Below are 51645 nucleotides of genomic sequence, written 5' to 3'. Positions count from 1 at the left end.
TGCCCGCGATTCTTTTACAACGCCAAAGGCGCGCGCTCGCACAAGGCGTTCAATGCCTTGGCCCATTGCGGGTCGTCGTTCAGGCACGGCACCAGCACCAACTCCTCCCCTCCCGCTTCGCGGAACTGCTCGCGACCGCGATCGCCGATCTCTTCCAGGGTCTCGATGCAGTCGGCGACGAACGCCGGGCACATCACCAGGATCTTCTTCACCCCCTGCCGGGCCAGCTCATCCAGGCGCGCCTCGGTGTAGGGTTCGATCCATTTGGCACGCCCCAGACGGGACTGGAACGACACCGACCACTTGCCATCCGCCAGCCCCATGCGCTCGGCAAATGCCCGGGCCGTGTTCAGGCACTGGCCGCGATAACAGGTGGCGGCCACCTCGGGGGTCGCGTCGCGGCAGCAATCGCCTTCCAGGCTGTGGCCGGGATTGAGCTTTTTCAGGTGCCGCTCGGGCAAGCCATGGAAGCTCAGCAGCAGATGATCGAAGTCCTGTTGCAGGTGCGGCCTGGCACTGGTCACCAGCGCGTCAAGGTACTCCGGCTGATCGTAAAACGGCTGCAGCAGCGAAAGCTGCACATCCAGTTGCTTGTCCCGAATCACCCGCCGGGCTTCTTCCACCACCGTGGTCACGGTGCTGTCGGCGAACTGTGGATAGAGCGGCGCCAGGGTGATCCTCTTCTGCCCCTGGGCCACCAGACGCAGCAACGCCGACTCGATGGACGGCTCGCCATAACGCATCGCCAGTTCCACCGGGCCGTGCTTCCACTCGCGGGTCATGGTTTCCTGCAGACGGCGGCTGAGCACCACCAGCGGCGAACCCTGCTCCCACCAGATCGAGGCGTAGGCATGGGCCGATTGCTCCGGACGCTTGATCAGGATCAACGACACCAGCAGCCGCCGGACCGGCCACGGCAGATCGATCACGTAAGGGTCCATCAGGAATTGATTGAGGTAGCTGCGCACATCCGCCACCGAGGTGGAGGCCGGCGAACCCAGGTTGACCAGGAGCAACGCGTGATCGGTCATGCAACATCCTATTTCAGAGGCGGCTGGACAAGTCGTCCAGGGCCGCGCGCAAATCAGTGAACTGGAAAGTGAATCCGGCGGCCTGCAACCGCGCAGGGACCGCGCGCTGGCCACCCAGCAACAACAACGACAACTCCCCCAGGCCGACGCGCAAGACGAAGGCCGGCACCGGCACTATGGCCGGCCGGTGCAAGACGCCGCCCAGGGTCTTGGCGAACTCGCGATTGCGCACCGGCTTGGGCGCGCAGGCATTATAAGGACCGCTGGCATCACTGCGGTGCAGAAGAAAATCAATCAGGGCGATTTGATCCTTGATATGAATCCACGGCATCCACTGCCGACCGTTGCCGATAGGCCCGCCCAGGGCCAGTTTGAAGGGCAGCAGCAAGCGCGACAAAAAGCCGCCCTCGGCCGCCAGCACCAGGCCCGTGCGAATCAGCACCACACGCACGCCCATGGCTTCGGCACGTTGCGCGGTCTCCTCCCAGGCGATGCATAACTGGCTGGCGAAATCCTCACTGACCGGGGGCGAATTCTCGGTCAGCTCGCGCTCCCCGCCATCGCCATACCAACCCACGGCCGACCCGGAGATCAACAACCCGGGTTTCTGCCCCCGGCTTTCCAGCCAGGCCAGCAGCTTTTCGGTCAGGGTAATGCGGCTGCTCCAGAGCAGCGCCTTGCGCTTGTGGGTCCAGGGCCGATCGGCGATCGGTGCTCCCGCCAGGTTGATGATGGCGTCGACCGGCTCCTCTGCGAGTTCGTCCAGGCGGGCGATGCCGCGGACCTGGGCGCCACACAGTTTGGGCACCTCGGCAGGCCGGCGACTCCATACGGTCAACTGATGGCCCTGGGTCAGCCAGTGACGGCAGAGCTGACGTCCCATCAAACCAGTACCGCCGGTCAGCAATATGTGCATGACATCTTCCTCGCGTGGCGTTTTACCCGGATCACTAGTCTATTTTTATATGCAGGGATCTTTTCAATCGGGCAGGCTCTGTGTTTAACAATAGGACACCCTGTAAAACCGATAGCGCCGAAAGTTATACCAAAAAACAAAATTGCATAGATTTTGACGACGGCGTCTGCACAGAAAGGTAAACGAGGCCCCTATGACCGTACCCATCGCAATCATCGGTACCGGCATCGCCGGACTCTCCGCCACCCAGGCGCTGAGAGACGCCGGGCATGTCGTGCAACTCTTCGACAAGAGCCGCGGCAGCGGCGGGCGTATGTCCAGCAAACGCAGCGACGCCGGCGCGCTGGACATGGGCGCTCAATATTTCACTGCTCGCGACCGGCGCTTCGTCACCGAAGTCCAGCGCTGGCAAGCCAATGGCTGGGCCGCCGAATGGGCGCCGCAGCTGTACAACTTCCATGGCGGCCAGCTCACCCCGTCGCCGGACGAACAGACCCGCTGGGTCGGTACCCCGCGCATGAGTGCCATTACCCGTGGCTTGCTGGGCGATACGGAGGCGCATTTCGCCTGCCGCATCACCGAGGTCTACCGCGGTGAACAGCATTGGCACCTGCAGGATGCCGAAGGTTTCACCCACGGCCCGTTCAGCCACGTGATCATCGCCACGCCGGCTCCCCAGGCCACCGCCCTGCTGGCCGCCGCACCGAAACTGGCGAGTGCCGCCGCCGGGGTGAAAATGGACCCGACCTGGGCTGTCGCCCTGGCATTCGAGACTGCGCTGGAAACCCCGGTGGAAGGTTGCTTCGTACAGGACAGCCCACTGGACTGGCTGGCCCGCAACCGCAGCAAACCAGGGCGCGACAACAGCCTCGACACCTGGGTCCTGCACGCCAGCAGCAGCTGGAGCCGCCAGCACATCGACCTGCCGAAAGAGGCGGTGATCGAGCAATTGCACGGCGCGTTCGCCGAACTGCTGCACAGCGCCATGCCTGCGCCAAGCTTCAGCCTCGCCCACCGCTGGCTCTACGCCCGCCCGGCCAGCAGCCATGAATGGGGAGCCCTGGCGGATGTCGACCTGGGACTCTATGTGTGCGGCGACTGGTGCCTGTCCGGTCGCGTCGAAGGAGCCTGGCTCAGCGGGCAGGAGGCCGCCCGCCGGTTGCACGAAAACCTGTAAGCGCATCACCCCGCGTAACTTTGCTGCTGTCGCAATGGACAGCAGCCTGCCTTCTCCGCTCAAAACCCGAACCACACTTCTGCTCATCGGACTGTTCCGCGATGAAGAAGAACGCGCGCTTATGCGTGGCCAGTCGGCAGTCGAATGGGCATAGCCCAGCGACCGTCAGATGAGCAGGAAATGGCCCGAAAGCCCCACCGCACAAACCTGTACAAAATATTTAACTTGCACACCTTTGATCCTATGATGAGGCAAAGTTGTACAAACCCATATTTTCGTACATGAAATCCCAGAGCCCTCCACATGCCCGACCCTCCGACCCAGGCCGACAAACCGAGAATCGCCATCAGCGCCTGCCTGCTGGATGCGCCTGAATCACGCCAGTACCGTCCCGGCACGGTGCCGCTGCTGGTGCCACTGGTCCTGCTAATGCAGGAATCCCCATGCAACTGATCTGGCTACGCAGCGACCTGCGTCTGCATGACAACACCGCGTTGAGTGCCGCGACCCAGCGCGGGCCGACTGTGGCCGTATACCTGCTGAGCCCGCGGCAATGGCAAGCGCATGACGATGCGCCGTGCAAGGTCGACTTCTGGCTGCGCAACCTGGAACAGCTGAGCGACGACCTGGCCCGGCTGAACATCCCGCTGCTGATCCGCGAAGCGCCGAGCTGGGAACAGGCGCCCCAGGTGCTGCTGCAACTGTGCCGGGAGCTGGCCATCGAGGCGCTGCACGTCAACGAGGAATACGGCATTCACGAAAGCCGCCGCGATACGGCGGTGGCCAACCTGCTGAAGAGCCAGGGCGTGAGCTTCCACAGTTACCTCGACCAGTTGCTGTTCCGGCCCGGCAGCGTGCTGACCAAAAGCGGAGGCTACTTCCAGGTCTTCAGCCAGTTCCGCAAGGTCTGCTACAACCGACTGTACAGCGCCCTGCCGCCACAGCTGGCGGCGCCCGGGATGCAAGCCGCGCTGAGGATAAAGACCGATGCGGTGCCCCGGCAGGTCGAGGGCTTCCCGACACCCAGCCCACACCTGCAAGCGCTCTGGCCGGCAGGCGAACGCAAGGCACAACAACGCCTGGCGCATTTTGCCGAGGCGCAGCTCGACCACTACCAGGCCGAGCGCGACTTCCCGGCCAAACCCGGCACCAGCCAGCTTTCGCCCTACCTCGCCGCCGGCGTGCTGTCACCACGCCAATGCCTGCACGCGGCCCTGCAAAACAACCGGGGCGAGTTCGTCAGCGGCAACCCCGGTGCCGTCACCTGGATCAACGAGCTGCTCTGGCGCGAGTTCTACAAACACATCCTGGTGGGCTACCCACGGGTGTCCCGGCACCGGCCCTTCCGCCCGGAAACCGAAGCCGTGGCCTGGCGCGATGCCCCCGATGAGCTGGCAGCCTGGCAGCAGGCCCGCACCGGCCTGCCGATCATCGATGCGGCCATGCGCCAGTTGCTGGAAACCGGCTGGATGCACAACCGCCTGCGGATGATCGTGGCGATGTTCCTGACCAAGAACCTGCTGATCGACTGGCGCCTGGGCGAACGTTTTTTCATGCGCCACCTGATCGATGGCGACCTGGCGGCGAACAATGGTGGCTGGCAGTGGAGCTCATCCACCGGCACCGACTCGGCGCCCTACTTCCGAATCTTCAACCCCTTGAGCCAGTCGCAAAGGTTCGACAGCCAAGGGACTTTCATCAGGCTCTGGCTGCCGGAGCTGGCGGGGCTGAATGAAAAGGATATCCACAACCCGGCCGCCATGGGCGGCCTGTTCGGCGTGGCCGGTTACCCGCCGCCGATGGTCGATCTGTCGATGTCCCGCGAGCGCGCCCTGGCGGCCTTCAAGCACCTGCCGCCGCGGCTGGCTGCCGAGGAGTATCAGGAATAAGGGGCGGCAGGCGTCCGTCAGTGGTTTCACACAGCCTGCGGCCACTGCCTTACACTGCGCGCCTATGACCACTATTCCTGTCACCCAGATCGCCGAAACAGCGGTCACCTGCTCGAGCTGCGCGGCCTGCTGCTGCCAACTGGAAGTGATGCTGATCACCGAAACCGGGGTGCCCGAACGTTTTATCGACACCGACGATTGGGGTGGCGAAGTCATGCTGCGGCTGGATGATGGCTGGTGTGCCGCGCTGGATCGCAACAGCATGCTGTGCAGCATCTACGAACAACGGCCGCTGATCTGCCGGGAGTTCGAGATGGGGGAAGCGGACTGCCTCAACGAACGCCGCGGCATCGCCACGGCGTATCGCTGAAAGGGTCTTACAACGGCATGGTGTAATGCAGCGAGTAGCTCTCTACACCGTCGTTGGGCGTCGCGATACCGGCGTTGGAATAGTGCGTGGCACGGATACCGACTTCATGCCCGCCGTTGAAACGCAGGCCGAAACCGAAGCGGTCCTCGAACTGGAACGCCGAACCGAGCTTGTTGTCCTCCACCTCGGTGTTGGCGAACAGCGCCACGCCGATCCCCGCCTCGATGTAAGGCTTGATGTTTTGCCCGGCAAATTCGTACACCAGCACTGGTGAGAACGACAGGCTGTGGTTGCTGGACTTCTCGTCGCCGTCCCAGAAGGTATAGGCGCCGCTCCAGTAGCCGGTCAGGCGACCGACATCGCTTTGCAACCAGCTTTTGTCCCAATCGAATTGCATGCCCAAGCGATAGGCCTGAGTCGAATCGCTGGTCTGCCCCACCGAAAACTCGACGCCAGCCGCCTGTGCCGAAAAACTTTGCCCCAACAGCGCGGCCGCAAGCGCAGCCAAACAAAACATTCGTCTCATCAGGAACATCCTTTTCAAACGATTTGCATGGTGTTGTACAGATGTCACACACACGTTAGTAGAAATCCGCGCTGCAACGGAAGTTCAGCGCAAATCGCCGTTTCTGCGTGATTCTTTTATAGAGCGAAGCTTTGCACCGCTCCCGTCTCTTTCCAGAGCAGCGGCAGAATATGTCTGAAGTGATACGGATCGCCACTGGTCCAGAACTGAGTCTGGCGTGCCGGCCCCGCGGCCAACAGCTCGCGCTCGCCGAGCAGGCGCTCCAGCTGGCGGGCAACCGCGGCCCCGGTATCGATCAGGCTGATGTCCTCGGGGATCATCGACTTGAGCAAGGGCTTGAGAAACGGATAGTGGGTGCAGCCGAGGATGATGGTGTCGCAACCGGCCGCCAGCAGCGGCTCGACATAACCCTGCAGCAGTTGGCGCAACGCGGGGCTGTGCAGATCCCCGGCTTCGATCCGTTCCACCAGGCCCGGGCATGGCCGGGTAATGACCTTGATGTCGGTGGCGAAACGATCGAGCAAGGCAGCGAACTTGGCGCTCTGCAAGGTGCCGGTGGTGGCCAGCACGCCGACCACGCCGCTGCGGGTGGCGGCGGCAGCCGGCTTGACCGCGGGCTCCATGCCGACGATGGGCCAGTCCGGGTAGTCCCGACGCAGGTCGGCGACGCCGGCCACCGTCGCGGTGTTGCAGGCCAGCACCAGCGCCTTGGCGCCCTGCTCGCGGAAAAACCCGGCGACCAGGCTGCAACGCTGACGGATGAATTCGGGGGTTTTCTCGCCGTAGGGAATGTTGCCGCAATCGGCTACATACAGCAGCGACTCGTGGGGCAGGCGCTGCTGGATTTCCGCCAGCACCGACAAGCCGCCGACGCCGGAATCGAAGACACCGATCGGCGCCTCACGCATGTGGGGCCCCACAGACGCTGCAGCCCGGGTCGCGCTTGACCCGCAGTTCGCGAAAGCGCGTGCCCAGGGCATCGATCAACAATAGGCGGCCCACCAGCGGCTCGCCGAATCCCACCAGCAGCTTCAAGGCCTCGAGGGCCTGCAGGCTGCCCACCAAGCCCACCAGCGGCCCGACCACACCGGCTTCGCTGCAGGTCAGTTCGGCTTCGCTGCCGTGCCCATATAAACAGTGGTAGCACGGGCTCTCGGGACGCCGTGGGTCGAACACCGACAGCTGCCCTTCCAGGCGAATCGCCGCGCCACTGACCAGCGGCTTGCCGGCGGCGACACAGGCGGCGTTCACCGCCTCGCGGGTCGAGAAGTTGTCGGTGCAATCGAGCACCAGGTCCACGGCTGTGACCGCGGCCGCCAGGGAGTCGGCATCCAGCGCGGCGCGATGGGGCACCAGCTGGATCTCGGGATTGATCGCGGACAAGCGACGCATCGCCGAATCGACCTTGCTCAGGCCGACGCTGTCGGTGTCATGGATGATCTGGCGTTGCAGGTTGGTCAGGTCGACCCTGTCGAAGTCGGCCAGGTGCAGCTCGCCAACGCCCGCGGCGGCCAGGTACAAGGCCACCGGAGCGCCCAGGCCGCCCAGGCCGACGATCAATACGCGGCTGGCCTTGAGTCGCAACTGACCGTCGATGTCGACGTGCTGCAACAGAATCTGCCGGCTGTAGCGCAACAACTCCTGATCGTTCAGCACGGCAGGCTTCCTAAGCTGATGCGTTCATGACCGCCCAGGTCGACACGGCTGTGGACCTCGGCAAACCCTTGGCTGAGTAACAGGTCACGCACCGCCGGCGCCTGGTCGTAGCCATGCTCCAGCATCAGCCAGCCGCCGGCCTCGAGGTGCCCTGGTGCCTGGGCGATGATCAGGCGCAGATCGTCCAGCCCGTCCTTGCCCGCGACCAGGGCGCTCTCCGGCTCGAAGCGCACATCGCCAGCCGCCAGGTGCGGGTCGGCATCGGCGATATAGGGCGGATTGCTGATGATCAGCTGATAACGCTCGCCTTGCAGGGCGCTGAACCAATGGCTGCTCAGTACCCTGACATTGTCCAGTTGCAGGCGTTGGCGGTTGCGTTCGGCCAGGGCCACGGCTTCCAGCACCCGGTCGACCGCGGTGACCCGCCACGCCGGACGCTCGCTGGCCAGGGCCAGGGCAATGGCGCCACTGCCGGTGCCCAGGTCGAGCACCTTGGCCGGGGTGGCGGGCAGCAGTTCCAGCGCCGCTTCCACCAGCAACTCGGTGTCGGGGCGCGGAATCAGGGTGTGGGGTGCCACTTCCAGGTCGAGCTTCCAGAACCCCTGCTGGCCAAGAATATAGGCCACCGGCTCGCCGGAGCGGCGCCGTTGCAGGTAACTGGCGAAGGTCAATGCCGCTTCACTGGGCACGATCCGCTCGGGCCAGGTGTGCAGGAAGCTGCGCGGCTTGCCCAGGGCAGCGGCCAGCAGCAACTCGGCATCCAGACGGGCCGTGGGCGAATCGGGCAATTGGGCGGCGCGCAGCAGGCTGGCGATGATGGTCATTTGTGTTTACTCGCCCAGTGCCGCAAGTTGATCGGCCTGGTATTCGGCCAGAAGCGGTTCGATCACGGCCTCGACGCCACCGGCGAGGATTTCATCGAGGGAATAGAGGGTCAGGTTGACGCGGTGATCGGTCACCCGGCCCTGGGGAAAGTTGTAGGTACGAATGCGCTCGGAGCGGTCGCCCGACCCCACCAGCAGCTTGCGTTCGCTGGCAATCGCATTGGCCGCGGCGCTGGTCTGCTGGTCGTTGAGCTTGGCCGACAGCCAGGACATGGCCCGCGCCCGGTTCTTGTGCTGGGAACGCTCTTCCTGGCACTCGACCACGATTCCCGACGGGATGTGGGTGATGCGGATCGCCGAGTCAGTCTTGTTGACGTGCTGGCCACCGGCACCGGAGGAGCGGTAGGTGTCGATCCGCAGGTCCGCCGGGTTGATCTCGATGGCTTCCTGCTCGTCCGGCTCGGGCAATACCGCCACGGTGCAGGCCGAGGTATGGATACGGCCCTGGGACTCGGTGGCCGGCACCCGCTGTACGCGGTGCGCGCCGGATTCAAATTTCAGCTTGCCGTAGACGTTCTCGCCTTCGACCCGGGCGATGACTTCTTTATAGCCGCCGTGTTCGCCCTCGTTTTCCGAGAGGATCTCCAGCCGCCAGCCACGCCGCTCGGCATAACGCGAATACATGCGGAACAGGTCGCCGGAGAAGATCGCCGCCTCGTCGCCACCGGTGCCGGCGCGAATCTCCAGGAACACGTTGCGCCCGTCGTTGGGGTCCTTGGGCAGCAGCATGCGTTGCAGGGTGCTTTCCAGCTCGACCAGCTGTTCCTTGGCCTCGCGGACTTCTTCCACCGCCATTTCGCGCATGTCCGGATCGCTGTCCTTGAGCAGCGCCTGGGCGCCCTCGAGGTCGGCCTGGACCTTGAGTACCTGTTTATAGGTCTCGACGATCGGCTCGACTTCGGCGTACTCCTTGGAATAGGCGCGGAACTTGGCCTGATCGGAAATGACTTCGCCGTCGCCAAGCAACGCGGTCAATTCCTCGAAACGGTCCTGGAGGACATCCAGCTTATTGAGCAGTGACGCTTTCATTGCGGTTTTTTATCCGAAGAGTCCGAAGCGCCCTCACCGAGGGCAAAGAGTTCCTGGGCCATGGCCAGCGCATCCAGGCGGCCTTCAGCGGTCAGCTTTTTCAACTGGACGCTGGGCGCATGCAGCAATTTGTTGGTCAGGCCGCGAGCCAGTTGCATCAGGACGTCTTCGGCGCTGCTGCCGTTGGCCAGCATGCGCTGGGCCTTTTGCAGTTCCTCGTCGCGCAGGCGCTCGCTCTGCTGACGATACGCCTTGAGCACATCCACCGCAGCCAGCTCGCGCAGGCGCACCATGAAGTCCTCGGCGCCGATGTTCACCAGCTCTTCCGCCGCCTGCGCCGCGCCTTGACGGCTCTTGAGGTTTTCGGCGACCACTTCGTGGAGATCGTCGACGGTATAGAGGTAAACGTCGTCCAACTCGCCGACTTCCGGCTCGATATCCCGGGGAACGGCGATGTCCACCATGAAGATCGGCTTGTGCTTGCGCAGCTTCAGCGCGCTTTCCACCGCGCCCTTGCCCAGGATCGGCAACTGGCTGGCGGTGGAACTGATGACGATGTCGCTGTGCACCAGCTCCTGAGGGATATCCGACAGCAGCACGGCATGGGCTCCAAACTGTTCAGCCAGGGTGCTGGCGCGCTCCAGGGTGCGGTTGGCGACCACGATGCGCTTGACCCCCAGGTCATGCAAATGGCGGGCGACCAGGGTAATGGTCTCGCCGGCGCCGATCAGCAGCGCCTGGCTGCGCTGCAGATCACTGAAAATCTGTTTCGCCAGGCTCACCGCGGCAAAGGCCACGGAAACCGGGTTTTCGCCGATGGCGGTATCGGTGCGCACCTGTTTGGCGGCACTGAAGGTGGCCTGGAACAGTCGCCCCAGCAGCGGACCAATGGTTCCGGCCTCACGCGCCACGGCGTAGGCGGATTTCATCTGCCCGAGGATCTGTGGCTCGCCCAGCACCAGCGAATCCAGCCCCGAGGCGACACGCATCATGTGACGAACGGCCGCATCGTCTTCGTGCACATAGGCACTGGCGCGCAGGTCTTCGAGGTTCAGATGGTGGTACTCGGCCAGCCAGCGCAGCACCACATCCGCCGAAAGGTGATCCTGTTCTATATAGAGTTCACTGCGATTGCAGGTGGAGAGGATCGCAGCTTCGCGGCTGTCGGTGAGGCGGCAGAGCTGCTGCAAGGCCTCAACCAACTGCTCAGGGGTAAAGGCCACGCGCTCGCGGACGTCTACTGAAGCAGTCTTGTGGTTAATACCGAGTGCGAGGAAGGCCATTCAAGGTCGCTGATGATGTCGAGAAGCCGACAATTGTCCTACTTCGAAAGATTCAGAACAACCACTGCCGACTATTGTCCCAATAGACTGCCTCTGTAAGGCATCCGCTGAGTCTCGGTTATGTTTGGCCGAAGGCTTGTGTCATGATGATCCGACCGCAGGTTAGTCGTCCTCTTCCTATATGAATAGATCTTCCGCGTTGCTCCTCGCTTTTGTCTTCCTCAGCGGCTGCCAGGCCTTGGCACCCGTTTCGCCGGACGCTACACCGCCGGTCGAAGACAGCACTCCGGCTCCTGAAAAGCCCAAGGTTTACTCCTCGTTCAGCGAAGACACGATCTTCAGCCTGCTGAGCGCGGAACTGGCTGGCCAACGCAATCGTTTCGACATTGCCCTGGACAATTATGTCACCCAGGCCATCAACACCCAGGACCCGGGCATCTCCGAGCGGGCGTTCCGCATCGCCGAATACCTGGGCGCCGACCAGGCCGCGCTGGACACGGCGCTGATCTGGGCGAAAAACGCCCCGGACGACCTGGAAGCCCAGCGCGCCGCCGCCATCCAGCTGGCCCGCACCGGGCGTTACGACGAATCCATGGTCTATATGGAGAAAGTCCTGCAGGGCAAGGGCGATACCCACTTCGATTTCCTCGCGCTGTCGGCCGCCGACACCGACCAGGACACCCGCAACGGTCTGATGAAGAGTTTCGACCGCCTGCTGCAAAAACACCCGAACAACGGCCAACTGGTCTTCGGCAAGGCGCTGCTGCTGCAACAGGACGGCGACACCCGCGAAGCCTTGAAGCTGCTGGAGCAGAACCCGCCGGAAGAAGGCGAAATCGCGCCGATCCTCCTGCGCGCCCGCCTGCTGCAGAGCCTCAGCCGCGCCGACGAAGCCCTGCCGCTGCTGGAAAAAAGCATTCGCAAGTACCCCGACGACAAGCGCCTGCGCCTGACTTACGCGCGCATGCTGGTCGAGCAGGATCGCATGGACGATGCCAAGGCCCAGTTCTCCAGCCTGGTCCAGCAGTATCCGGAAGACGACGAGCTGCGTTACTCCCTGGCGCTGGTCTGCCTGGAAGCCAAGGACTGGGAAGAAGCCAAGGGTTACCTGGAAGACCTGATCGCCCGGGAAAGCCATGTCGACTCGGCGCACCTGAACCTGGGTCGCATCGCCGAAGAACTCAACGACCCGCAGGGCGCGCTGGTGGAATACGGCCAGGTCGGCCCAGGTAACGACTACCTGCCGGCACAATTGCGCCAGGCCGACATCCTGATGAACAACGGCCGTACCGCCGAAGCCGAAAAACGCTTGGCCGCCGCCCGCGACACCCAGCCGGACTACGCCATCCAGCTGTACCTGATCGAAGCCGAAACCCTGTCCGCCAATAAACAGGGCGACAAGGCCTGGAAGATTCTCCAGCAAGCCCTGCAGCAATACCCGGACGACGTGAACCTGCTCTACACCCGTGCGATGCAGGCCGAGAAGCGCAACGACCTGGCCCAGATGGAAAAGGACCTGCGCCTGATCATCAAGCGCGAGCCGGACAACGCCATGGCACTGAACGCCCTCGGCTACACCCTGTCGGATCGCACGACCCGCTACGCCGAAGCCAAGGCCCTGATCGAACAGGCCCATCAGCTGACCCCGGACGATCCGGCGGTACTCGATAGCCTGGGCTGGGTGAACTATCGCCTGGGCAACCTCGCGGAAGCCGAACGTTTGCTGCGCCAGGCGCTGGAACGCTTCCCCGACCAGGAAGTCGCCGCGCACCTGGGCGAAGTGCTCTGGGCCAATGGCAAGCAACGCGAAGCCAGGCAGATCTGGAGCAAGTTCCTCAAGGATCAGCCCGACAGCCCAATCCTGCGCAGCACCATCAAGCGCCTGACCGGATCAGAGACCCTTTAAGACTATGTTTTTGCGCCACCTTATCGTTTTCAGCTTTATCGCTCTGCTCGCCGGCTGTTCGGGTTTCGGTACCCGTGAGTCCGTCGAGGGTCACGGCAGCCCTGCGCTATGGCGCGAACACAAACAGCAGTTGACCGGCCTCGACGGTTGGCAGATCAACGGCAAGATCGGCATTCGCGCGCCCAAGGACTCGGGCAGCGGCACGCTGTTCTGGCTGCAGCGCCAGGACTACTACGATATCCGCCTGTCCGGCCCGCTGGGTCGTGGCGCTGCCCGCCTGACCGGTCGCCCCGGCCAGGTCGCGCTGGAAGTCGCCAACCAGGGACGTTATGAGGCGCCGACCCCGGAAGCCCTGCTCGAAGAACAGCTGGGCTGGAACCTGCCGGTGTCCCATCTGGCCTGGTGGGTTCGCGGGCTGCCCGCCCCCGACAGCAAGAGCCGCCTGACCCTGGATGGCGACAGCCGCCTGTCCAATCTCGAACAGGACAACTGGCAGGTCGAGTACCTGAGTTATGCACAACAGAGCGGTTACTGGCTGCCCGAGCGAATCAAGCTGCATGGCCGCGACCTTGACGTCACATTGGTGATCAAGGAATGGCAACCACGCAAGCTGGGGCAGTAAGCATGAACGCACCACGACTGACCCTGCCCTCCCCGGCAAAACTCAATCTGATGCTGCACATCCTCGGTCGCCGGGAAGACGGCTATCACGAACTGCAGACGATCTTTCAGTTTCTCGATTACGGCGATGAAATCACCTTCGCCGTGCGCGATGACGGCGTCATTCGCCTGCATACGGAGTTCGCCGGCGTCCCCCACGACAGCAATCTGATCGTGCGGGCGGCCAAGCAGCTTCAGGAACAGTCCGCTTGCCCACTGGGCATCGATATCTGGATCGAGAAAGTCCTGCCCATGGGCGGCGGCATCGGTGGCGGCAGCTCCAATGCGGCGACCACCCTGCTGGGCCTCAATCATCTCTGGCAACTGGGCTGGGACGAAGATCGCCTGGCCGCGCTGGGCCTTTCCCTGGGCGCCGACGTGCCGGTTTTCGTGCGCGGGCATGCGGCTTTCGCCGAGGGCGTGGGAGAAAAACTCACTCCGGTGGACCCCGAGGAGCCCTGGTATCTCGTGCTGGTGCCGCAAGTCTCTGTAAGTACAGCAGAAATTTTTTCCGATCCGCTGTTGACACGTGACACTGCGCCCATTAAAGTGCGCCCCGTTCCCAAGGGAAACAGCAGAAATGACTGCTTGCCGGTGGTTGCAAGGCGTTATCCAGATGTACGTAACGCATTGAATTTGCTAGGTAAATTTACCGAAGCAAAACTGACCGGAACTGGAAGTTGTGTGTTTGGGGGCTTCCCAAGCAAAGCTGAAGCTGATAAAGTCTCGGCCCTTCTTACAGAGACCCTTACAGGGTTTGTAGCAAAAGGAAGCAACGTTTCGATGTTGCATCGCAAGCTGCAAAGTCTGCTCTAAAAGGAACCAAGTGCCAGGCACTTGATGCAACAGATACAGGGGCGTCGCCAAGCGGTAAGGCAGCAGGTTTTGATCCTGCCATGCGTTGGTTCGAATCCAGCCGCCCCTGCCATTTTCCTTATACTCATCCAGGTATACCCTCAGCCTTCAGGTACTGCGCGTGTCCAAGATGATGGTCTTTACGGGGAACGCTAACCCCGATCTGGCTCGGCGTGTCGTACGTCAGCTGCATATCCCTCTCGGTGACATCTCTGTCGGTAAGTTTTCCGACGGCGAAATTACCGCTGAGATCAATGAAAATGTCCGCGGTAAAGACGTCTTCATTATTCAGCCGACTTGCGCTCCGACCAACGATAACCTGATGGAACTCGTCGTGATGGCTGATGCCTTCCGCCGTTCCTCAGCGACTCGAATCACTGCTGTAATTCCTTACTTTGGTTATGCCCGTCAGGATCGCCGTCCGCGTTCCGCACGTGTGGCTATCAGCGCGAAAGTCGTGGCTGACATGCTTACCGTAGTCGGCATCGACCGTGTTCTCACGGTTGATCTGCATGCTGACCAGATTCAGGGCTTCTTCGATATTCCGGTAGATAACATCTACGGCTCCCCGGTTCTGGTGGATGACATCGAAGACCAACGTTTCGAAAACCTGATGATCGTCTCCCCGGACATTGGTGGCGTCGTGCGTGCACGTGCCGTTGCCAAATCCCTGGGCGTGGATCTCGGGATCATCGACAAGCGCCGTGAGAAAGCCAATCACTCTGAAGTGATGCATATCATCGGTGACGTTGAAGGCCGTACCTGCATCCTGGTTGACGACATGGTCGATACCGCCGGCACCCTGTGCCACGCGGCCAAGGCCCTGAAAGAGCATGGCGCTGCCAAGGTCTTTGCCTACTGCACACACCCTGTGCTGTCGGGTCGAGCAATCGAGAACATTGAAAATTCCGTGCTGGACGAGCTGGTGGTGACCAACACCATCCCGCTGTCCGCTGCAGCACAAGCCTGCGCGCGTATCCGTCAACTGGATATCGCACCGGTTGTTGCCGAAGCGGTTCGCCGCATCAGCAACGAAGAATCGATCAGCGCGATGTTCCGCTAAGGCCCTGCCCTAGCCTTACATCTCGATGACGAAAAGCGCCCCGCCCCGGCATTCCTGTCGGGGCGGGGCTTTTTTGCCCATACCGTGCCTGGCGCTGGTCGCAAACGCCGCTCGGTAATGGCTATTTTGGAGATACAAAATGACTGATTTTATTCTGAACGCTCAAGCGCGTACTGACCTGGGGAAAGGTGCGAGCCGCCGCCTGCGTCACGCTCTGAACATCCCTGCCGTTGTATACGGTGGTGACAAGCCTGCTGAGTCCGTGACCATCCTGGCCAAGGAAATCACCAAGCTGTTCGAAAACGAAGCTGCTTTCAGCCACGTTATCGAGCTGAACATCGACGGTGCCAAGCAGAACGTCATTGTTAAAGCCATGCAGCGTCACCCAGCCAAGCAGTTCATCATGCACGCTGACTTCGTGCGCGTTGTTGCTGGCCAGAAACTGACCGCTATCGTTCCAGTGCACTTCATCAACGAAGCTGCTCCGGTCAAGAAAGGCGGCGAGATTTCGCACGTTGTTGCTGAAATCGAAGTGTCCTGCCTGCCGAAAGACCTGCCTGAGTTCATCGAAGTCGACCTGGCTGACGCTGAAATCGGCACCATCGTTCACCTGTCGAACATCAAGGCCCCTAAAGGCGTTGAGTTCGTCGCTCTGGCTCACGGTAACGACCTGGCTGTTGCCAACGTTCACGCTCCACGTGTTGCTCCAGAAGCTGCAGAAGGCGCTGCAGAGTAATTCACTCTGCTTGCCGGAGTTACCGGAAACATCGCGGACTGGAACGTAGCGAGAAAGCGGGCGGGAACGCGGAGTTTACATAATGGTAAATGAGCACTTGTCGTCCACTTTCGCCGCACGCTCCCGTCGCGGCGATGTTATCCACAACTCCAAGGAAGGGCCCCTATCGTGACTGCCATCAAACTGATCGTTGGCCTGGGTAATCCAGGCGCCGAATACGAACAGACCCGGCATAACGCAGGGGCCCTTTTTGTTGAGCGCATCGCCGAGAAACAAGGCGTCAACCTTGTGGCCGATCGCAAATATTTCGGCCTGACCGGGCGCTTTTCGCACCAGGGTCAGGACATTCGTCTGCTGATACCCACCACCTACATGAACCGCAGCGGCCAGGCCGTGGCGGCATTGGCCGGTTTCTTCCGCATCAAGCCCGAAGAAATCCTGGTGGCGCATGACGAACTCGACCTGCCACCCGGCGTCGCCAAGCTCAAACAGGGCGGCGGGCATGGCGGGCACAACGGGTTGCGCGACATCATCGCGCAACTGGGCAACCAGAATACCTTTCACCGCTTGCGGCTTGGCATCGGCCACCCGGGCGTCGCCAGCATGGTCTCGAACTTTGTCCTGGGTCGCGCGCCACGCGCCGAACAGGAAAAGCTCGATGCCAGTATCGATTTTGCCCTCGGCGTGCTGCCGGATATCTTCGCCGGTGAATGGAACCGTGCGATGAAAAACCTGCACAGCCAGAAGGCCTGACTCTTATCCGAGGGGAAACACCATGGGATTCAACTGCGGCATCGTCGGCCTGCCTAACGTCGGCAAGTCCACCCTGTTCAACGCCCTGACCAAATCCGGTATCGCGGCCGAGAACTTCCCCTTCTGCACCATCGAGCCGAACAGCGGCATCGTGCCGATGCCGGATCCGCGTCTGGACGCCCTGGCCGCCATCGTGGTGCCCGAGCGCGTGCTGCCGACCACCATGGAATTCGTCGACATCGCCGGCCTGGTGGCGGGCGCCTCGAAAGGTGAAGGCCTGGGTAACAAGTTCCTGGCCAACATCCGCGAAACCGATGCCATCGCCCACGTGGTCCGCTGCTTCGAAGACGACAACGTGATCCACGTGTCCAACAGCGTCGACCCGAAACGCGACATCGAGATCATCGACCTGGAACTGATCTTCGCCGACCTCGACAGCTGCGAAAAGCAACTGCAGAAAGTCGCGCGCAACGCCAAGGGCGGTGACAAGGACGCCGTGGCGCAGAAGGCCCTGCTTGAGCAACTGATCGCTCACTTCACCGAAGGCAAGCCAGCGCGCAGCCTGATGAAGAACATGAGCGCCGAAGAGAAGCTGGTGATCAAAGGCTTCCACCTGCTGACCACCAAGCCGGTCATGTACATCGCCAACGTTGCCGAAGACGGTTTCGAAAACAACCCGCACCTTGACGTGGTCAAGGCGATCGCCGAAGAAGAAGGCGCCGTGGTGGTGCCGGTCTGCAACAAGATCGAAGCGGAAATCGCCGAACTTGAAGACGGCGAAGAGAAAGACATGTTCCTCGAAGCCCTGGGTCTCGAAGAACCTGGCCTGAACCGCGTGATCCGCGCCGGCTACGAAATGCTGCACCTGCAGACCTACTTCACCGCCGGCGTCAAGGAAGTGCGCGCCTGGACCGTCCGCGTCGGCGCCACCGCACCGCAAGCCGCTGCCGTGATCCACACCGACTTCGAGAAAGGCTTCATCCGCGCCGAAGTGATCGCCTACAACGACTTCATCCAGTTCAAGGGTGAAGCCGGTGCCAAGGAAGCCGGCAAATGGCGCCTGGAAGGCAAGGACTACATCGTCAAGGACGGCGACGTGATGCACTTCCGCTTCAACGTCTGACCTGACTTTGCGAAATGCCCCGTGGCTTGAAACTCAAGCCACGGGCTCGCCGATAGGACTCCAGACCCTGCTGGCTGCTACGCCCCCCTTATTACTCCCCCCTAATTACCCATGCTCTCCGGACATCCCCTCTCCGCCGAAGCCCCATGCCCGCTGTCTGGCCAACACCTGTTCTGTCTGAGCGCCACGGACACTTCATCGCGCCACGCGACAGGAGTACCCTGCATTCCTCTGACACAGGCAGATACTTGCATGTGCTCTGCTTAACTCTATGCACTCGCTCACGCTACGCACGGACAGGGCCCCGCCACAGATGCAAAGGAAAGTAATAGTCGTCGATGATCACCTGCTGACACTGATCGGCATCCGCGCGTCGCTCAGCGATGACAGCACGTTGCAGATCGTCGGCGAGGCCCAGGATGTCGAAGGGCTTTTCCAGCTATTGGCCGAGCAGCCCTGTGACCTGGTCATCACCGACCTGATGATGCCCCACAGTCAACAGGCCGACGGCATCCGCCTGATCGAGCAGTTGCGCCGTCGTTATCCGGCCATCGCGGTCATAGTGGTGACCATGCTCAACAACCCGGCGCTGCTGGCCTCGATCCTCAAGCTGGGCGTCCAGGGGCTGATCAGCAAGCGCGGGGTACAAGGCGACCTGCAGATGGCGGTTCGCGCCAGCCAGGCCAAACCCTTCATATCCCCGTCCATCCGGCATCTGCTCAACCCCGGCCATCCCCTGGCCGAGGTCGAGCAACTGTCCCCACGCGAAGTCGAGGTCTTGCGCCTGTACGGTGCCGGGCTTTCGGTCAATGAAATAGCCCTGCACCTCAACCGTTCCAAACAGACCATCAGCAGCCAGAAAAGCAGCGCCATGCGCAAACTCGGGCTGGATAACAATGCCAGCCTGTACCTGTACATCCAGGAAGTCGGGCTGGCCTGAGACTATGCCTAACACGCTAGCGGGCCTGTCACGTCTGACCCTCTGGATCACGCTCTTGCTGACCAGTGTTGCTGCCCTGGGCGCCACCGAGCCTGAGCCTGCGCCGCTATCCCTGGCCACGCTGATGGCCATGCGTCAGACGCTGCCCCCGCGCCCGCTACGGGTCGCCGAGGTAAGCGCCTCCAACGAACAACCCGAGCCTCGCGGCAACGATGTCCTCAACCAGATCACCAACGACTACCTGGAACACATCAGCCAGTTTCTCGAACTGCCGATCCAGCGCGTGCCCTACCCTACGGTGGACACCGCCATCGCCGCCCTGACCACCGGGGACATCGACCTGATGCCCCGCGCTACCGAGTACGAAAGGAAGCAACCCGGGTTCATCTACAGCCTGCCCTACCTGGACAACGAGCCGATCATCGTCGGCCGCATTGCCGACAAGGACCTGTCCCCGGACCTGGCGGGCAAACGCGTGCTGGTCCCTGCCTACTATGTACAGGCCGAAACGGTCGGCAAGGCCTACCCCAAGGCCGAACTGATAGTGATCCAGAGCATTGTCGAAGGCCTGCAACGCCTGGCCGACGGCGAGGCCGACGCGCTGATCGGCGATCAGTTGCGCAGCAATTTCTACATGCGCAGCCTGGCCAACCTCAAGCTGCAGAACAAATACGTCGCCAACCTGCCGGCCATGGGCTTCAGCTTCGCCGCACGGGGGCATGAAGACAATCTGGTCACCCTGATCAACGCCTCGCTGAAGACCATTTCCCGGGAGCGCAAACAAGAAATATTGCAGCACTGGGAACGCTCGCCCTGGCTGTTCGCGCCGACCGACTCCTTCGCCCTCAACAGCGCGGAGGACAGCTGGCTCAAGCGCCTTCCTTCGCTGAACCTGATCGCCCGCCAAATCCCCAATTACCTGTACCGCAAGGCCGACGGCCAATGGGCCGGGCTGGCGTTCAATGTGCTGCGCAGCCTGGCCGACGACTATCAGCTGCAACTGAACATCATCGACAGCCAGTCGCCGGAAATCGACCAGCAGCGCCTGGAAAACGACGAAGCCCAGATCGCCCTGTCCCTGGCGGCGACCCCAGCCCTGCAAAAAAGCCTGCTGTTCAGCGATGGCTTCGGCACCGAGTACTGGGCCTTCATTACCCGCAAGGGCGCCAGTTCCCCCAGCTCGCTGGCGGCCCTGGGCGGCAGGCGCCTGGCACTCCAGGCCGGGCACCCGCTGCAGTCGCTGCTGGCGAGCCGCTACCCGACGATCGAACTGGTGCTCACCGACCACTACGCCCAGTCCGTGCAACTGGTGGAACAGGGCATGGTCGACGCCATGCTGAACAGCGCCGCCGATGCCCGAAAAATGACCAACCCGGGGCTGCGCGTCGGCAAGCAGTTCCAGGCCCAGCCCGACCCCCTGGTGTTCGCCGTATCCGCCAAGCACCCCGAGCTCCTGAGCATCCTCAACAAGCTTCTCTACTCGTTGAAGAACTCGGACAGCAACCAGGACCACATCAGCGTTCTGGCGCGGCCCACGACCAAGGGCTCGCTCTGGGACTATCTGCCGAGCTGGGTGTGGCAGACCGCTGCACTGGTCCTGGTGCTGGTGTTGCTGTCCTTGCACTGGAACTGGCGCCTGCGGATTCAGATCCGCAAGCGGCGCGCCGCGCAGAATCAGCTCAAGGACCAGCTGGCCTTCCAGTTCGCCTTGCTCAACGGCTTGCCCATTCCCCTTTACGTACGCGACCTGCAGGGGCGCCTGAGCACCTGCAACCACGCCTATGAGCAGTTCTTCGGCCAATCCCTGGACGAGATCCGCGGCACCACGCCCCAGGAGCAAGGCATAAGCCCACCCGCGCTGGCCCGGGAACTGGAGGAACAGCACCAACGGCTGCTGGATAACCGCCAGTCGCAGTTCCTCGACAGCGTGATCGAGGTCGACGGCCAGACCCACCATATCTACCAATGGCTGGTGCCCTTCTACACCGCGCTCGGCAAACAGCAGGGCCTGCTGGGGGGCTGGATCGACATCAGCGTGCGCAAGCACCTGGAAAACAAACTGCTCGAAGCCCAACAACAGGCGCTCGACGCCAGCGCGGCGAAAAGCCAGTTCCTTGCGACCATGAGTCATGAGCTGCGCACCCCGCTGAACGCCATGGTCGGCCTGCTGGAGCTGGAAACCAGCGGCTCGTCCGCGCCCTCGCAGAACCTGAGCATCGCCCAGCAGTCGGCGCAATCGATGATCGACCTGATCGGCAATATTCTCGATCTGGACAAGGTCGAGACCGGGCAGATGGAACTGGCGCCCAGCCCCACCGAGCTCGATCAACTGCTGGAGAACTGCCTTGAGCTGTTCGCCGTCCAGGCCCGTGAAAAACACCTGGAACTGAAGCTGGAACACAACCTGGCCCCGCGGCGGCGCTATCAGGTGGACGCCATGCGCCTGACGCAAATCCTCCATAACCTGCTGTCCAACGCCCTGAAGTTCACCGCTCACGGCCAGGTCGAACTGAAGGTCCGGGAACTGGACTCGGCCCCGCGCCAGAGCCGGCTGATATTCCAGGTCAACGACACCGGTGTCGGCATCGCCGAGGAACTCCAGCCGCAGATCTTCGCGCCTTACCAGCAAGCCTATGCCGAGATCGCCCATCAGCACGGCGGCTCCGGCCTGGGCCTGAGTATCTGCAAACAGTTGGTCGAGCTCATGGGCGGCAATATCCGGCTCGACAGTGCGCCAGGCCTGGGTTGCCGGATCAGCTTCGAACTGCTCCTGCCCTGGCAACCCGTCGTCGAGCATGAAACACCGCAGGTCGCTCAAGACTCTGCGGCAGCCACCGCGCTGAATGTGCTGATCGTCGACGACGTCTCCACCAACGGCCTGGTGCTCGAGCAACAACTGCTCAGGCTCGGCCATCGAGGCACCTACGTCGGCAGCGGCAAGGCGGCCCTGCTGGCCTGGGAACAGGGCAACTTCGATGTGCTGATCACCGACTGCAACATGCCGGAAATGGACGGCTACGCCCTCACCCGCAACGTCCGGGCCGCGGAACAGGCGCGCGGCCTGCCAAGGCTGCCGATCATCGGCTACACCGCCCGCGCCCTGGCCGATGAAAAGCAGCGTTGCCAGGCGGCCGGCATGGACGACCTGATGGTCAAGCCCATCGTCCTCGAACGCCTGCGGGAAATACTCGACGGGCTGAAAGCCCTCGGGCCATCCAATCCATCCCTCAAAGCCTCCCTCACGCCTCCCCTCGCCCCAGCGCCTGACGAGGAAGCCGCCGCATCGTTCGACCTGGCCTACCTGGAGGGTTTCCAGAACGATCCGCAGCTCAAGGAGCGGCTGTTCCGGGAACTGCGACGCAACCTGGAACAGGAGCGCGAGCTGCTGAGCGCCCCGCTGCCCGACACGCCGGACTTCCTCGAGCAGTGGGTCCACCGGGTCAGCGGGCTGGCCTGCACGGTCGACTCGCCAGCCTTGATGCGGGCCTGCCTCGACCTGCAACGCGCGGCCCGCCAAGGTGCGCAGAATCTGGACGACCAACGCGAAGCCGTGCTGGCCGTCATCGAACGCATGCTGCGCGACATCGAACGCCACGGCTGACCCGTTCCGGGCAGCCTTGCGCACAGCATCCCGACCCTGGGCGACACCCAGGCCGGCGCCCTGAAACATCTTGTTCCACTCCCTCCTCGCGCCTTTCGTACTCGTCTCATACAAGCCCGCAAGCCTGCTCGGCATCCTAGGAGCCCTTCGTTACCGGGCACTGCCAGCCACGGGCAACCCTGGCCGTGTCATGCAGCGGCCGGCATCGAAGACTTCAAGGAAGTCCACTTCATATACTTAAATCAAGGTGATTCGATGCTTCATAACAACCGCGCCACCGCCATGCGCAAGCTGCCGCTGGCCATCACCCTCGGCCTGGCTTCGCTGGCCAGCCAACAAGCCTTCGCCCACGGTTACATCGAAAGTCCGAAGTCCCGGGCCTTCATGTGCTCCGCGAACGGCGGCAACCTCAACCGCGATTGCGGCCCCGTCACTTACGAACCGCAAAGTGTCGAGTACTCGCCATCGGTCCAGCATCACTATCCCAAGGATTACTGCTCGGGCGACTTCACCAAATGCGGCCCGGCGAACGGCACCATTCCGGCGGGCGGCATCACCAGCTTCTCCCAGCTCAACGAGCAGACGGCGACCCGCTGGCAGAAAACCACGATCAAGCCGGGCATGAATGAATTCACCTGGTATTACTCCGCCGGTCACGCCAGCGCCTACTACCAGTTCTACATCACCAAGAAAGACTGGAACCCGAACCAGCCGCTGACCCGCGACTCCTTCGAGATGACCCCGCTGCTCAATGAAGACGCCGGCGGCGCGCGTCCGCCAGCCGGTGGCAGGACCAAGCACAAGGTCAACATCCCGGCCGATCGCAACGGTTACCACGTGATCCTGGCGACCTGGAAAATCGCCGACACCGCCGCCACCTTCTACCAGGCCATCGACGTCAACATCGACAACGATGGCGCGCCGATTCCTGACTGGAAGATCCTCGGCGCGGTGCAGCCTGAACAACTGCGTGTCGGCGACAAGGTCAGCACCCGCGTGTTCACCAATGCCGGCGAACAGCCGAACCGCCAGACCCGCCTGAACATCGAGACCGAAGACCAGGCCAAGGCCAACAACTGGCCGTACCTGCTGGCACAGAAGGTCAACAAGGCCAATGTTGGCTACGTGATGGGCGAGCTCAACGCCAATAACGAAGTCGTGCCCAACTACGGCAAGAACACCATGTACGCCAAGAACAACAGCGACGTGGTACACGTGGAAATCCAGAAAGAGCAGCCGAGCATTCCTGGCGAGCTGAAGCTTTCCGGCCTGCAGGCCGAGTACATCCTGAAGGACAACGCCACCGACCTGCACTTCAACGCCATTGCCCAGGGCGGCAAGTACACCATCAGTTCGACGGTCTTCAACGGCAAGAACGAAAGCATCGCTCACGTGCAAGCCGAGCCTGGCAACAACACCCCGCACTTCTCCATCCCGCTGCGTAACGTCAGCGAAGGCGAGTACGACGTGGTGGTCGTGGCCAAGCCGGAAAAAGGCGAGCAGCTGCAACAAAGCCAGCGCATCACCCTGAAAGCCGAGGAAGTGGGCGGCGGTGACTACGACTTCGTCTTCCCCAAAGGCCTGACCGGCTACAAGGCCGGCACCAAGGTTCTGGCCAAGGACGGCAACGTCTATGAGTGCAAGCCGTTCCCTTACAGCGGCTACTGCATCCAGTGGAACGCTGGCGCCACTCAGTACGAGCCGGGCGTTGGCAGCAACTGGAAGGACGCCTGGATTCGCAAGTAATCCATAACCTGACCAACCGCAGCGTGGTGCCTCGGCACCGCGTTGCGGACCTTGGGAATCGACATGAATCACCCTCACTACTCAAGACCGCGCAGGCTGCTGCACTGGCTGTTCGCCGCCGTTGTCCTGTGGGCCACGATCAGCGGCTATGCCAGCGCCCTGCTGCAGCCCTCCCCTTCGATCAAAGAGACGCTGGCCTTTATCAACGTCTCGCTGACCACCCTGCTGGTGCCGCTGTTCGTCCTGCGGCTGTTTTACCTGGTGCGCCATCCCGCTCCGTCGGCCCCCGCCCATCAGAGCGCGGGCGAACGCCGCCTGGTGCATGCCGGGCACGGCGCATTGCTGGTCACCCTCGGCACCGTGCTGCTCAGCGGCGTGCTGATGATGTCGCGCCCGATCGACCTGTTCGGCCTGCAGCTCCCGCAGCCCTTGCAGGACCCGGCGGCCACCACCTTTTTCGAAGAGCTTCACCACTACAGCTGCATGGTTCTAGCCCTGCTGGTGACCGGCCATATCGCCGCGGTGATCCTCCATCAACTGCGCGGGCATGGCGTGCTCAGACGCATGCTGCCCAAACGCTCATGAAAACGATGTTCCCATGGCGCCCGCGCGGCTCCGGCCAACGCTACCTGCTCCCCGCCAGCCTGGTCGCCCTCGGCCTGTGGCTGACCTGGCTCGGCCTCGACAGCTGGACCTACCGGCAAGTGCTGGCGGGCCAGCCGGTGCCGGCCGCAGTACCGAGCGCCAGTGCCGAAAAGCTGCTGCCCACGCCCCTGGACGAGCGCAACATCGCCCGGGTCTTCGGTGCCGTGCCGGTCGAATTCGACAGCGCGCAGGCCAGCCTGCCGCTGGTCCTGCTCGCCAGCCTGTTGGGCAACCAGCCCGAGCAATCCAGGGCGCTGATCCAGTATGCCGACAGCCGGGCCTTCTACTCCCCGGGCGAACGCCTGCCCGACGGCACGCTGCTCAAGAGCGTCAGCGCCGATCAGGTGGTGGTACTGCGCAACGGCCGTGAACAGAACCTGCTGCTGCCCGGGCGCCAGATGCGCCTGCTCAGCCCCCAGACAACCCCTCCGGCGGTCGCCGACCAAAAAGCCACGGCCCTTCTGCAAGCGATAGAGAACACACCATGAAACTGTCCAAGATTGCAGGCGCCATGCTCAGCCTCGGCCTCCTGCTGAATGCCCTGCCCAGTAGCGCGGCCCTCACCACCCAGCGCCTGTGGACGCTGAACATGAAGGACGCCGAACTGCGCGACCTGGCCAGCGAAGTCGGGGAAATCACCGGCAAGACCCTGGTGGTCGATGCCCGCCTGCAAGGCAAGGTCAGCGTGCAATCGTCCAATGCCCTGGACAAGGACGGTATCTACTCGCTGTTCCTCAGCGTGCTGCGCAGCCAGGGTTTCGTCGCCCTGGACCAGGGCGACCGGGTGCTGATCATGCCGGCGGTGGAAGCCAAGACCAAATCCAGCGAGCAATCGGGCGATGAGTTCGTGACCCGGGTCCTGGACCTGCGCAACGCCAACGCCGCGGAAATTTCCGGAGTGGTCCGCCCGCTGGTGAGCGACGACGCCTATGTCGCGCCCTCGGCCAGCTCCAATGCCCTGGTGGTTTCCGACAGCGCCAGCAACGTCGAGCGCATCCGCCAGGTGGTCAGCGAACTGGACCAGGCCGGCAACCGCTCGTTCAGCACCGTAGCCCTCAAGCACGCCTGGGCCAGCGATGTGGCCCGCACCCTGAACGAAAGCATCAGCCAGACCGGCAACGGCCCCAGCGACGCCAAGGCCGTGGGCGACGCCCGCAGCAACCGGGTGATCCTCGCCGGCTCCGCCCAGGCTCGCCAACGCATGGCCGAGCTGGTCAGGGCCATTGACGTGCCGAGCAACGCCAACGACAGCGCGCGGGTGGTACGCCTGCACCACAGCGATGCCAAGCAGCTGTCGAAGCTGCTCAACGGCATCGGCAAGCGCCTGGAAGACAGCAATCGCGGTGGCGGCGAAGGCAAGGGCGGCGGCAGTTCGATACTGGTGAGCGCCGACGAAAGCCAGAACGCCCTGGTGCTGATGGCCGACCCGGCGCAACTGAGTATGCTCAATAAAGTCATCACCCAACTGGACCAGCCACGGGCCCAGGTCCTGGTGGAAGCGGCCATCGTCGAGATCAGCGGCGACATCAACGAAGCCCTTGGCGTGCAATGGGCGGCGCGCGCCGGCAATGTCGCCGGCGGCACCAATTTCAGCGGCACCGGCCTGTCGATCGGCACCCTGCTGAGCCAGGGCAAGGACAAGGACAAAAGCATCACCCTGCCGGACGGCGCCATCATCGGCATCGGCACCAGCAATTTCGGCGCGCTGGTCACCGCCCTGTCCAGCGACTCGAAGAACAACCTGCTGTCCACCCCGAGCCTGCTGACCCTGGACAACGAAGCGGCGGAAATCCTCGTCGGCCAGAACGTGCCCTTCCAGACCGGCTCCTACACCACCGACACTGCCGGCGCCAGCAACCCCTTCACCACCGTGGAACGCCAGGACGTCGGCGTGACCCTCAAGGTGACGCCGCACATCAACGAGGGCAACACCCTGCGCCTGAAGGTCGAGCAGGAAAGCTCGGAACTGGCCAGCGCCCCGCCCGGCATCACCACCAGCGACGTGATCACCAACAAGCGTTCGGTGAAAAGCACCATCCTCGCCGACGACGGCCAGATCATCGTGCTCGGCGGCCTGATCAAGGACAACGTCAAGACCCAGGTCAGCAAGGTGCCGGTGCTGGGCAGCATTCCCTGGATCGGCCGGCTGTTCAGCAGCACCAAGGACGTCACCGAAAAGACCAACCTGATGGTCTTCCTGCGGCCGACCCTGGTACGGGGCAGCGCCGATGCCGTCAATGTCAGCGAGCGCAAGTACAACGACCTGCGCAAGCTGCGCGCCAACAGCGACAGCCGCAACGCCCTGGCCCTGCCCGCCGACTCGCGCCAGCTGTTCGATGCCGCGCCGCAGGAGGCGACCATCGACATGCGCGCCAACGAGCCACGCCGATGAGCCCGGTCGCGCGCCTGCCCTTTGGTTTCGCCAAGCGTCATGGGGTCCTGCTGGAGCCCTTGGAGAGCGGCCTGCAGCTTTACTGCCGGGCCGACACGCCGGTGGAAATCCTCGCCGAGATCCGCCGCTGCCATGGCCCGCTGCTGGGTCACCGGATACTCGACACCGAGGTTTTTGCCGAGCGGCTGGCCGAGCAGTATCGCGACGGCCGCGACGACGCCATGCAGATGGCCGAAGGCCTGGGCGACCAGATCGCCGGCCAGGACGACCTGGCCAGCCTGGCCGAACAGCTGCCGCAGATCACCGACCTGCTGGAGCAGGAAGACGACGCGCCGATCATTCGCCTGATCAACGCGATCCTCGGCGAGGCGGTCAAGGTCAAGGCGTCGGATATCCACCTGGAAACCTTCGAACAGCACCTGTCCGTGCGCCTGCGGGTCGACGGCCTGCTGCGCGAAGTGCTGCGCCCGCGCCGGGAACTGGCGGGCCTGCTGGTATCGCGGATCAAGGTCATGTCCAAGCTCGATATCGCCGAAAAGCGCATCCCCCAGGACGGCCGCATCGCCCTGCGCATCGGTGGCCATGAAGTGGACGTGCGGGTCTCCACCCTGCCTTCGGCCTACGGCGAGCGGGTGGTGATGCGCCTGCTCGACAAGCAGGCCGGGCGCCTGAACCTGGGGCGGCTGGGCATGGCCGAGGCGATCCGCGGCAAGCTCGAAGACGCCCTGCTGCGCCCCCACGGCATCCTGCTGGTCACCGGCCCCACCGGCTCCGGCAAGACCACCACCCTGTATGCCGGGCTCAGCAGCCTGAACAACCAGACCCGCAACATCCTGACCATCGAAGACCCGGTGGAATACCACCTGGCCGGCATCGGCCAGACCCAGGTCAACACCAAGGTCGACATGACTTTCGCCCGTGGCCTGCGCGCCATCCTGCGCCAGGACCCGGACGTGGTCATGGTCGGCGAGATCCGCGACCGGGAAACCGCCGACATCGCCGTGCAAGCCTCCCTCACCGGCCACCTGGTGCTGTCCACCCTGCACACCAACAGCGCCATCGGCGCCGTCACCCGCCTGCTGGACATGGGCATCGAACCCTTCCTGCTCTGCACTTCGCTGCTCGGCGTGGTCGCCCAGCGCCTGGTGCGGGTGCTCTGCAACGATTGCAAAAACGCCGCGCCCGCCGACGCCGCGGCCTGCCAGCAGTTGAACCTCGACCCGCAACAGGCGCCGGTGCTCTATCACCCGGTCGGCTGCCCGGCCTGCCAGCACAGCGGCTATCGCGGCCGCCAGGGCATCTACGAACTGGTGCTGTTCGACGAGCCGCTGCGCCAGCTGATCCACGAAGGGGCTGGCGAGGCCGCCTTGACCCACTACGCGCGCCAGCATGCCCACAGCCTGTTCGCCGACGGCCGGGACAAGGTGCTGCAAGGCGTCACCAGCGTCGAAGAACTGCTACGCGTAACCCGGGAGCATTGACCGTGGCCGCCTACGAATACCTCGCGATGTGCAACGCCGGGCGCAAGACCCGCGGCGTGCAGGAAGCCGACAGCGCCCGGCAGGTCCGCCAGCTGTTGCGCGAACGCAATCTGATCGCCCTGCAGGTCAAGCCGGCCCGCGGGCACAAGGACCGCTCCGGCGCCGCGCTGACCAGCAGCCAACGCCTCAGCCCGGCGCAACTGGCCTTGCTGACCCGCCAGCTGGCGACCCTGGTCCAGGCCTCGCTGCCACTGGAAGAAGTGCTGGCCGCCGTCGCCGCGCAATGCAGCAAGCGCGCGCAGCAGAGCATGATGCTGGCGATCCGCGCACGGGTACTGGAAGGCCATGACCTGGCGCGAGCCATGGGCGAATACCCGCGCGCCTTCGCCTCGATGTACCGGGCCACGGTGGCCGCCGGCGAGCGCGCCGGCCATCTGGCCCAGGTCCTGATGCAGCTGGCCGACTACACCGAGGCCCGGCACGCCGCCCGCCAGCAGCTGCAACTGGCCATGCTGTACCCGAGCATCCTGCTGCTGGCGGCCTTCGGCATCGTCGGCTTCCTGCTCAGTTTCGTGGTGCCGGATGTGGTCAAGGTGTTCATCGACAGCGGCCAGCAACTGCCGGTGCTGACCCGCGGCCTGATCGCCACCAGCGACTTCGCCCGGGATTACGGCCTGGTCCTGCTGCTGATACTCGGCAGCCTCGCCGGCGGCCTGCGCATGGCCCTGCGCAAGCCCGCCCTGGCGATGCGCTGGCACCAGGCCCAGCTGCGCTTGCCGGTGATCGGACGGGTCATCCAGGCCAGCAACAGCACCCGCTTTGTCAGCACCCTGGCGATTCTCGGGCGCAGCGGCGTGCCGCTTGTTGATGCCCTGGAGATTTCCGCCGAGGTGGTCGCCAACCAGCAGATTCGTACTCGTATGAAAGACGTGGCGCGTGCCGTGCGCGAAGGTAGCGGACTGACCCGGGCCCTGGAACAGAGCGGCGATTTCCCGCCGATGATGCTGTACATGATCGCCAGCGGCGAGCGCTCGGGGGAACTGGACAGCATGCTCGAACGCGCCGCCCACCAGCAGCAGACCCAGCTGTCCAACGGCATCGCCATGCTGGTCGGGCTGTTCGAGCCGGCGATGCTGGTGTTCATGGGCGCCAGCGTGCTGGTCATCGTCCTGGCGATCCTGATGCCCATTCTCAACCTCAACCAACTCATCACCTGAAGAGCACACAACATGCGCAACCCTTCCCGCCAACGCGGCTTCACCCTGATCGAGATCATGGTGGTCGTGGTGATTCTCGGTGTCCTGGCCGCCCTGGTGGTCCCGCAGATCATGAGCCGTCCGGACCAGGCCAAGGTCACCGCCGCCCGCAGCGACATCAAGGCGGTGGCCACGGCCCTGGAAATCTACAAGCTCGACAACCACCACTACCCCTCGACCCAGCAGGGCCTGGAAGCCCTGGTGAAAAAACCGGCCGGCCTGCCGGCGGCCCTCAACTGGAACCCCGACGGCTACCTCAAGCGCCTGCCCAAGGATCCCTGGGGCAACCCTTACCAGTTCCTCGCCCCGGGTCGCGAAGGCTCGGCTTACGACCTGTATTCCTTCGGTGCCGACGGCCGCAACGGCGGCGACGGGACCAATGCCGACATCGGCAACTGGGAGCCTTGAAGTGCGCAAGCCAATGGCGGGTTTCACCCTGCTGGAGCTGCTGGTGGTCATGGTGATCATCGGCTTGCTGGCCGGCATGGTCGGGCTGGTGCAGAGCGACTCGGGCGGGCAGAAGGCCCGACGCGAGGCGGAGCGCCTGCAGAACCTCATTGGCCTGCTGCGTGAAGACGCAGTACTGAACAACCTCAACCACGGCCTGCGCCTGGAGCCGGACCGCTACGCGGTGCTGAGCCTCGACCGCAGCGGCCAGTGGCAGGCGGACAAACGCTTCAAGGAGCACCGGCTGCCCGGCGAGCTGCGCCTGAACCTGAAGGATCCACGACCGCAGGGCAAGGAGCCGCAACTCTGGGTGCTGGCCAACGACCAGATCTCGCCCTTCAGCCTGCTGCTGGAATACCGCCAGCAGCCCTTGCTGTCGCTGTCCAGCGACGGGGTCGAGGAGGTGCGTCTTGCCCCGGTGCAATGAACAGGCGGGCTTCACCCTGCTGGAAGTGATGGTCGCCCTGGCCATCTTCGCCGTGCTGTCGCTGTCGCTCTACAGCGCCACCGAACACCTGATCGGCAACAACGGTGGCCTCAGCGAACGGACCCTGGCGCAATGGCTGGCGGACAACCGCCTGAACGAGCTGCGCGCCGGCATGCGCCAACCCCAGAGCCAGCGCCAGGAACCGATCCGCTTCGCCGGGCGCGACTGGTTGCTGACCAGCGAAACCGCCGCGGCGCCCGACCCGCGTCTGCTGAAGATCCTGCTCGAAGTCTCCACCGACGCGCCCATGCCCCGGCAACGCGCGCGCCTGGCGGGCTACCTGGAGGCCCGCCCATGAAACGCCGACAGCGGGGCTTCACCCTGCTCGAAGTGCTGATCGCCATGGCCCTGTTCAGCCTGCTCGGCCTGGCCTGCTATCAGTTGCTCGAGCGCATGATCCACACCGACCAGCGGATTCATCAGCACGAACTGCAACTGCGGCGCCTGCAACGTGCCGTGGGCATCTTCGAGCGTGACCTGACCCAGGCCATCGCCTACCCGGTCAACGGCAGTTCGGCGCGCCAGGCGCTGATCGGCGAGCCCGGGCGCATCCAGCTGGTACGAGGCGGCTGGAGCAATCCCTTGCAGCAGGCACGCAACGACCTGCTGCTGGTCACCTATCGCTGGAACGACAACCAATGGCTGCGCGAATACCGCAGCCCGGTGGACGGTCCCGCCCTGTCCGGCACTGCCGCGCAACAGCTGCTGCTCGATGGCGTCCGGCTCGAACGCCTGCGCTACATCGACAACCAGGGTAAGGCCCATTCCAACTGGCCCGTCGGCCAGGCGCCATTGAGCCTGCCCCAGGCCATTGAACTGGAGCTAGACGCCCCCGGTTATCCCGGCCTGCGGCGAGTGATCCTGCTGCCGGGCTTCAAGGGGCTGGAGCATGGTTAAGGGGTACAAACAACGGGGCATCGCGCTGATCAGCGTGCTATTGATCACCTCCCTGGCAACCCTGATCGTCAGTGACATGCTGGCCCGCCAGCGCCTGAGCCTGATCGGCAGTTCCAACCAGCTGTTGCAGCAACAACTGTGGCAACTGGCGCTCAGTGGCGAAGCCTGGGCCCGTGGCCAACTGCGCGACGACTGGCGCGATGAGCCGGAGCCCAAGCGCGTGCACCTGGGCCAGCGCTGGGCGCAAAACACACCGGTGTTCGACATCGACGGCGGGCGTATCCGCATCCAGCTGCAGGACCTCAGCGCGCGCTTCAACCTCGGCACCCTGCGCACGCCCAACGACCGGATCAGTCGCCTGCGTTATCAGCGCCTGCTGCAGGTACTCGGCCTGCCGCCCCACGACCCCACGCGCCTGCCGCCGGTCCGTGGTTTCGACGGCAAGCCGCTGGCCTGGAACGACAGCAGCGAGCTGATGCGCCTGGAAGGCGTCGACGCAGCAGTCATGGAGCGCCTGCGGCCCTGGGTCAGAACCACGCCGGGGGCCCTGAACCTCAACACCGCCCCGGCCGAACAACTGGCCAGCCTGGGCAAGCTCGACCTGGCCCAGGCCGTCGCCCTGGTGCAGGCGCGTCCCGCCGAAGGCTACAAGACGGTGCAGGAGTTTCTCGACGCCCCCGCGCTGAAGCAGCACGAGATCAACAGCCAGGGGCTCGACGTCAGCAGCCGCTATTTCCAGGCGGTGCTGGATGTCGAACTGGGCGACCGCCAATTGCGCCTGATCAGCCGCCTGCGCATCGAGCCGGACGGCCAGGTCAGCGTACTGCAGCGCACCCTCGCCGCCCCTTCCCGTTTTCCGGAGTAATCCCATGCAAGCTTGGCTTTACCTCACCACAGTGAATGCGGACGACGACGCGCCCGTCACCTGGTGGCAAACCGACGGCGAGCCGCTGCACGGCACGCTGCAACAGGCGGCTGTACTGGCCAGCCTGCGCCTGACCCTGCTGCTGCCGGCCGAAATCGCCAGCCATCACCGCTTCGACGTACCGCCGCGCAGCGGCCGCTGGTTGCAGCAAGCCATCCATTCGGTACTGGAAGAACGGCTGCTGGACGACCCCGAGCAGTTGCACCTGGCCCGCGGGCCATTGCAGGCGCGTCGGCACTGCCGCCTGTTCGTCCTGCAACGCCAGTGGCTGGAACAATTGCTGGAACGCCTGGCCAGCCATGGCCTGACGACCGAGCGCATTCATGTCGATGCCGACTGCCTGCCAGACAACCAGGCCCTCGCCCTGCGTTGCCACGACCGCTGGCTGATCGGCGGGGCCTGCCAGCAACGCCTGGCGCTCGACGACCAGGCCCTCGAAGAGCTGGCCCCGCTGCTGCCCGACGACCTGCAACGCAGCGAGGAAAAGCCCTGGCCGCTATTGGCCCGGGGCAGCACGCAGGCCATCGACCTGCGCCAGGGCGCCTTCGCCCTGCGCAGCCCATCGCGCGCACCCTGGCGGGCGCTGCTGGCGATCCTGGTCATCGCCTGCGGCGCTCAAGTGGCACAGGACCTGGGCCATCGCTGGCTGCTGCAACACAAGACCGCCCAGGTGACCGAGGCCAGCCTGGAACTCTGGCGCCAACGTTTTCCCGACGAGCCGCGGGTGATCGACCTCGCCCGCCAGGTCCAGGCCCGTGCCCAGCAGGCCGGCCAGCCCCAGCAAAGCCTGGCGCGCCGGCTCGACAACCTGGCCAGCCAATGGACCAACAGCGACGGTGGCGATACGCGGATCCGCCGTCTGGACTACCAACAGGCGCAAGGCTGGACCCTGCAAGTCAACGCGCCGGACTTCTCCACCCTCGAACGCCTGCGCGAAGCCCTCGCGCAGCAGGGCGCGAACGTGCAGGCCGACTCGGCCGTGCTCGCTCCCGACGGGGTCAGCGCCCGCCTGAAAATCACGGACTAAACCATGACCCGCCTTTTCAATCGTTACTCGAACCGCTGGCAGCAGCTACCGCCCCGCGATCGCCTGGCCCTGAAGCTGCTCAGCCTGTTTCTGGCGGTGACGCTGTTCTGGACCCTGCTCTGGAGTCCGCAGCGCCAGGCTTTGCGCCAGGCAGAACAGCAGTTCCAGGAGGCCCTGCAGTTGCAAACCGATCTGCTCAAGCTCCCTTCGTCCAGCAAGGCTCGCAGCCCGCAGGCCAACAGCCGCACGCTGGCCGGCCTGATCACCGCCAGCACGGCCGCGGCCAACCTGAGCATCGAACGCATGGACAGCGAACAGGCCGGACGCCTCAATCTCAACCTGGGCGGCTCGCTGCAAGACCTGCTGACCTGGCTGGACGAGGTGGAAAACCAGGGCGTCACCCTGGTGTCGCTGCAATTGGAGGTCGACCCTCAGGCCCTGGTCCAGGCGCGCCTGACCCTGGAGTCGAACTGATTGCGCCCGCCGCTCAGCGAGCGGGCTCCTCATCGACCCGCACAGTACCCTGCAGGCGCGGGCCCCAATCCTCGACCGCCGCCTGCTCGACCCGGCGCTCCAGGGTGCGGCGCCACGAAGGCACCAGCGGCAGTTCCAGGCACAGACGAATCTCCTCCAGCGCCACCTCGCGGGAAAACAGCACCGCGCTCAAGCGCGACAGCGGCCACTGCTCGAAGGGGCGCTCGACCTGCTGCAACACATCCCCGGCGCTCAGGCTGCCCACCTCCAGCACTCGGTAATACCAGCCGGTGCGCCCGCTCTGCTGGACCCGCAGCGACATGTCTTTCACGGCAAAGCGGTCATTGAGTTTCCAGCACGGCATGCGTCCCTGGGACACCTCCAGCAACACGCTGCCGACCCGGACACGGTCGCCCAGGCAGACATTCTGCTCGGTCCAGCCGTGGCTGCTGAAGTTCTCGCCAAAGGCACCCGGTTGCTCCAGCAACGCGTGCGGCCCCAACTCGGCGGCCCAGGCGGCGTAATGCTCGCGGGGGTAGTGATGAATGGCTTTTTCCGTGCCGCCATGCACCCGCAGGTCGCCCTGCTCGTCTTCCAGCAGGCCGACCGGACCCACCTGCAGACTGCCGGTGCGCGGGCTCTTGGCGATCGCGCTCATGGACCCCGGACGGCTGTAGGCCACGGCGCGGCCGGTCAACAGGGCATCGAGGGTTATACGCTCAGGGGTCATGACCTTACTCCATGGTTTCATCGGCGAACTGATGTTCCCGGCAGATCAACTCAATGTCGGCAGGCGCCAGCGGCTCTTCGGTCAGGCCGCAGAAAGGCCCGCCCGCGACCTGTTGGTGGAAGCGGCAGGTCTTGCACAGGCCGAAGCTCGGTACGTCCTGGGTGCGCTGCACGTTGCGCAGCAGTTCGCCGAGCAAGTGCTCCAGCTCCTTGGCCTGCCCGCCCATGCGTTGCGCGGCGGTCTCGAGGAACGCTGGCGGCATTACTTCCGCCAGCAGGGTCTTGGCCTGCTCGGTCAGCAGCAGGTGCACGCTGCGCTTGTCCCGGGCGTCCTGGCTTTTGCTGATCAGGCCCTTGGCTTCCAGCGCCTTGAGCGACTGCGACACCGTGCCCTTGGTCAGGCCCAGGTAGTCGGCCACCGCCAGCGGTGTATTGGAGTAGCCGTTGCAGCGCGCCAGGTACAGCAACGCGCTCAACTGGATCGGCTGGATATCCGCCAGCAGCGGGTGCTCGCGAAACCAGACGCGGGTCAGGCTGGTAAGCCTTTCAAGCAAGTCGAACAGCACAGGGGCATTCCCGAATCAATATCTGCGATAAATAGTATCGAATAAAAACTATATTGACAAAGGGCAAAGGCGGTGAAAACCTAAATACAGTATCGATCCGATACTTTTATTGGAGGTTCATCCCATGACACGCGCTCGTTACTACCACGCTGGCTGCCCGGTTTGCGTCGAGACGGAACAGACCCTGCTGGAACTGCTGGACCCGCAAATCAAAGTGGAAATCGTCCACCTCGGCCAGACGCCTGGGCGGATCGCCGAGGCCGAAGCCGCCGGCGTCAAGTCGGTGCCGGCCCTGGTGGTCGCGGACAAGGTCCTGCACCTGAACTTCGGTGCGGCCCTGGCCGACCTCAAGTAGATCCGCTCGCCAGCGCACTCCTGACGAGGCGCTGGCGCCCTCTTTTCTCGACGGATGAAACCGCCATGAACGTGAAAGTCTTCGACACCCATGTGCGCACCCGCGCCGGCCACTACCTGCACTTCGACGTGCTGACCGAAACCCACGACGCCGCCCTGGCCCGGCAATATGCCCTTGCCTGGCTGGACAGCCTGGGCGTGCGGGAAAGCGATATCTCGCAGAACGAATGCCGCTTCTGCCACAGTCAGATCGGCGATCCACGGGTGATGCAAGGCATCGCTCGCCAAGGCTATTTCATTATCCCGCTGCAAGGTTTCGCGACCGCGGGCTTCGAGACGACAGGCCTGGAGGTGAGCGGATGAACGCCTATAAACCGCTGGACTGCAACCTGCACGACTACCTGGAAATCGCCTGCATGCATGGTTACCGGCTGCTGGTGGAAGGGGTCGATGGCAGCCAGTTGGAAGCGCTCGGCAAGACCACCCGCACCAGTGCCAGCGGCGAAGAATTCCTTTGCCTGGAGGGCGCCGAAGGTCCGCTCGAAATACGCCTCGACCAGTTGCTGGCAATCACCCCGCTGGACGCCAACCGCAGCTTCGGCCGCATCCTGCTGGCCGGGCAACACTGCTCGATCTGACGCGGCAAGGGCCTTGGCCAAGGGCAAAAAAAAGCGCCGACATCGCTGTCGGCGCCCTTTCGTTCAAGGCATATCCTCAGGCTTTTTTGGTCCGTGGCAGGAAGATCGCCAGCAGGCCGAACAGCGGCAGGAACGAGCACAGGAAGTACACGTACTCGATGCCGTGGATGTCCGCCAGGTGGCCCAGCAGCGCCGCGCCGATCCCACCGAAACCGAACATCAGGCCGAAGAACACCCCGGCGATCATGCCGACATTGCCCGGCACCAGCTCCTGGGCGTAGACCACGATGGCCGAGAACGCCGACGCCAGGATGAAGCCGATCACCACGCTGAGCACGCTGGTCCAGAACAGGTCGACATGGGGCAGCAGCAAGGTGAACGGCGCCACGCCGAGGATCGAGAACCAGATCACCGCCTTGCGCCCGATCTTGTCGCCGATCGGCCCGCCGAAGAAGGTCCCGGCCGCCACCGCGCCGAGGAAGAGGAACAGGTGCAGCTGCGAGCTGGCCACCGATAGGTCGAACTTCTCGATCAGGTAGAAGGTGAAGTAGCTGGTAAGGCTGGCCATGTAGAAATACTTGGAGAACACCAGCAGCCCCAGCACCACCAGGGCGCTGAGCACCCGCCCCTTGGACAGCCCGTGAGTCGCCGCCTGGCCCTGCTTGAGCTTGAACAGCTTGAGGTGGCTGGCGTACCAGCGGCTGATGGCATAGAGCAGCCCTAGGGCGAACACCGCGAACAGGCCCATCCAGGCCACATTGCCCTGGCCGAAAGGAATGATGATCGCCGCCGCCAACAGCGGGCCGAAGGCGGTGCCGGCGTTGCCGCCGACCTGGAAGGTCGATTGCGCCAGGCCGAAACGTCCGCCGGAGGCCAGCCGCGCCACCCGCGAGGCTTCCGGGTGGAAGGTCGAGGAGCCGACGCCGATCAGCCCCGCCGCCAGCAGGATCAAGGCAAAGCTGCCGACCTGGGACATCATCAGGATGCCGATCAGGGTGCAGATCATGCCCACCGGCAGCAAATACGGCTTGGGATGGCGATCGGTGTAATAACCGACCCACGGCTGCAACAGCGAGGCCGTGAGCTGGAAAGTCAGGGTAATCAGGCCGACCTGGGTGAAGGTCAGGCCGTAGCTGGCCTTGAGCATCGGATAGATCGCCGGCAGCACCGCCTGGATCAGGTCGTTGATCAAATGCGCCAGCGCCACCGCGCCGATGATGCGCAGCACCAGGGGGCTGCTTTGAGAGGCCGCGGGAGTCGCCACAGAGGCGGACTGAAGGTTGCTGAGAGCCATGAGAGTTTCCGTACAGCAGATGGATGCGCAGTCGCAGGTAGGCCAATGTGCCATTTTTCGGTGCGCCGAGGCTATCCCCTTAGCTTGCTAACGACTTGAATATTTCGCTTGATGCGCAGCACAACAAAACATCGAAGCCTGCGTTCAGCGGCACGGCCGACGCAAACCGGCCAATACGGCGTAGCGACTAAAACACAGGTCAGGGGTCAAGGCCGCTGCACGCGCAATCGCAGGATGCACTGGCGGCTACAGGAGGGAATTGGATAAACGGTTGATAGCGTAGATAATTTTTTTATAAAAAGCGCTTGACGCCTCATCGTTCTACGCGAATAATGCGCGCCACTTGGCTACATAGCTCAGTTGGTTAGAGCATAGCATTCATAATGCTGGGGTCCGGGGTTCAAGTCCCTGTGTAGCCACCAAGTACCTCAACAAAGCCCGCCTTGTGCGGGCTTTGTTGTTTCTGGCTATCTCTCAACCTTCCCTCCCTGTATCTCCCTATCCTCGCCAAATCATTGAACCGAGGGGATACAAGCCCAAAACTCCGCCCCCTGCCCCATGAGCGCACCCGCCATTCTCTACGACTACCTGGGCCAAACAGTCACCTTCGATGCCGACGGCGGGATCAATACCACTGTCGCCGCCGCTAGCTTCGGCAAAGTCCCCCAACGAATGGCTTCACCTCGATTCCACCGATGCACCTACCAGATCTTGCAGGTGCCAAGCCTGTACAAGTCCTCTATAAAACTGCACTCCCTCCCTAAGGAAACCCCAGTCATGCACATGGAAGAGCACACACTGAGCGGAATGAGCGACGAGTTGAAACTCATGCTCGGCCGTTTTCGGCACGAACAATTCGTCGAGAAACTCGGATGGCGGCTGCCGGCCCATCCGAGCCAGCCAGGTTGTGAATGGGATCAATACGACACCGAACACGCCCGCTACCTCCTGGCGTTCAATGAAGACTGCGCCATCGTTGGCTGCGCCCGGCTGATTCCCACCACCTTCCCCAACCTGCTTGAAGGGGTGTTCAGCCATACCTGCGCCGGGGCGCCGCCCAAGCATCCAGCCATCTGGGAAATGACTCGTTTCACCACCCGCGAACCGCAATTGGCGATGCCGTTGTTCTGGAGAAGCCTGAAGACCGCCAGCCTGGCGGGCGCAGATGCCATCGTCGGGATCGTCAACAGCACCATGGAGCGCTATTACAAAATCAATGGCGTCCACTACGAACGACTGGGCCCGGTAACGGTGCACCAGAATGAGAAGATCCTCGCCATCAAACTCTCGGCTCACCGTGAACATCACCGCGGCGCAGCCGCACCGTCAGCCTTCATGTCCGACACATTATTGAAAGAGATAGCTTGATACAGGCCGAGTCGCCCTTCTGGTCGACTCGGAGATAGTAAATGCCCCTCAGATATAGCCCATCGCAACTGCGTAAGACACTGCCTGCACGCGGTTACTGGCGCCGATTTTGCGTTGGATGTTGCGGTGATGGTAATTCACGGTATCGGTGCACACCCCCATGATCACGCCGATTTCCTCCGAGGTCTTGCCGTCGGCCGTCCAGCGCAGCACATCACATTCCCTCCCGCTGAACTCCACATCCGTATTGAAGACACGCGCGTCGCTCTCCAGCTCGGAAATCTTCTCGTGGATCGCTGCCGCAAACGCCTTGGTCATCAGCTTCAAGGCTTCAAATTCCTGAGGACTGATGGGGTTGTCCTTGCGTGCCAGGCTTAACATCCCGACTCTGCCCTGGGCGTTGAACGAGGGTTGTGCCAGGCCATGGCATAAGTTTGAGTCGTTGGCTTCAGACCACAGGTCCGGGCAACCCCGGAACAACTCATTGCTCCACAAAATGGGGGCCGACGAGACTTTGCTGTGCTTCACCGTGGGGTCGATCACCGCGTAGTTAGCCGCCTGATATCGCTGCACCCAGTTCTCGGGATAATTGCCGTACATACAAGTCCTGGGCCGCATGAACGGGGTCACGCTGCACATGCCGTAGGCAAAAAAATCAAACCGTAGTTCGCGCAAGACCCTCAAGGTGACAGCCGTAAATTCCTGCATGTCCATGGTTCGCGCAAAGATACTATAAAAGTATGAATCCCATCCCAACTGCTGCCCTAACTCCATTTTGAGCACCACTAAAGTTGAAAACAGGCCGTTAGCCTAGACCAACCTGAACCCCTGTCAACAAGCAAAACCACAGAGTCATAGACCGCTTCGTACTAGCACTAGATTTCCTGCATCCGACCCAACTAACTAGCCATAGGACATTGCATCCTGACGATGTTAGTAAGCCATTAGTGCCTCCCAGCCGACGAATGAACCTGCCTCTTCACAATAATGCAACAGTTCACCCGGCGTGACTGCAGCCAGCCCGTTCATGCCCTAATCACTACAAGATCTGGTAGTTCCAGCCCCAAGAAATGCAGGTGTATAAACAACACCCGTTCAGCACCGCCACGAAGGAACAATAGTTAAAAACTGTAAATTATCTACCCGCACCAAATTAACTAACCATTTACTTTCAAAAAAATACCAGCCCAACTAAGGAGGATGCTGCCATGCCTGCTTCGCTTTCCCCTAGCAGCTTTAATGATCATCTTGAACTTCGCCGAAAAAATCGGGCCACCGTCGAACAGTACATGCGCACTAACGGCAAAGATCGCCTGCGTCGTCATGAATTGTTCACTCAGGATGGCAGTGGCGGCTCCTGGAACACCGAAACCGGTGAACCCCTTGTGTTCAAAGGCCACCTGAAGCTGGCCGCCCTCGGCGAATGGCTGGAGAAATGCTTTCCAGACTGGCAATGGCACAACGTCCGGGTGTTTGAAACCGACAATCCCAACCACTTCTGGGTGGAAAGCGACGGTCGCGGCAAGACCCTGGTTCCCGGTTACCCCGAAGGTTATTGCGAAAATCATTACATCCATTCTTTCGAACTGGATGACGGAAAAATCACGCAGAACCGTGAATTCATGAACCCCTTCCAACAACTTCGCGCCTTGGGCATCCCCGTTCCAAAAATCAAGCGTGAAGGTATCCCCGCCTCATAAGCCCCCTTATTCATTGGAGATTGAGCATGCCTAATAGCGCAGCGCAACAACTAACCGCTAGCGACACCACTGAACTTCGCCGCAAAAACCGCGCCACCGTCGAGCAATATATGCGTACCAAAGGCCAGGACCGCCTGCGCCGTCATGAACTATTTACCGAAGATGGTACAGGCGGTTTATGGACCACCGACACCGGCGCGCCGATTGTAATCAGTGGCAAAGCCAAGTTGGCCGAACATGCTGTTTGGTCACTCAAGTGCTTCCCGGACTGGGAGTGGTACAACGTCAAAGTATTTGAAACCGATGATCCCAACCATTTCTGGGTCGAGTGCGATGGCCACGGCAAGATTCTCTTTCCCGGCTATCCGGAAGGCTATTACGAGAACCATTTCCTGCACTCCTTCGAGCTGGAAGACGGCAAAGTAAAACGCAATCGCGAGTTTATGAACGTCTTTCAACAACTGCGCGCCCTGGGTATTCCAGTACCGCAAATCAAACGCGAAGGCATTCCAACTTAATTCTCTCGTGAGAGTGATCGCATCATGGAAGACTTACTGAAACGGGTATTAAGTTGTGAAGCGTTCCAGCAGCCTCAATGGAGCGAGCCCTCACAATTGCATGACGCGCAGGCCTACCTCAGGGACAGCGCCTCATTGATTCGGGTAGAGGACATCCTGGTGCTGCGCGCCACCTTGGCTCGTGTAGCGGCCGGCGAAGCGATGATCATCCAGTCCGGTGACTGCGCCGAGGACATGGATGAGAGCACGCCCGACCATGTGGCCCGCAAAGCAGCGGTGCTGGATATCCTGGCCGGTGCGTTCCGACTCGTGACCCAGCAACCGGTGGTACGGGTGGGACGGATTGCCGGGCAGTTCGCCAAGCCCCGTTCCAACAACAACGAACGCATTGGCGATATCGAATTGCCGGTGTATCGCGGCGACATGGTCAACGGCCGCGAGGCCGTCTGCGGCCATCGCCAGCACGATGCGCAACGCCTGGTTCGAGGCTATAGCGCCGCGCGGGACATCATGCAGCACCTGGGCTGGAAAGCGTCGACAGGCCAGGAACAACTCATAGGTTCACCGGCCTGGACCAGCCACGAAATGCTGGTACTCGACTACGAACTGCCACAACTGCGCCAGGACGAACAGGGCCGGGTATTTCTCGGTTCTACCCACTGGCCGTGGATCGGCGAGCGTACCCGTCAGTTAACGGGCGCGCACGTGGCGCTGCTCAGCGAAGTGCTCAATCCGGTGGCGTGCAAGGTCGGCCCGGACATCACCCGGGACCAGTTGCTGAGCCTGTGTGAACGCCTGGACGCCAAGCGCGAACCCGGCCGGCTGACCCTGATTGCCCGCATGGGCGCCCACAAGGTCGCCGATCGCCTGCCTCCGCTGGTTGAAGCGGTGCGCCAGGCCGGCCACAAGATCATCTGGCTGAGCGACCCGATGCACGGCAACACCATCGTTGCGCCCTGCGGCAACAAGACCCGCATGGTGCAGGCCATCACCGAGGAAATCACCGCCTTCAGGCATGCCGTGACCTCAGCCGGTGGCGTGGCCGCCGGCCTGCACCTGGAAACCACCCCTGACGACGTCAGCGAGTGCGCTTCCGATGCCGCCGGCCTGAATCAGGTCGCCAGCCGCTACAAAAGCCTGTGCGACCCGCGCCTGAACCCCTGGCAAGCCATTACTGCGGTGATGGCCTGGAAAAACCAGCCCCCCTCAACCCTTGCCTCCTTTTGACTGGAGTTTGTCGCCATGACCGGCATTCCATCGATAGTCCCTTACGCCCTGCCTACTTCCCGCGACCTGCCCGTCAACCTCGCGCAATGGAGCATCGACCCCGAGCGTGCCGTGCTGCTGGTGCATGACATGCAGCGCTACTTCCTGCGGCCCTTGCCCGACGCCCTGCGTGAACAAGTGGTGAGCAATGCCGCGCGCATTCGCCAGTGGGCTGCCGACAACGGCGTTCCGGTGGCCTACACCGCCCAGCCTGGCAGCATGAGCGAGGAGCAACGCGGGCTGCTCAAGGACTTCTGGGGCCCAGGCATGAAGGCCAGCGCCACCGACCGCGAGGTGGTCGACGCCCTGACGCCCAAGCCCAGTGACTGGCTGCTGACCAAGTGGCGCTACAGCGCGTTCTTCAACTCCGACCTGCTGGAACGCATGCGCGCCAACGACCGCGATCAGTTGATCCTGTGCGGGGTGTACGCCCATGTCGGGGTACTGATTTCCACCGTGGATGCCTACTCCAACGATATCCAGCCCTTCCTCGTTGCCGACGCTATCGCCGACTTCAGCAAGGAGCATCACTGGATGGCCATCGAATACGCCGCCAGCCGTTGCGCCATGGTCATCACCACCGACGAGGTGGTGCTATGAACCAAGCCGCAGCCCGTCTCATGGAACGCATCCTGCAACCGGTTCCCGAGCCGTTTGCCCTGTTGTACCGCCCGGAATCCAGCGGGCCCGGCCTGCTGGATGTGCTGATCGGCGAAATGTCGGAACCCCAGGTCCTGGCCGATATCGACTTGCCTGCCACCTCGATCGGCGCGCCTCGCCTGGATGTACTGGCGCTGATCCCCTACCGCCAGATTGCCGAACGCGGTTTCGAGGCGGTGGACGATCAGTCGCCGCTGCTGGCGATGAACATCATCGAGCAGCAATCCATCAGCATCGAACGGGTGCTGGGATTGCTGCCCAACGTGCCGATCGAGTTGAACAGCGAACGCTTCGACCTCAGCGACGCGAGCTACGCCGAGATCGTCAGCCAGGTGATCGCCAACGAAATCGGCTCCGGGGAAGGCGCCAACTTCGTCATCAAGCGCACCTTCCTGGCCGAGATCAGCGAGTACGGCCCGGCCAGTGCGCTATCGTTCTTTCGCCATCTGCTGGAACGGGAGAAAGGTGCCTACTGGACGTTCATCATCCACACCGGCAGCCGTACCTTCGTGGGTGCGTCCCCCGAGCGCCACATCAGCGTCAAGGATGGGCTCGCGGTGATGAACCCCATCAGCGGCACTTACCGCTATCCGCCCTCCGGCCCCAACCTGACGGAAGTCATGGACTTCCTGGCCGATCGCAAGGAGGCCGACGAGCTGTACATGGTGGTGGATGAAGAGCTGAAAATGATGGCGCGCATCTGTGACGACGGCGGCCACGTCCTCGGCCCTTACCTCAAGGAAATGGCGCACCTGGCCCACACCGAGTACTTCATCGAAGGCAAGACCCGTCGCGATGTACGGGAAATCCTGCGCGAAACCCTGTTCGCTCCGACCGTCACCGGCAGCCCGCTGGAAAGCGCCTGCCGGGTCATCCAGCGCTATGAACCGCAAGGCCGCGCCTACTACAGCGGCATGGCCGCGCTGATCGGCAGCGATGGCAAGGGCGGGCGTTCCCTGGACTCGGCGATCCTGATTCGCACCGCCGACATCGATAACAGCGGCCAGGTGCGGATCAGCGTGGGCTCGACCATCGTGCGCCATTCCGACCCCATGACCGAGGCCGCCGAAAGCCGGGCCAAGGCCACTGGCCTGATCAGCGCCCTGAAAAACCAGACGCCCTCGCGCTTCGGCAGCCACCTGCAAGTGCGTGCCGCATTGGCCAGCCGCAATGCCTACGTCTCGGACTTCTGGTTGATGGACAGCCAGCAGCGGCAGCAGACCCAGGACGACTTCAGTGGGCGCCAGGTGCTGATCGTCGACGCCGAAGACACCTTCACCTCGATGATCGCCAAGCAACTGCGGGCCCTGGGCCTAGTGGTGACGGTGTGCAGCTTCAGCGACGAATACAGCTTTGACGGCTACGACCTGGTCATCATGGGCCCCGGCCCCGGCAACCCGAGCGAAGTCCAACTGCCGAAAATCAACCATCTGCATGTGGCCATCCGTTCCTTGCTCAGCCAGCAGCGGCCGTTCCTTGCGGTGTGCCTGAGCCATCAGGTACTGAGCTTGTGCCTGGGCCTGGAACTGCGGCGCAGAGACATTCCCAACCAGGGCGTGCAAAAACAGATCGACCTGTTCGGCAACGCCGAACGGGTGGGTTTCTACAACACCTTCGCCGCCCGGAGTGCGAGTGACCGCCTGGACATCGACGGCATCGGCACCGTCGAAATCAGCCGCGACAGCGAGACCGGCGAAGTGCATGCCCTGCGCGGACCGTCGTTCGCCTCCATGCAGTTCCATGCCGAGTCGCTGCTGACCCAGGAAGGTCCGCGCATCATCGCCGACCTGATGCGGCACGCCCTCATCCACACAGCTGTCGAGAGCAACGCTTCGGCCGCCGGGAGATAACCATGCACCATTACGTCATCATCGACGCCTTTGCCAGCGCCCCGCTGGAAGGCAATCCGGTCGCGGTGTTCTTTGACGCCGATGACTTGTCGGCCACGCAAATGCAACGCATCGCCCGAGAGATGAACCTCTCGGAAACCACCTTCGTGCTCAAGCCACGTAACTGCGGCGATGCGCTGATCCGGATCTTCACCCCGGTCAACGAACTGCCCTTCGCCGGGCACCCGTTGCTGGGCACGGCCATTGCCCTGGGCGCGCACACCGACAATCACCGGCTGTTCCTGGAAACCCAGATGGGCACCATCGCCTTTGAGCTGGAGCGCCAGAACGGCAGCGTCGTCGCCGCCAGCATGGACCAGCCGATACCGACCTGGACGGCCCTGGGACGCGACGTCGAATTGCTCAAGGCCCTGGGCATCAGCGACTCGACCTTTCCCATCGAGATCTATCACAACGGCCCACGTCATGTGTTTGTCGGCCTGCCGAGCATCGCCGCGTTGTCGGCCCTGCATCCCGACCACCGTGCTCTGTCCAACTTCCACGACATGGCCATCAACTGTTTTGCCGGCGCGGGACGGCGTTGGCGCAGCCGGATGTTCTCACCGGCCTATGGGGTGGTCGAGGATGCGGCCACGGGCTCCGCTGCCGGGCCCTTGGCGATTCATCTGGCGCGTCATGGCCAGATCGAGTTCGGCCAGCAGATCGAGATTCTTCAGGGCGTGGAAATCGGCCGCCCTTCATTGATGTTCGCCAGGGCCGAGGGCCGCGCCGATCAACTGACGCGGGTCGAAGTATCAGGCAATGGCGTCACCTTCGGACGGGGGACCATCGTTCTATGAACAGTTCAGTACAAGGCAATCCGCTGTTGGGTAAAGGCATGTCGGAATCCCTGACCGGCACACTGGATGCGCCGTTCCCCGAGTACCAGACGCTGCCTGCCGACCCCATAAGCGTGCTGCACAACTGGCTCGAACGCGCACGCCGCGTGGGCATCCGCGAACCTCGCGCGCTGGCGCTGGCCACGGCCGACAGCCAGGGCCGGCCTTCGACGCGCATCGTGGTGATCAGTGAGATCAGCGAGCGTGGCGTGGTGTTTGCCACCCATGCCGGAAGCCAGAAAGGCCGCGAACTGCTGCAAAACCCATGGGCCTCGGGTGTGCTGTATTGGCGCGAAACCAGTCAGCAAATCATCCTCAATGGCCAGGCCGTGCGCTTGTCGGATGCCAAGGCCGATGAGGCCTGGTTGAAACGCCCTTATGCCACGCATCCGATGTCATCGGTGTCTCGCCAGAGTGAAGAGCTCAAGGATGTTCAGGCCATGCGCGACGCCGCCAGGGAACTGACCGAGGTTCAAGGCCCGCTGCCGCGTCCCGAGGGTTATTGCGTGTTCGAGCTGCGGCTTGAATCGTTGGAATTCTGGGGTAACGGCCAGGAGCGCCTGCATGAACGCTTGCGCTATGACCGCAGCGATACGGGGTGGAAGGTGCGGCGTCTGCAACCCTGAATAACGCAGGTACTTGCACGAAATCTGCCGCGTTGACGAGTCAGCCAAGGTGGCATGACTCACTAAAAAACAGGCCTGGCGTGCCTCAATGAATAATTACAGGAGTTACTAAATGTGTGGTCTCACAGGATGGGTAGACTATACGCGCAGGCTCGAAGGGGAAGACCCTGCGATTCGCGCTATGACCAATACCCTTGCACTTCGCGGGCCTGATGCCGAAGGCATATGGAAACATCGACACGCTCTTCTGGGGCATCGGCGGCTGGCAGTCATCGACCTGAGCGGCGGTACCCAGCCGATGGTCTATCGCTTTGCGGACGGCCAGGAGGTCTCGCTGGTCTACACAGGGGAGGTCTACAACCACGACGCATTGCGCGACCAGCTGCGGCAGGCGGGGCATGTGTTTCAGACTCGCAGCGATACCGAGGTGGTGCTGCATGCCTATCTGGAATGGGGCGAGCGTTGCTGTGATCACCTGACAGGCATGTTCGCCTTCGCCCTGTTCGACGGACGCGACGGCCACCTGCTCCTGGTACGCGATCGCCTTGGGATCAAGCCGCTGTTCTATGCCCGCCATCGCGAAGGCCTGCTCTTCGGCTCGGAGACCAAGGCCATCCTGGCTCACCCGGAATTCACTACGGGGCTGGAGGTGACGGGGTTGGTCGACGTGCTCACGCTGTCGAAGGGAACCGCCCAGACGCCTTTCAGGAACCTGATGGAGCTGCTTCCCGGCCACTTCCTGTCCTGGCGCCCCAATGGGCAGATGAAGATCCAGAGCTACTGGAAGGTACGCCGCCAGGAGCACCAGCACGACCTGCAGACGACCGTGCAACAGACCCGCGAGCTGGTCACCCACGCATTGGGTTCGCAGCTGCATGCCGACGTTCCCGTGTGCTCGCTGCTGTCCGGCGGACTCGACTCCACCACCCTCACGGCTATCGCGCAACGTATCGTGAAGGAGAAGACCGGCGGGAACATCAACTCCTTTTCGGTGGACTTCACTGGCCAGGCCGAGCAGTTCAAGAGCGACGACCTGCGTCCCGATCAGGACCAGCCCTTTGCCCTGTTGGCCGCGGAGTTCATCGGTAGCCGGCACCAGACCGTGCTCATCGACAACGAGGAACTGGTCTCCGACCTGGCGCGCGAGGAGGTGTTCCGCGCCAGGGAACTGCCTTTCACCTTCGGCGACATGGATACCTCGCTGAACCTGTTGTTCAGGGAAATTCGCAAACACTCCACGGTGGCCATCTCGGGGGAAGGCGCCGATGAGGTCTTCGGTGGCTATGGCTGGTTCCGTGATCCCAAGGTCATAGCCTCCGCGTCCTTTCCATGGTCGTCGCGGGTGAAGTTGCCGGCCGGTTTCATCAATGCCGACTTCAACCGCCAATGCGACCTCGCCCAGTACCAACAGGCGAGCTACGACGATGCGCTGCTGCAAGTCGAACACCTGGCGCAAGACAGCCCGCACGAGCGCCGGATGCGCGAGCTTTGCCACATGCACCTGAAACGCTGGATGGTGATGCTGCTGGATCGCAAGGACCGCCTGAGCATGTGCAACAGCCTCGAGGTCCGTGTGCCGTTCACCGATCACGAACTGGTCGAGTACATCTATAACGTGCCTTGGTCGATCAAGAGCAAGGATGGCGAGGAGAAGTGGCTGCTCAAGCAGGCCTGTGCCGACTTCGTACCGGAGGCGGTGCTCAAGCGCAGGAAGAGTCCCTATCCGACCTCGGCCGACCTGGGCTACGAACGCTTCCTTCGCCAGAGTGCCCGGCAGCTTCTGCAGGACACGGGGAACCCGGTGTTCGGCATCGTCTCCCACGCCTATATGGCCGAGGAACTGCGCCAGCCCGAGGGCTACTTCAATACGCAAATAAGCCGGCACAGCCTGGAAACAGCACTGGCGCTGGATGCCTGGCTACGCTTGCACAAGATCTCGCTCTGATACGCGCCTGAGGGAGCCACGGCAGGCCCGGCCAGGTACCTGGCATGCCTGTGGCTTCCACGGCCGGCAGGGTGTTTCCAGCTGGATTCGCCATGAGTTGGATCATCTGCCGCTTTTCAGGTTTCTACTGTTCAAGCTCATTCAGCCGCGCCTTTCTCGGTTCGGCTGAATCGAGCCAGGTTTGTCGCAGAACCTTTTGTTCGAGTCCTGCCACCTTGGCAGGCTCGCTCAGTGGTAGCAGCCAGCCTGTCGCCGGTTGGCTCGCCATCCGTACCTGTCTAGATGCACTGGGATGAATCAACCCAAGCCCCGCCCCCCAGAAATCCCAACGGCACCACCAGCCGCCTCCAGGCCAGCGTCTTGCCTCGGGCCTTGCCCGGAAGCACCAGCCGTATCGGCACCCTAGCGATCCACGAAAGGGTCAGCATGGGCCCGCTCACTGCTGTACATTCCTCCCCACGGACGACACATCATTTACCCAGTGAACGGAGTTCAACGCGTGTTCTCGACCCTCAATCCGCGTCACCGCCGGCTTGCCAGTTTCTCGCTGATAGCCGTCGCCCTCAGCCTCGCCGCCTGCAACGCCTCCGCCCCTTCCCACACCGCCCTGCCCCCCGCCCCGGAAATCGCTTCGGGTTATCGCACCGACCTGCAAGTGCAACACGCCGACCAGCATATGGCGGCCGCGGCCAACCCGTTGGCGGCCGAAGCCGGGCGCGAGATGTTACGCAAAGGGGGTTCGGCCATCGATGCGGCGATTGCCATGCAAGCCGTGCTGACCCTGGTGGAGCCGCAGTCGTCGGGCATCGGCGGCGGGGCCTTGATCGTGCTTTGGGACGGCAAGGCGGTGCGCACTTATGACGGTCGTGAAACCGCGCCGGCCGGGGCCACCGAGAAGTTGTTCCTGCAAGCGGACGGCAAACCCATGCCGTTCCCCCAGGCACAGATCGGCGGCCGCTCGGTAGGTACACCGGGCGTGCTGCGGGCCCTGGAACTGGCCCATAAAAAACACGGCCGCCTGCCGTGGGCGCAACTGTTCGAGCCGGCGATTCGCCTGGCGGACCAGGGCTTCCCGATCTCCCCGCGCCTGCACAGCATGATCGTCGCCGATCCGTACCTGGCAAAATCGCCGGACATGGCGGCCTACTTCCTGAATGCCGATGGCACGCCGAAAGCCGTCGGCACCCTGCTGAAAAACCCGCAGTTGGCCGCGGTGCTCGAACGCATCGCCAAAGAGGGTCCGAACGCCTTGTACCAAGGCCCGGTCGCCCGGGAAATCGTCGCCAAGGTGCAGGGCCACGCCAACCCGGGCAGCCTGTCGCTCAACGACCTGCAAGGCTACCGCGCCAAGGAGCGTGAACCGCTGTGCACCGACTACAAGCGCTGGCAGGTCTGCGGCATGCCGCCACCCTCCTCGGGCGGAATCGCCCTGGCGCAGATCCTCGGCACCCTGCAGGTGCTGGAAGCCCGCGACCCGCGTTATGCGCTGCCCCCGCTGAAACCGGTCAAGACCAGCCTGCCGGCCGGCCTGGAACCGGCGCCTGAAGCCGTGCACCTGATCGCCGAAGCCGAGCGCCTGGCCTATGCCGACCGCGCTTTGTACGTGGCGGATTCGGACTTCACCCCGGTGCCGATCGCCGGCCTGGTCGCCCCGCGCTACCTGGCCCAGCGCGCCGCCTTGATCGGCGAACGCAGCATGGCCAAGGCCGAACCCGGCAAGCCTCAGGGCATCCAGGTGGCCTACGCCCCGGACCGCTCGCCAATGCGCATCTCCACCTCGCAAGTGGTGGCCGTGGATGACCAAGGCGGCGCGGTATCCATGACCACCACAGTGGAGGCGGCCTTCGGCTCGCACCTGATGGTCCAGGGTTTCATGCTCAACAACCAGATGACCGACTTCTCCTTCATCCCCGAAGAGAACGGCCATCCGGTGGCCAACCGTGTGCAGCCGGGCAAGCGTCCACGCTCGTCCATGGCGCCGACCCTGGTCTTCGACCGCAACAGCGGTGAACTGCTGGCCACCGTCGGCTCGCCGGGCGGCTCGCAGATCATCGAGTACGTGGCCAAGTCGGTGATCGGCATGCTCGACTGGAACCTCGACCCGCAAGCCGCCATCAGCCTGCCCAACTTCGGCAGCCGCAACGGCCCGACCGAACTGGAACAAGGCCAGTTCACCCCTGGGTTGAAAGCGGCGCTGAAAGCCAAGGGGCATGAGCTGACCGATATCGACATGACCAGCGGCACCCAGGCGATCGTGCGGGTGCGCGATGCCCAGGGTAAAACCTCCTGGGCCGGTGGCGCCGATCCACGACGTGAGGGGGCAGCGTTGGGGGATTGAGGCCAACGCAGGAAAACCAGAAGGGCTTGCCGCGAGGTGGGCCCTTTTTTTACGCCACAGAAGTACAGGCATGGGTGGCCAATGCTGTATGCCGTTTTTTGCTGGGCTCTGTGTCTGACGCGGTCTGTTGATCCCTCCTAGCATCACCTTTTTTGCCGAGGGGCAGGCGATGAACGAGATTCCCGGCGGTATCGATTTTTCAGGTTTGGCCGTGCGCCGGCTGGTGGCCGACGACCTCGAACTGGTCTGCCGACATCGCGAGGCGATGTTCCTCGAAGCGGGAGGAGAACCCGCGGCCCTGCAACTGATGACAGAGCACTTCCGCCCCTGGTTGCGCCAGCGTTTGCCCGACGGCCGCTACTACGGTTTTGCCCTGCTGGACGGCCAGCAACCGGTGGCGGCCATTGGCTTGATGAGCATCGACTGGCCGCCCCACCCGTCCCATCCCACCCAGGATCAACGCGGTTATGTGCTCAACGTCTACGTCGAACCCGCCTACCGACGCCGGGGGCTGGCCTCGGGCCTGATGAAGCTGGCGGAAGCCGAATTCATCCAGCGCGGGCTGAGCTTCGCCGTGTTGCATGCCACCCAGGTGGGCAAGCCGGTGTATACCGGATTGGGTTGGTCGGCTACCGCTGAAATGGCGAAGGTTCTGATTCTGTAGCCGCTGCCGAGCCTGCGAGGCTGCGATCGACCCCGCAGGGGGCGCAGGGATCTTGCGACCGCTGGCGGACCTTCGG

At 63.0% G+C, this 51645-nt stretch carries 52 protein-coding genes and 2 tRNA genes; 42 read left to right on the top strand and 12 right to left on the bottom strand.

Annotated features, from left to right (window positions below; translation table 11 throughout):
- Positions 1-14 precede the first annotated feature (14 nt).
- Both hemH and ACTJKT_RS10725 read right to left on the bottom strand, forming a co-directional pair.
- Positions 15-1031 carry a ferrochelatase gene (hemH, locus tag ACTJKT_RS10730; RefSeq protein ID WP_440787077.1) on the bottom strand — a complete coding sequence of 339 codons (1017 nt, stop codon included), beginning with the start codon at positions 1029-1031 and terminating at the stop codon, positions 15-17.
- 13 nt (positions 1032-1044) lie between these two features.
- Positions 1045-1947, bottom strand: coding sequence for a TIGR01777 family oxidoreductase (locus ACTJKT_RS10725; protein WP_440787076.1), 903 nt, complete (start codon positions 1945-1947; stop codon positions 1045-1047).
- 193 nt (positions 1948-2140) lie between these two features.
- Here ACTJKT_RS10725 and ACTJKT_RS10720 point away from each other — a divergent pair, with 193 nt between their 5' ends.
- The 4 genes from ACTJKT_RS10720 (at position 2141) to ACTJKT_RS10705 (ending at position 5383) form a co-directional block, all read left to right on the top strand.
- Positions 2141-3124, top strand: a complete 984-nt coding sequence (locus tag ACTJKT_RS10720) for an NAD(P)/FAD-dependent oxidoreductase (RefSeq protein ID WP_063432946.1) — start codon at positions 2141-2143, stop codon at positions 3122-3124.
- A gap of 303 nt (positions 3125-3427) precedes the next feature.
- Complete coding sequence (locus ACTJKT_RS10715) at positions 3428-3577, top strand: hypothetical protein (RefSeq protein WP_440787075.1); 150 nt, start codon at positions 3428-3430, stop codon at positions 3575-3577.
- Entirely contained in the window at positions 3568-5013 is a 1446-nt protein-coding gene (gene phrB, locus ACTJKT_RS10710; protein ID WP_440787074.1) for a deoxyribodipyrimidine photo-lyase, read from the top strand. Before ACTJKT_RS10715 ends, phrB begins: the two co-directional genes overlap by 10 nt.
- Positions 5014-5077: 64 nt before the next feature.
- Positions 5078-5383: a YkgJ family cysteine cluster protein gene (locus tag ACTJKT_RS10705; RefSeq protein WP_007928363.1), complete on the top strand. Its 306-nt coding sequence runs from the start codon at positions 5078-5080 to the stop codon at positions 5381-5383.
- Positions 5384-5390: 7 nt separating this feature from the next.
- Here ACTJKT_RS10705 and ACTJKT_RS10700 read toward each other — a convergent pair whose 3' ends face one another.
- From ACTJKT_RS10700 to hemA, 6 genes are all read right to left on the bottom strand, one after another.
- Positions 5391-5909, bottom strand: coding sequence for an acyloxyacyl hydrolase (locus ACTJKT_RS10700; RefSeq protein WP_440787073.1), 519 nt, complete (start codon positions 5907-5909; stop codon positions 5391-5393).
- 116 nt (positions 5910-6025) lie between these two features.
- Positions 6026-6817: a glutamate racemase gene (gene murI, locus ACTJKT_RS10695; RefSeq protein ID WP_440787072.1), complete on the bottom strand. Its 792-nt coding sequence runs from the start codon at positions 6815-6817 to the stop codon at positions 6026-6028.
- Complete coding sequence (locus ACTJKT_RS10690) at positions 6810-7565, bottom strand: molybdopterin-synthase adenylyltransferase MoeB (RefSeq protein ID WP_440787071.1); 756 nt, start codon at positions 7563-7565, stop codon at positions 6810-6812. Before ACTJKT_RS10690 ends, murI begins: the two co-directional genes overlap by 8 nt.
- Positions 7559-8389, bottom strand: coding sequence for a peptide chain release factor N(5)-glutamine methyltransferase (prmC, locus tag ACTJKT_RS10685; protein WP_210476838.1), 831 nt, complete (start codon positions 8387-8389; stop codon positions 7559-7561). The genes ACTJKT_RS10690 and prmC overlap by 7 nt, the downstream gene beginning before the upstream one ends.
- 6 nt (positions 8390-8395) lie before the next feature.
- A complete protein-coding gene (prfA, locus tag ACTJKT_RS10680; RefSeq protein WP_007928353.1) occupies positions 8396-9478 on the bottom strand; it encodes a peptide chain release factor 1 in 1083 nt (360 codons plus the stop codon).
- The gene (gene hemA, locus ACTJKT_RS10675; protein WP_440787070.1) at positions 9475-10761 is read right to left on the bottom strand and encodes a glutamyl-tRNA reductase; all 1287 of its coding nucleotides are present in this window, start codon (positions 10759-10761) and stop codon (positions 9475-9477) included. The genes prfA and hemA overlap by 4 nt, the downstream gene beginning before the upstream one ends.
- 181 nt (positions 10762-10942) lie before the next feature.
- Between hemA and ACTJKT_RS10670 the strand changes: the two genes are divergently transcribed.
- The 23 genes from ACTJKT_RS10670 (at position 10943) to gspM (ending at position 34175) form a co-directional block, all read left to right on the top strand.
- Entirely contained in the window at positions 10943-12667 is a 1725-nt protein-coding gene (locus ACTJKT_RS10670; RefSeq protein ID WP_440787069.1) for a tetratricopeptide repeat protein, read from the top strand.
- Positions 12668-12671: 4 nt separating this feature from the next.
- Entirely contained in the window at positions 12672-13289 is a 618-nt protein-coding gene (gene lolB / locus ACTJKT_RS10665; RefSeq protein ID WP_009050790.1) for a lipoprotein insertase outer membrane protein LolB, read from the top strand.
- Between the two features lie 2 nt (positions 13290-13291).
- Positions 13292-14143, top strand: coding sequence for a 4-(cytidine 5'-diphospho)-2-C-methyl-D-erythritol kinase (ispE, locus tag ACTJKT_RS10660; protein WP_440787068.1), 852 nt, complete (start codon positions 13292-13294; stop codon positions 14141-14143).
- Positions 14144-14180: 37 nt separating this feature from the next.
- Positions 14181-14255, top strand: a tRNA-Gln gene (locus ACTJKT_RS10655).
- A 48-nt stretch (positions 14256-14303) separates the two neighbouring features.
- Entirely contained in the window at positions 14304-15245 is a 942-nt protein-coding gene (locus ACTJKT_RS10650) for a ribose-phosphate pyrophosphokinase (RefSeq protein WP_003171603.1), read from the top strand.
- Between the two features lie 139 nt (positions 15246-15384).
- Positions 15385-15981 (top strand): 50S ribosomal protein L25/general stress protein Ctc, encoded by a 597-nt coding sequence (locus ACTJKT_RS10645; RefSeq protein WP_097305030.1) that lies wholly within the window; start codon positions 15385-15387, stop codon positions 15979-15981.
- Between the two features lie 168 nt (positions 15982-16149).
- Positions 16150-16734 (top strand): aminoacyl-tRNA hydrolase, encoded by a 585-nt coding sequence (gene pth / locus ACTJKT_RS10640; RefSeq protein WP_009050793.1) that lies wholly within the window; start codon positions 16150-16152, stop codon positions 16732-16734.
- Between the two features lie 22 nt (positions 16735-16756).
- A complete protein-coding gene (ychF, locus tag ACTJKT_RS10635; protein ID WP_025806248.1) occupies positions 16757-17857 on the top strand; it encodes a redox-regulated ATPase YchF in 1101 nt (366 codons plus the stop codon).
- Between the two features lie 313 nt (positions 17858-18170).
- The gene (locus ACTJKT_RS10630; protein ID WP_440787067.1) at positions 18171-18797 is read left to right on the top strand and encodes a response regulator; all 627 of its coding nucleotides are present in this window, start codon (positions 18171-18173) and stop codon (positions 18795-18797) included.
- Positions 18798-18801: 4 nt separating this feature from the next.
- A complete protein-coding gene (locus ACTJKT_RS10625) occupies positions 18802-22398 on the top strand; it encodes an ATP-binding protein (RefSeq protein ID WP_440787066.1) in 3597 nt (1198 codons plus the stop codon).
- Between the two features lie 255 nt (positions 22399-22653).
- Complete coding sequence (gene gbpA, locus ACTJKT_RS10620) at positions 22654-24144, top strand: N-acetylglucosamine-binding protein GbpA (protein WP_440787065.1); 1491 nt, start codon at positions 22654-22656, stop codon at positions 24142-24144.
- Between the two features lie 63 nt (positions 24145-24207).
- Positions 24208-24729, top strand: coding sequence for a cytochrome b (locus ACTJKT_RS10615; protein ID WP_440787064.1), 522 nt, complete (start codon positions 24208-24210; stop codon positions 24727-24729).
- The gene (locus ACTJKT_RS10610) at positions 24726-25277 is read left to right on the top strand and encodes a type II secretion system protein N (protein ID WP_440787063.1); all 552 of its coding nucleotides are present in this window, start codon (positions 24726-24728) and stop codon (positions 25275-25277) included. Before ACTJKT_RS10615 ends, ACTJKT_RS10610 begins: the two co-directional genes overlap by 4 nt.
- Positions 25274-27181, top strand: coding sequence for a type II secretion system secretin GspD (gspD, locus tag ACTJKT_RS10605; protein WP_440787062.1), 1908 nt, complete (start codon positions 25274-25276; stop codon positions 27179-27181). Before ACTJKT_RS10610 ends, gspD begins: the two co-directional genes overlap by 4 nt.
- Entirely contained in the window at positions 27178-28662 is a 1485-nt protein-coding gene (gspE, locus tag ACTJKT_RS10600) for a type II secretion system ATPase GspE (protein ID WP_440787061.1), read from the top strand. Before gspD ends, gspE begins: the two co-directional genes overlap by 4 nt.
- A gap of 2 nt (positions 28663-28664) precedes the next feature.
- Positions 28665-29879 (top strand): type II secretion system inner membrane protein GspF, encoded by a 1215-nt coding sequence (gspF, locus tag ACTJKT_RS10595; RefSeq protein WP_440787060.1) that lies wholly within the window; start codon positions 28665-28667, stop codon positions 29877-29879.
- Between the two features lie 12 nt (positions 29880-29891).
- A complete protein-coding gene (gene gspG / locus ACTJKT_RS10590) occupies positions 29892-30326 on the top strand; it encodes a type II secretion system major pseudopilin GspG (protein ID WP_009050803.1) in 435 nt (144 codons plus the stop codon).
- A gap of 1 nt (position 30327) precedes the next feature.
- Positions 30328-30792, top strand: a complete 465-nt coding sequence (gene gspH / locus ACTJKT_RS10585; RefSeq protein ID WP_440787059.1) for a type II secretion system minor pseudopilin GspH — start codon at positions 30328-30330, stop codon at positions 30790-30792.
- Positions 30776-31150, top strand: coding sequence for a type II secretion system minor pseudopilin GspI (gene gspI, locus ACTJKT_RS10580; RefSeq protein ID WP_025806262.1), 375 nt, complete (start codon positions 30776-30778; stop codon positions 31148-31150). Before gspH ends, gspI begins: the two co-directional genes overlap by 17 nt.
- The gene (gspJ, locus tag ACTJKT_RS10575) at positions 31147-31749 is read left to right on the top strand and encodes a type II secretion system minor pseudopilin GspJ (protein ID WP_440787058.1); all 603 of its coding nucleotides are present in this window, start codon (positions 31147-31149) and stop codon (positions 31747-31749) included. Before gspI ends, gspJ begins: the two co-directional genes overlap by 4 nt.
- On the top strand, positions 31742-32614 hold the full coding sequence (gspK, locus tag ACTJKT_RS10570) for a type II secretion system minor pseudopilin GspK (protein WP_440787057.1): 873 nt from the start codon (positions 31742-31744) through the stop codon (positions 32612-32614). Before gspJ ends, gspK begins: the two co-directional genes overlap by 8 nt.
- A 4-nt stretch (positions 32615-32618) precedes the next feature.
- Positions 32619-33701 (top strand): type II secretion system protein GspL, encoded by a 1083-nt coding sequence (gene gspL, locus ACTJKT_RS10565; protein ID WP_440787056.1) that lies wholly within the window; start codon positions 32619-32621, stop codon positions 33699-33701.
- 3 nt (positions 33702-33704) lie between these two features.
- Positions 33705-34175, top strand: coding sequence for a type II secretion system protein GspM (gene gspM / locus ACTJKT_RS10560; protein WP_440787055.1), 471 nt, complete (start codon positions 33705-33707; stop codon positions 34173-34175).
- A 13-nt stretch (positions 34176-34188) separates the two neighbouring features.
- Here gspM and ACTJKT_RS10555 read toward each other — a convergent pair whose 3' ends face one another.
- Both ACTJKT_RS10555 and ACTJKT_RS10550 read right to left on the bottom strand, forming a co-directional pair.
- The gene (locus ACTJKT_RS10555) at positions 34189-34905 is read right to left on the bottom strand and encodes an MOSC domain-containing protein (protein ID WP_440787054.1); all 717 of its coding nucleotides are present in this window, start codon (positions 34903-34905) and stop codon (positions 34189-34191) included.
- Between the two features lie 4 nt (positions 34906-34909).
- Complete coding sequence (locus tag ACTJKT_RS10550; protein ID WP_440787053.1) at positions 34910-35470, bottom strand: MarR family winged helix-turn-helix transcriptional regulator; 561 nt, start codon at positions 35468-35470, stop codon at positions 34910-34912.
- Between the two features lie 124 nt (positions 35471-35594).
- Between ACTJKT_RS10550 and ACTJKT_RS10545 the strand changes: the two genes are divergently transcribed.
- From ACTJKT_RS10545 to ACTJKT_RS10535, 3 genes are all read left to right on the top strand, one after another.
- Positions 35595-35825: a thioredoxin family protein gene (locus tag ACTJKT_RS10545; RefSeq protein WP_440787052.1), complete on the top strand. Its 231-nt coding sequence runs from the start codon at positions 35595-35597 to the stop codon at positions 35823-35825.
- A 65-nt stretch (positions 35826-35890) separates the two neighbouring features.
- Positions 35891-36187 carry a DUF2024 family protein gene (locus ACTJKT_RS10540; RefSeq protein ID WP_440787051.1) on the top strand — a complete coding sequence of 99 codons (297 nt, stop codon included), beginning with the start codon at positions 35891-35893 and terminating at the stop codon, positions 36185-36187.
- The gene (locus ACTJKT_RS10535; RefSeq protein ID WP_440787050.1) at positions 36184-36462 is read left to right on the top strand and encodes a Rho-binding antiterminator; all 279 of its coding nucleotides are present in this window, start codon (positions 36184-36186) and stop codon (positions 36460-36462) included. The genes ACTJKT_RS10540 and ACTJKT_RS10535 overlap by 4 nt, the downstream gene beginning before the upstream one ends.
- A gap of 76 nt (positions 36463-36538) precedes the next feature.
- On the opposite strand, the gene ACTJKT_RS10530 is transcribed toward ACTJKT_RS10535, so the two are convergent.
- Positions 36539-37756 carry an MFS transporter gene (locus ACTJKT_RS10530; RefSeq protein WP_025806275.1) on the bottom strand — a complete coding sequence of 406 codons (1218 nt, stop codon included), beginning with the start codon at positions 37754-37756 and terminating at the stop codon, positions 36539-36541.
- Positions 37757-38101: 345 nt separating this feature from the next.
- Here ACTJKT_RS10530 and ACTJKT_RS10525 point away from each other — a divergent pair.
- Together ACTJKT_RS10525 and ACTJKT_RS10520 are read left to right on the top strand one after the other, a co-directional pair.
- Positions 38102-38178: transfer RNA gene (locus tag ACTJKT_RS10525), tRNA-Met, on the top strand.
- Positions 38179-38314: 136 nt separating this feature from the next.
- Positions 38315-39124: an acyl-homoserine-lactone synthase gene (locus ACTJKT_RS10520; RefSeq protein WP_440787049.1), complete on the top strand. Its 810-nt coding sequence runs from the start codon at positions 38315-38317 to the stop codon at positions 39122-39124.
- 48 nt (positions 39125-39172) lie between these two features.
- Here ACTJKT_RS10520 and ACTJKT_RS10515 read toward each other — a convergent pair whose 3' ends face one another.
- Positions 39173-39838: an autoinducer binding domain-containing protein gene (locus ACTJKT_RS10515; protein ID WP_440787048.1), complete on the bottom strand. Its 666-nt coding sequence runs from the start codon at positions 39836-39838 to the stop codon at positions 39173-39175.
- A 494-nt stretch (positions 39839-40332) separates the two neighbouring features.
- Here ACTJKT_RS10515 and ACTJKT_RS10510 point away from each other — a divergent pair, with 494 nt between their 5' ends.
- The 10 genes from ACTJKT_RS10510 (at position 40333) to ACTJKT_RS10465 (ending at position 51569) form a co-directional block, all read left to right on the top strand.
- Positions 40333-40824: a PhzA/PhzB family protein gene (locus ACTJKT_RS10510; protein WP_440787047.1), complete on the top strand. Its 492-nt coding sequence runs from the start codon at positions 40333-40335 to the stop codon at positions 40822-40824.
- Positions 40825-40850: 26 nt separating this feature from the next.
- Complete coding sequence (locus tag ACTJKT_RS10505) at positions 40851-41342, top strand: phenazine biosynthesis protein (RefSeq protein WP_025806279.1); 492 nt, start codon at positions 40851-40853, stop codon at positions 41340-41342.
- Between the two features lie 24 nt (positions 41343-41366).
- A complete protein-coding gene (locus ACTJKT_RS10500) occupies positions 41367-42569 on the top strand; it encodes a 3-deoxy-7-phosphoheptulonate synthase (RefSeq protein ID WP_440787046.1) in 1203 nt (400 codons plus the stop codon).
- Positions 42570-42584: 15 nt separating this feature from the next.
- The gene (locus ACTJKT_RS10495; RefSeq protein WP_440787045.1) at positions 42585-43208 is read left to right on the top strand and encodes an isochorismatase family protein; all 624 of its coding nucleotides are present in this window, start codon (positions 42585-42587) and stop codon (positions 43206-43208) included.
- Between the two features lie 20 nt (positions 43209-43228).
- Positions 43229-45118, top strand: a complete 1890-nt coding sequence (locus ACTJKT_RS10490) for an anthranilate synthase family protein (protein WP_440787229.1) — start codon at positions 43229-43231, stop codon at positions 45116-45118.
- Between the two features lie 2 nt (positions 45119-45120).
- Complete coding sequence (locus ACTJKT_RS10485) at positions 45121-45957, top strand: PhzF family phenazine biosynthesis protein (RefSeq protein WP_097305055.1); 837 nt, start codon at positions 45121-45123, stop codon at positions 45955-45957.
- Positions 45954-46622: a phenazine biosynthesis FMN-dependent oxidase PhzG gene (gene phzG / locus ACTJKT_RS10480; RefSeq protein ID WP_440787044.1), complete on the top strand. Its 669-nt coding sequence runs from the start codon at positions 45954-45956 to the stop codon at positions 46620-46622. The genes ACTJKT_RS10485 and phzG overlap by 4 nt, the downstream gene beginning before the upstream one ends.
- Before the next feature lie 112 nt (positions 46623-46734).
- Entirely contained in the window at positions 46735-48567 is a 1833-nt protein-coding gene (gene asnB, locus ACTJKT_RS10475) for an asparagine synthase (glutamine-hydrolyzing) (RefSeq protein ID WP_440787043.1), read from the top strand.
- A gap of 499 nt (positions 48568-49066) precedes the next feature.
- The gene (ggt, locus tag ACTJKT_RS10470; protein ID WP_440787042.1) at positions 49067-50905 is read left to right on the top strand and encodes a gamma-glutamyltransferase; all 1839 of its coding nucleotides are present in this window, start codon (positions 49067-49069) and stop codon (positions 50903-50905) included.
- A gap of 169 nt (positions 50906-51074) precedes the next feature.
- Positions 51075-51569, top strand: coding sequence for a GNAT family N-acetyltransferase (locus ACTJKT_RS10465; protein WP_440787041.1), 495 nt, complete (start codon positions 51075-51077; stop codon positions 51567-51569).
- The last annotated feature ends 76 nt before the right edge of the window (positions 51570-51645 follow it).

It is taken from the genome of Pseudomonas sp. 22526 (genome assembly GCF_052044735.1).
In the GTDB taxonomy this organism is placed as follows: domain Bacteria; phylum Pseudomonadota; class Gammaproteobacteria; order Pseudomonadales; family Pseudomonadaceae; genus Aquipseudomonas; species Aquipseudomonas piscium.
This window is presented reverse-complemented; position numbering and strand designations above follow the sequence as displayed.

Bases quoted from the DNA above. Each gene is read 5' to 3' on its own strand.
- hemH (WP_440787077.1), bottom strand. From the start codon at position 1,031: ATGACCGATCACGCGTTGCTCCTGGTCAACCTGGGTTCGCCGGCCTCC.
- ACTJKT_RS10725 (WP_440787076.1), bottom strand. From the start codon at position 1,947: ATGCACATATTGCTGACCGGCGGTACTGGTTTGATGGGACGTCAGCTC.
- ACTJKT_RS10720 (WP_063432946.1), top strand. From the start codon at position 2,141: ATGACCGTACCCATCGCAATCATCGGTACCGGCATCGCCGGACTCTCC.
- ACTJKT_RS10715 (WP_440787075.1), top strand. From the start codon at position 3,428: ATGCCCGACCCTCCGACCCAGGCCGACAAACCGAGAATCGCCATCAGC.
- phrB (WP_440787074.1), top strand. From the start codon at position 3,568: ATGCAACTGATCTGGCTACGCAGCGACCTGCGTCTGCATGACAACACC.
- ACTJKT_RS10705 (WP_007928363.1), top strand. From the start codon at position 5,078: ATGACCACTATTCCTGTCACCCAGATCGCCGAAACAGCGGTCACCTGC.
- ACTJKT_RS10700 (WP_440787073.1), bottom strand. From the start codon at position 5,909: ATGAGACGAATGTTTTGTTTGGCTGCGCTTGCGGCCGCGCTGTTGGGG.
- murI (WP_440787072.1), bottom strand. From the start codon at position 6,817: ATGCGTGAGGCGCCGATCGGTGTCTTCGATTCCGGCGTCGGCGGCTTG.
- prmC (WP_210476838.1), bottom strand. From the start codon at position 8,389: ATGACCATCATCGCCAGCCTGCTGCGCGCCGCCCAATTGCCCGATTCG.
- prfA (WP_007928353.1), bottom strand. From the start codon at position 9,478: ATGAAAGCGTCACTGCTCAATAAGCTGGATGTCCTCCAGGACCGTTTC.
- hemA (WP_440787070.1), bottom strand. From the start codon at position 10,761: ATGGCCTTCCTCGCACTCGGTATTAACCACAAGACTGCTTCAGTAGAC.
- ACTJKT_RS10670 (WP_440787069.1), top strand. From the start codon at position 10,943: ATGAATAGATCTTCCGCGTTGCTCCTCGCTTTTGTCTTCCTCAGCGGC.
- lolB (WP_009050790.1), top strand. From the start codon at position 12,672: ATGTTTTTGCGCCACCTTATCGTTTTCAGCTTTATCGCTCTGCTCGCC.
- ispE (WP_440787068.1), top strand. From the start codon at position 13,292: ATGAACGCACCACGACTGACCCTGCCCTCCCCGGCAAAACTCAATCTG.
- ACTJKT_RS10645 (WP_097305030.1), top strand. From the start codon at position 15,385: ATGACTGATTTTATTCTGAACGCTCAAGCGCGTACTGACCTGGGGAAA.
- ychF (WP_025806248.1), top strand. From the start codon at position 16,757: ATGGGATTCAACTGCGGCATCGTCGGCCTGCCTAACGTCGGCAAGTCC.
- ACTJKT_RS10630 (WP_440787067.1), top strand. From the start codon at position 18,171: ATGCAAAGGAAAGTAATAGTCGTCGATGATCACCTGCTGACACTGATC.
- ACTJKT_RS10625 (WP_440787066.1), top strand. From the start codon at position 18,802: ATGCCTAACACGCTAGCGGGCCTGTCACGTCTGACCCTCTGGATCACG.
- gbpA (WP_440787065.1), top strand. From the start codon at position 22,654: ATGCTTCATAACAACCGCGCCACCGCCATGCGCAAGCTGCCGCTGGCC.
- ACTJKT_RS10615 (WP_440787064.1), top strand. From the start codon at position 24,208: ATGAATCACCCTCACTACTCAAGACCGCGCAGGCTGCTGCACTGGCTG.
- ACTJKT_RS10610 (WP_440787063.1), top strand. From the start codon at position 24,726: ATGAAAACGATGTTCCCATGGCGCCCGCGCGGCTCCGGCCAACGCTAC.
- gspD (WP_440787062.1), top strand. From the start codon at position 25,274: ATGAAACTGTCCAAGATTGCAGGCGCCATGCTCAGCCTCGGCCTCCTG.
- gspE (WP_440787061.1), top strand. From the start codon at position 27,178: ATGAGCCCGGTCGCGCGCCTGCCCTTTGGTTTCGCCAAGCGTCATGGG.
- gspG (WP_009050803.1), top strand. From the start codon at position 29,892: ATGCGCAACCCTTCCCGCCAACGCGGCTTCACCCTGATCGAGATCATG.
- gspJ (WP_440787058.1), top strand. From the start codon at position 31,147: ATGAAACGCCGACAGCGGGGCTTCACCCTGCTCGAAGTGCTGATCGCC.
- gspK (WP_440787057.1), top strand. From the start codon at position 31,742: ATGGTTAAGGGGTACAAACAACGGGGCATCGCGCTGATCAGCGTGCTA.
- gspL (WP_440787056.1), top strand. From the start codon at position 32,619: ATGCAAGCTTGGCTTTACCTCACCACAGTGAATGCGGACGACGACGCG.
- gspM (WP_440787055.1), top strand. From the start codon at position 33,705: ATGACCCGCCTTTTCAATCGTTACTCGAACCGCTGGCAGCAGCTACCG.
- ACTJKT_RS10555 (WP_440787054.1), bottom strand. From the start codon at position 34,905: ATGACCCCTGAGCGTATAACCCTCGATGCCCTGTTGACCGGCCGCGCC.
- ACTJKT_RS10545 (WP_440787052.1), top strand. From the start codon at position 35,595: ATGACACGCGCTCGTTACTACCACGCTGGCTGCCCGGTTTGCGTCGAG.
- ACTJKT_RS10540 (WP_440787051.1), top strand. From the start codon at position 35,891: ATGAACGTGAAAGTCTTCGACACCCATGTGCGCACCCGCGCCGGCCAC.
- ACTJKT_RS10535 (WP_440787050.1), top strand. From the start codon at position 36,184: ATGAACGCCTATAAACCGCTGGACTGCAACCTGCACGACTACCTGGAA.
- ACTJKT_RS10530 (WP_025806275.1), bottom strand. From the start codon at position 37,756: ATGGCTCTCAGCAACCTTCAGTCCGCCTCTGTGGCGACTCCCGCGGCC.
- ACTJKT_RS10520 (WP_440787049.1), top strand. From the start codon at position 38,315: ATGAGCGCACCCGCCATTCTCTACGACTACCTGGGCCAAACAGTCACC.
- ACTJKT_RS10515 (WP_440787048.1), bottom strand. From the start codon at position 39,838: ATGGACATGCAGGAATTTACGGCTGTCACCTTGAGGGTCTTGCGCGAA.
- ACTJKT_RS10510 (WP_440787047.1), top strand. From the start codon at position 40,333: ATGCCTGCTTCGCTTTCCCCTAGCAGCTTTAATGATCATCTTGAACTT.
- ACTJKT_RS10505 (WP_025806279.1), top strand. From the start codon at position 40,851: ATGCCTAATAGCGCAGCGCAACAACTAACCGCTAGCGACACCACTGAA.
- ACTJKT_RS10500 (WP_440787046.1), top strand. From the start codon at position 41,367: ATGGAAGACTTACTGAAACGGGTATTAAGTTGTGAAGCGTTCCAGCAG.
- ACTJKT_RS10495 (WP_440787045.1), top strand. From the start codon at position 42,585: ATGACCGGCATTCCATCGATAGTCCCTTACGCCCTGCCTACTTCCCGC.
- ACTJKT_RS10490 (WP_440787229.1), top strand. From the start codon at position 43,229: ATGGAACGCATCCTGCAACCGGTTCCCGAGCCGTTTGCCCTGTTGTAC.
- ACTJKT_RS10485 (WP_097305055.1), top strand. From the start codon at position 45,121: ATGCACCATTACGTCATCATCGACGCCTTTGCCAGCGCCCCGCTGGAA.
- phzG (WP_440787044.1), top strand. From the start codon at position 45,954: ATGAACAGTTCAGTACAAGGCAATCCGCTGTTGGGTAAAGGCATGTCG.
- asnB (WP_440787043.1), top strand. From the start codon at position 46,735: ATGTGTGGTCTCACAGGATGGGTAGACTATACGCGCAGGCTCGAAGGG.
- ACTJKT_RS10465 (WP_440787041.1), top strand. From the start codon at position 51,075: ATGAACGAGATTCCCGGCGGTATCGATTTTTCAGGTTTGGCCGTGCGC.